The 43532-nt window shown below is 69.2% G+C and carries 36 protein-coding genes (1 of these 36 only partly in view); 29 read left to right on the top strand and 7 right to left on the bottom strand.

All coding sequences use genetic code 11. The annotated features are described in order from the left end of the window. Positions 1–311: alpha-hydroxy acid oxidase (locus tag HHL11_RS24525; protein WP_205964545.1), on the bottom strand; the 311-nt coding region annotated here is incomplete at its 3' end. Between the two features lie 297 nt (positions 312–608). On the opposite strand from HHL11_RS24525, the gene HHL11_RS24520 reads away from it, so the two are divergent. The 5 genes from HHL11_RS24520 to HHL11_RS24500 all read left to right on the top strand — a co-directional run bounded on the left by HHL11_RS24520 (position 609) and on the right by HHL11_RS24500 (position 13319). After that, complete coding sequence (locus HHL11_RS24520; protein WP_169421170.1) at positions 609–1115, top strand: DUF11 domain-containing protein; 507 nt, start codon at positions 609–611, stop codon at positions 1113–1115. Positions 1116–1155: 40 nt separating this feature from the next. Further along, positions 1156–3810, top strand: coding sequence for a beta strand repeat-containing protein (locus HHL11_RS24515; RefSeq protein ID WP_169421169.1), 2655 nt, complete (start codon positions 1156–1158; stop codon positions 3808–3810). A 65-nt stretch (positions 3811–3875) separates the two neighbouring features. Beyond that, positions 3876–9896 carry a DUF11 domain-containing protein gene (locus HHL11_RS24510; protein WP_169421168.1) on the top strand — a complete coding sequence of 2007 codons (6021 nt, stop codon included), beginning with the start codon at positions 3876–3878 and terminating at the stop codon, positions 9894–9896. Beyond that, positions 9896–12442: a CshA/CshB family fibrillar adhesin-related protein gene (locus HHL11_RS24505; RefSeq protein WP_169421167.1), complete on the top strand. Its 2547-nt coding sequence runs from the start codon at positions 9896–9898 to the stop codon at positions 12440–12442. Before HHL11_RS24510 ends, HHL11_RS24505 begins: the two co-directional genes overlap by 1 nt. Positions 12443–12494: 52 nt before the next feature. Continuing rightward, positions 12495–13319 (top strand): oxygen-binding di-iron domain-containing protein, encoded by an 825-nt coding sequence (locus tag HHL11_RS24500; RefSeq protein ID WP_425355221.1) that lies wholly within the window; start codon positions 12495–12497, stop codon positions 13317–13319. 139 nt (positions 13320–13458) lie between these two features. On the opposite strand, the gene argH is transcribed toward HHL11_RS24500, so the two are convergent. Then, positions 13459–14856, bottom strand: coding sequence for an argininosuccinate lyase (gene argH, locus HHL11_RS24495; protein WP_169421165.1), 1398 nt, complete (start codon positions 14854–14856; stop codon positions 13459–13461). An 80-nt stretch (positions 14857–14936) separates the two neighbouring features. Here argH and HHL11_RS24490 point away from each other — a divergent pair, with 80 nt between their 5' ends. The 3 genes from HHL11_RS24490 to HHL11_RS24480 are packed head-to-tail and all read left to right on the top strand — an operon-like array spanning position 14937 to position 17911. Continuing rightward, the gene (locus tag HHL11_RS24490; protein ID WP_169421164.1) at positions 14937–15971 is read left to right on the top strand and encodes a sensor histidine kinase; all 1035 of its coding nucleotides are present in this window, start codon (positions 14937–14939) and stop codon (positions 15969–15971) included. A gap of 22 nt (positions 15972–15993) precedes the next feature. Then, positions 15994–16731, top strand: a complete 738-nt coding sequence (locus tag HHL11_RS24485; RefSeq protein ID WP_205964543.1) for a LytR/AlgR family response regulator transcription factor — start codon at positions 15994–15996, stop codon at positions 16729–16731. A 31-nt stretch (positions 16732–16762) separates the two neighbouring features. Beyond that, positions 16763–17911, top strand: coding sequence for an AI-2E family transporter (locus HHL11_RS24480; RefSeq protein WP_240980377.1), 1149 nt, complete (start codon positions 16763–16765; stop codon positions 17909–17911). A gap of 133 nt (positions 17912–18044) precedes the next feature. Here HHL11_RS24480 and ppc read toward each other — a convergent pair whose 3' ends face one another. Then, the gene (gene ppc, locus HHL11_RS24475) at positions 18045–20849 is read right to left on the bottom strand and encodes a phosphoenolpyruvate carboxylase (RefSeq protein ID WP_169421163.1); all 2805 of its coding nucleotides are present in this window, start codon (positions 20847–20849) and stop codon (positions 18045–18047) included. Between the two features lie 74 nt (positions 20850–20923). On the opposite strand from ppc, the gene hemC reads away from it, so the two are divergent. From hemC to HHL11_RS24455, 4 genes are read left to right on the top strand one after another with little or no spacing between them, the layout of a single operon-like run. After that, positions 20924–21826, top strand: coding sequence for a hydroxymethylbilane synthase (hemC, locus tag HHL11_RS24470; RefSeq protein ID WP_169421162.1), 903 nt, complete (start codon positions 20924–20926; stop codon positions 21824–21826). A gap of 9 nt (positions 21827–21835) precedes the next feature. Then, positions 21836–22594 carry a uroporphyrinogen-III synthase gene (locus tag HHL11_RS24465; protein WP_169421161.1) on the top strand — a complete coding sequence of 253 codons (759 nt, stop codon included), beginning with the start codon at positions 21836–21838 and terminating at the stop codon, positions 22592–22594. Next, positions 22591–23676, top strand: a complete 1086-nt coding sequence (locus HHL11_RS24460; RefSeq protein WP_169421160.1) for a uroporphyrinogen-III C-methyltransferase — start codon at positions 22591–22593, stop codon at positions 23674–23676. The genes HHL11_RS24465 and HHL11_RS24460 overlap by 4 nt, the downstream gene beginning before the upstream one ends. 10 nt (positions 23677–23686) lie before the next feature. Then, a complete protein-coding gene (locus tag HHL11_RS24455; RefSeq protein WP_169421159.1) occupies positions 23687–24940 on the top strand; it encodes a heme biosynthesis protein HemY in 1254 nt (417 codons plus the stop codon). 73 nt (positions 24941–25013) lie between these two features. Here HHL11_RS24455 and HHL11_RS24450 read toward each other — a convergent pair whose 3' ends face one another. Both HHL11_RS24450 and HHL11_RS24445 read right to left on the bottom strand, forming a co-directional pair. Beyond that, positions 25014–25418: a hypothetical protein gene (locus HHL11_RS24450; RefSeq protein WP_169421158.1), complete on the bottom strand. Its 405-nt coding sequence runs from the start codon at positions 25416–25418 to the stop codon at positions 25014–25016. 202 nt (positions 25419–25620) lie between these two features. Beyond that, positions 25621–28821 (bottom strand): Rne/Rng family ribonuclease, encoded by a 3201-nt coding sequence (locus tag HHL11_RS24445; RefSeq protein WP_169421157.1) that lies wholly within the window; start codon positions 28819–28821, stop codon positions 25621–25623. A 511-nt stretch (positions 28822–29332) separates the two neighbouring features. Between HHL11_RS24445 and HHL11_RS24440 the strand changes: the two genes are divergently transcribed. The 4 genes from HHL11_RS24440 to HHL11_RS24425 are packed head-to-tail and all read left to right on the top strand — an operon-like array spanning position 29333 to position 32351. Further along, positions 29333–30322: an RluA family pseudouridine synthase gene (locus tag HHL11_RS24440; RefSeq protein WP_342593266.1), complete on the top strand. Its 990-nt coding sequence runs from the start codon at positions 29333–29335 to the stop codon at positions 30320–30322. Next, positions 30294–30962 carry an HAD family hydrolase gene (locus tag HHL11_RS24435; RefSeq protein ID WP_169421156.1) on the top strand — a complete coding sequence of 223 codons (669 nt, stop codon included), beginning with the start codon at positions 30294–30296 and terminating at the stop codon, positions 30960–30962. Before HHL11_RS24440 ends, HHL11_RS24435 begins: the two co-directional genes overlap by 29 nt. Next, positions 30962–31330 carry a Rieske (2Fe-2S) protein gene (locus HHL11_RS24430; RefSeq protein WP_205964541.1) on the top strand — a complete coding sequence of 123 codons (369 nt, stop codon included), beginning with the start codon at positions 30962–30964 and terminating at the stop codon, positions 31328–31330. Before HHL11_RS24435 ends, HHL11_RS24430 begins: the two co-directional genes overlap by 1 nt. Position 31331: 1 nt before the next feature. Next, positions 31332–32351 (top strand): S49 family peptidase, encoded by a 1020-nt coding sequence (locus HHL11_RS24425; RefSeq protein ID WP_169421155.1) that lies wholly within the window; start codon positions 31332–31334, stop codon positions 32349–32351. 45 nt (positions 32352–32396) lie between these two features. Here HHL11_RS24425 and HHL11_RS24420 read toward each other — a convergent pair whose 3' ends face one another. Then, positions 32397–33152, bottom strand: a complete 756-nt coding sequence (locus HHL11_RS24420; RefSeq protein ID WP_169421154.1) for an SAM-dependent methyltransferase — start codon at positions 33150–33152, stop codon at positions 32397–32399. After that, on the bottom strand, positions 33152–33757 hold the full coding sequence (locus HHL11_RS24415; RefSeq protein ID WP_169421153.1) for a Maf family nucleotide pyrophosphatase: 606 nt from the start codon (positions 33755–33757) through the stop codon (positions 33152–33154). The genes HHL11_RS24420 and HHL11_RS24415 overlap by 1 nt, the downstream gene beginning before the upstream one ends. A 26-nt stretch (positions 33758–33783) precedes the next feature. Here HHL11_RS24415 and HHL11_RS24410 point away from each other — a divergent pair, with 26 nt between their 5' ends. From HHL11_RS24410 to HHL11_RS24350, 13 genes are all read left to right on the top strand, one after another. Next, positions 33784–34332, top strand: a complete 549-nt coding sequence (locus HHL11_RS24410; protein ID WP_169421152.1) for a YceD family protein — start codon at positions 33784–33786, stop codon at positions 34330–34332. A gap of 152 nt (positions 34333–34484) precedes the next feature. Further along, positions 34485–34667: a 50S ribosomal protein L32 gene (gene rpmF, locus HHL11_RS24405; RefSeq protein WP_169421151.1), complete on the top strand. Its 183-nt coding sequence runs from the start codon at positions 34485–34487 to the stop codon at positions 34665–34667. A 100-nt stretch (positions 34668–34767) separates the two neighbouring features. Further along, positions 34768–35820 carry a phosphate acyltransferase PlsX gene (gene plsX / locus HHL11_RS24400; protein WP_169421150.1) on the top strand — a complete coding sequence of 351 codons (1053 nt, stop codon included), beginning with the start codon at positions 34768–34770 and terminating at the stop codon, positions 35818–35820. 6 nt (positions 35821–35826) lie between these two features. Continuing rightward, a complete protein-coding gene (locus tag HHL11_RS24395) occupies positions 35827–36804 on the top strand; it encodes a beta-ketoacyl-ACP synthase III (RefSeq protein WP_169421149.1) in 978 nt (325 codons plus the stop codon). Between the two features lie 41 nt (positions 36805–36845). Beyond that, positions 36846–37796 (top strand): ACP S-malonyltransferase, encoded by a 951-nt coding sequence (fabD, locus tag HHL11_RS24390; protein WP_169421148.1) that lies wholly within the window; start codon positions 36846–36848, stop codon positions 37794–37796. Further along, on the top strand, positions 37793–38545 hold the full coding sequence (fabG, locus tag HHL11_RS24385) for a 3-oxoacyl-ACP reductase FabG (RefSeq protein ID WP_169421147.1): 753 nt from the start codon (positions 37793–37795) through the stop codon (positions 38543–38545). The genes fabD and fabG overlap by 4 nt, the downstream gene beginning before the upstream one ends. Before the next feature lie 79 nt (positions 38546–38624). After that, positions 38625–38864, top strand: a complete 240-nt coding sequence (acpP, locus tag HHL11_RS24380) for an acyl carrier protein (protein WP_169421146.1) — start codon at positions 38625–38627, stop codon at positions 38862–38864. A gap of 12 nt (positions 38865–38876) precedes the next feature. Further along, positions 38877–40118, top strand: coding sequence for a beta-ketoacyl-ACP synthase II (gene fabF / locus HHL11_RS24375; RefSeq protein WP_169421241.1), 1242 nt, complete (start codon positions 38877–38879; stop codon positions 40116–40118). A gap of 34 nt (positions 40119–40152) precedes the next feature. Then, complete coding sequence (locus tag HHL11_RS24370) at positions 40153–40620, top strand: hypothetical protein (RefSeq protein WP_169421145.1); 468 nt, start codon at positions 40153–40155, stop codon at positions 40618–40620. After that, positions 40617–41252 (top strand): RNA polymerase sigma factor RpoE, encoded by a 636-nt coding sequence (gene rpoE / locus HHL11_RS24365; RefSeq protein ID WP_169421144.1) that lies wholly within the window; start codon positions 40617–40619, stop codon positions 41250–41252. Before HHL11_RS24370 ends, rpoE begins: the two co-directional genes overlap by 4 nt. Before the next feature lies 1 nt (position 41253). Next, positions 41254–41847: a sigma-E factor negative regulatory protein gene (locus tag HHL11_RS24360; protein ID WP_169421143.1), complete on the top strand. Its 594-nt coding sequence runs from the start codon at positions 41254–41256 to the stop codon at positions 41845–41847. Next, positions 41847–42866: a MucB/RseB C-terminal domain-containing protein gene (locus tag HHL11_RS24355; protein WP_169421142.1), complete on the top strand. Its 1020-nt coding sequence runs from the start codon at positions 41847–41849 to the stop codon at positions 42864–42866. The genes HHL11_RS24360 and HHL11_RS24355 overlap by 1 nt, the downstream gene beginning before the upstream one ends. A 111-nt stretch (positions 42867–42977) precedes the next feature. After that, positions 42978–43532 carry the 5' end (the start) of a DegQ family serine endoprotease gene (locus HHL11_RS24350; protein ID WP_169421141.1) on the top strand. It continues 1008 nt past the right edge of the window, so only the first 555 of its 1563 coding nucleotides appear in the window; it begins with the start codon at positions 42978–42980; its stop codon lies beyond the right edge, outside the window.

Below are 43532 nucleotides of genomic sequence, written 5' to 3'. Positions count from 1 at the left end.
AAGGGGATGCCGGCCTTCTTGGCCGCCTTCGCCGCCAGGATCTCGCCGTCGGCGTGCTGCATCCCGGTCAGGCCGGTCGGGGCGATCGCCACCGGCATGGCGACCTCCTGGCCGACCATGGTGGTGCGGGTGCTGCGGCCCTCCATGTTCACGGCCACCCGCTGGCGCAGCAGGATCTTCTCGAAGTCGGCTTCGTTGGCGCGGTAGGTGCTCTCCGTCCAGGAGCCGGAATCCGCGTAGTCATAGAACATGCGCGGCACGCGCTTCTGCGCCAGGACCCGCAGGTCCTCGATGTTGGTAATCACTGGCAAGTCTGTCTCCTCGGCTTGGACGGAATCGTAGCTGTTACGAGTTCACCGAATCCCTAAGCTGCCGCAGGGGGCTTTCTTAAGCAAACTGACGGGTAAATACCTAGGAATCCTGCTCAGCGGTTCCAATCGTTGCTCATCCCTAGCGCGTCCGCGCTGTCTTTGCAGTGTGTTGCTGCAACAAATATCAGCCAAATTCTTAACACCTTTAGGGGTTTGGCCTGACTTTCTGTTGTAACACTTGCTAGGTGATTGTAATATCCGCTTACATCTAGCTCGTCCATTTGGAGCTTTGCAGCCATGAAAGTCACGCTCAGACCCTTCCTTCTGTTCGCCGCCACGCTCATGGCAGCGCTCCCGGGCTTTGCCCAAAGCCCGGCCGTCACGTCCAATTTGACGGCACAACGCGTGGAGATCGCCAACGGCAAGGCCGTGCTGTCCCCCGCCGAAAAAGCCAAGCCCGGCGACATGGTCGAGTACAGCGGCACTTACCGCAATGCCGGTACCGGTTCCGTGGACAAGCTGGTGGCCACGATTCCCGTGCCCGCCGGCACCACCTTCGTCGCCGGCAGCGCCGAGCCCGCGAAGGCCCAGGCCTCGACCGACGGCACGCGCTTCGCGCCCATGCCCCTGATGCGCACCGTGCGCCTGCCTGACGGCACCTCGCGCCAGGAGCCCGTGCCGCTCGCCGATTACCGCTACGTGCGCTGGGAGGTCGGCACGCTGGCCGCCCACGCCGACACCGTCGTGAAGCTGCGCGTCCAGATCGACGCGGCTGGTGGCGCCGTCGCCGCCAGCAAGCCCTGAAGTTTCCAACTGCGCTAAGACAAAGAAAGAGGGACTCATCATGAATGTCGCGCTTCCGAGCCCACGCCCCTGGCTGTGGGACTACGTATCCCGCGGTCTCGCGGGCCTGTTCGTCGCCATGCTGATGCTCGTCGTCGGCGCGCCAGCACACGCGGCTCCGCCGCCGGCTGGTACTTCCATCAGCAACCAGGCGTCGGCCACGTACTCCGACGGTTCCGGCGTGGGCCGGACGGTCACCTCGAACCTGGTGCAAACCACGGTCACGCAGGTGTACGCCTTGACCCTGACCCAGAACGGCGCGCAGAGCGCCACGCCGGGCAGCATCGTGTACTACCCGCATACCCTGACCAACACGGGTAACGGCACGGACACCTTCAACCTGGCTGCCTCCAGCGGCACGACCGCGTTCACGATGTCGAGCGTGCTGATCTACGCCGACAACGGCAGCGGCCAGATCACCGGCTCCCCGATCACGAGCAGCGGCGCGCTGGCTTCAGGCGCCACGTTCAAGTTCATCGTGGCAGCCACTGTGCCCGCCACGGCGACGGCTCCGCAGACCAACGCGGTCACGGTGACCGCCACCAGCGGCGTGGGGACCAGCCCGCCGTCGGCGAGCAACACCGATACGACCACCGTGACGGCGAACGCCGTGGTGACGCTGACCAAGTCGATCAGCGCACCGAGCGGCGCGCCCGGCAGCGGTCCCTACACCTATCGCCTGACCTATACCAACACCGGTAACAGCGACGCGACGGCCGTGGTCATCAACGACGCGATCCCGACGGGCATGACCTACGTGCCTGCTTCCGGCCGCTGGAGCGTGACCGGGAGCTCGGTCGCGCTGAGCGACTCGGGCGCCGTCTCGGGCACCTCGCCGAACACGCTGACTTCGACCTTCACGGCGGGCGCCTTCACGGTGAACATCGCCAAGGTCACGGCCGGCCAGTCCGGCTGGGTCGAGTTCTCGGTGAACGTGGGCGCTGTCGCCCCGGGCGTGATCTCCAACACCGGCACGGTGCAGTACTACAACGGCAGCGCAACGGCGAACGGCAGTTCCAACCGCGTCGACTTCACGGTCACGCAGACGGCTGGCGTCACGCTGACGCCCCCGGCGGCAGTCGCCTCCGCGGCGGCCGGTTCGACGGTGAGCTTCACCAACGTGGTGACGAACACCGGCAACGGCACCGACACCTTCAACATCACGCTGGCCGCGAGCAACACCTTCCCGTCGGGCACGACCTTCGCGCTGTACAAGTCGGACGGCAGCACGCCCCTGGTCGACACCAACGGCGACGGCACGATCGACACCGGCCCGCTGGCTGCCGGTGCGACCTACAACGTGATCCTGAAGGCCACGCTGCCGCCCAGCGCGACCGGCGCCGGTCCGTTCGCGATCGCCAAGACCGCCACTTCTGTGCGCGACAACACGAAGACGTCCACCGGGACCGACACGCTGACGGCCATCACGCCCGCCGCCGTGGACCTGATGAACGACGCCACGCACGGTAACGGCCCCGGCCCGGAAGCTGCGGCAGTCGTGAAGAACGCCACCAACCCCGGCACCGTGACCACCTTCACCCTGCAAGTGAAGAACACCGGCCCGACGGCTGACACGTTCGACATGCTGGCCAGCAACACGACGACCTTCCCCGGCGCCCTGCCTTCGGGCTGGTCCGTGGTGTTCAAGGCGGACGCCAGCGCCGGCGCCTGCACGACCACCGGCGCTTCGCTGACCAACACGGGCACCATCAACGCCGCCGCGACGACCACCGTCTGCGCGGTGGTGACCGTGCCGGCCGGCTACCCGGCGGGCGACGTGGCGGTGTACTTCCGTGCGAAGTCGCCCAGCTCCAACGCGGCCGACGTGCTGTATGACGCGGTGACCGTGAACGCGGTGCGTTCCCTGAGCCTGACGCCCAACGGCGCCGGCCAGACCTACCCGGGCGGTTCCTACGTCTACAAGCACACGCTGACCAACAACGGCAACGTGGTGGAAGCCGGCACGACGACGGTGTTCAGCACGCTGGCGCCGGTGCAGGCCAACAACACCTCCGGCTGGTCGTCGACGCTGTACTTCGACTCCAACGGCAACGGCACGCTGGACGCCACCGACACGCTGGTGACCGGCAACCTGAACGCGGTGCTGCCCGCGGGTGGCCTGGCCATCGGCCAGTCCGTCACGCTGTTCGAGAAGGTGATCGCCCCCAGCGGCGCGACCCCCGGCTCGATCAACGCGACCACCATCACGATCAACACCACGAACGGCACCTACACGAGCACCGTGCCTGCCGCGACGGTGGCGACCGACAGCACCACGGTGATTGCCGGCAACCTGACCCTGGTCAAGGAGCAACAGCTCGACGCAACCTGCGCCGGCACCACCACGGGCACCTGGACCCAGGGCAACCTGAGCGCCGCGCCCGGCACCTGCGTGATGTACCGCATCACCGTGACCAACGTCGGCGCCGCTGACGCCACGGGCGTGGTCATCTCCGACGCGACGCCGACCTACACGACGATCAGCACCGTAGCTGCCACGGCTTCGCCTGGCCAGGTGACCGGCCCGGCCCTGAACGCCTCCGGCACGATCACCGCGTACATCGGCACGGGCGCGAACTCCGCCACCCCGGTCGGCGGCACGCTCGCGGCCGGCGCGTCGGCCACCGTGACCTTCGGCGTGAAGATCACCCCCTGATGCAGTGAAGGCCAGGGGGCGGAGGAGGGGTGACCTTCCTCCGCCCCTTGTCCAAACAGCCCAAGATGTCCCGGCGCCTGCTTCAACAACTCCTCGTCTGCTGGGCCCTGTTGCTCGGTTGCATGCAGGGGCAGGCGGCACCGGCGGCTGGCTCGGTCATCAGCAACACCGCGCTGGCCACCTTCGTCGACTCCACCAGCGGACTGTCGGCGAGGCTGAGTTCCAATACCGTCAATACCCGAGTCACCGTACTCGAGGCGCTCACGCTGAGCGCCAGCCAGAATCTCATGGTGGGAACGGGAGCCCCGTTCGCTGCCAGCCATACCCTCGTCAACACCGGCAACACCGACACGACCTACCTGCTGACGGTAGCGGTCGCCACCGGTAGCGCGTTCACGCCGCTCAACCTGCAGGTCGTGCAGGACGTCAACGGCAACGGCCGCGCCGACTCCGGCGAACCGGTCATCGGCGCCACCGGCATCACCCTGCCCATGGGCACCAGCGTGAACCTGCTGGTGACGGGCACCGTGCCGCCCACGGCGGGCGCCGCCCAGGCGGCCTCGGTGGTGCTGAGCGCAGTGAGCCAGGTGCAGGGCGCCCGCGCCACCAACACCGACACGTTCACGCTGACCAGCGGCGCCGCCGTGCAGGCCCTGCTGTCCGCCTCGGTGGCCGCGGCCACGCCGTCGTCCCCGATCGACTGGACGGCCGTGGCGATCAACAACGGCAATACGGCCGCAGGCGCCGTGGCGATTACGATCGACGGCACGCCGGCCACCGGCTTCGTGCTGCGGGCCGCGGTGCCCGCCAACACTGCCTTCACCTCGGTCACCGGCTCCACCAACGTCGGCGCGCGCACGCTCTATCACCTGGTGGGCAATGCCACCAACAACTACGCGAGCACGGCGGCGTCCGGCGCCAGCGTCGACGGCGTGGCCTGGATGCTCGCCAGCCTGCCCGCGGGCGGCAGCCTGCAGGGCCAGTTCCGGGTGACGGCCAACGCCAACGCTGCCGGCAGCATCGTGAACACGGCCTATGCCGACTGGGCGGACACGACTGCGGTGCAGCTCGCCACCAGCAATCGCGTGGTGCTGCCCCTGCCGAACCGCGCGGCGGAGATCTCCTTCTATTCCAGCAGCGCCTATGCGGCGCACGCCTCCCAGAACCAGCCGGGCAAGCCGCTGTTCGTGCAGCTGGATGCGGCCGTCTGCAATGCCGATGCGGCGCGCGCGGACACCGTGCCGGTGACGCTCACCAGCCAGCTGACCGGCGACGTGGAAGTCTTCACCGCCACCGAGACCGGCCCCAACACGGGCCTGTTCCGGATCCTGCCCAACGTGCCGACCGCGAACGCGGCGAGCCACATCGTGTCTTCCGGCGACGGCATCATGGAAGTGCTGCGCAACGACCTGGTCACGGCCAGCGTCACCAGCTGCGGCGGCGTGTCGGCGACGGCCACGACCACGCTGCTGATCGACCCGAGCGGCGTCGTGTACGACAGCCGCAGCAACCTGCCGCTGAGCGGCGCCACCGTGCAGCTGATCGACGTCACCGGCAATGGCAACGGCGGCCGCGCCGGTTCGCCCGCCGACGTGCTGGAGATGGACGGCACGACCAAGGCAGCGTCGTCCGTCGTGACGAGCGCCGACGGCGTCTTCGCCTTCCCGCTGGTGCAGCCCAGCACCTACAAGCTGCTGGTGACGCCGCCGAACGGCTTCCAGTTCCCTTCGGCGCTGCCCATCGCGCTGCAGCCGGCCGGCCGCGTGATCGACCAGGTCGGCTCGTATGGCGGGAGCTTCACTGCCGCCCTGGGCCCGGTGCGCTTCGACGTCCCGCTGGACACCGGCGACGAAGGCGGCATGTTCCTGCAGAAGACGGCGAGCAAGGCCACGGCCGAAATCGGCGACTTCGTCGACTACACGGTGACGGTGAAGAACGTGCTGCAGGTGCCGCTGCTGAACGTCGTCGTGCGCGACGCGCTGCCGCGCGGCTTTGCGTACGTGAAAGGCAGCGCGCGCCTCGACGGCGCGGCGCTCGCCGACCCGGCTGGCGGCACTGGCCCGCAGCTGACCTTCGCCATCGGCAAGATCGTCAATGGCGTCCAGCGCACGCTGACCTATCGCGTGCGCGTCGGCGTCGGCAGCCAGGGCGGCGACGGCATCAACACGGCGCAGGCCGAAGGCGGCTCGATCTTCTCCAACCACGGCAGCGCGCGCGTGCAGGTGGTCGGCGGCGTGTTCTCCAACGACGCCTACCTGATCGGCAAGGTCTATGCCGACTGCCGCGGCGACGGCGTGCAGGCGGACGGCGCCCCCGGCATCCCCGGCGTGCGCATCCTGCTGGAAGACGGCACCTATGCGGTGACCGACGAAGAGGGCAAGTACAGCCTCTACGGCCTCACGCCGCGCACGCACGTTGCCAAGGTGGACCTCACCACCCTGCCCGCGGGCAGCAGCCTGCGCGTGCTGTCCAACCGCAATGCCTTCGATGCCGGCAGCCGTTTCGTCGACCTGAAGAACGGCGAACTCCACAAGGCGGATTTCGCCGTGGCCGGTTGCGACGAAGGCCTGCGCGAGCAGATCGCGGCGCGCCGCAAGGCCCTGGCCAACCCCGCGGAAATGGTGCAGGCGGCCAGCACGATGCTCGCCGCCACGCCGACGGCGTCCGCCACCGACGCCCGCACCTTGCCGGCCAGCGGCGCGCTGGCGCTGCCCGGCGGCGCCCGCAACGCGGCCGCCAACGGCACGGCGCCCACGCTGGGCGCGGTGGGCGACACGGGCGGCTCCGTCGCCGCCATGCAGCAGGGGCTGCCCAAGTCGGTGTTCCGTCCGGTCGACACCGTGCCAGGGCAGGCGCCGGCGCCGGCTGCGGTGCCGGCGGCGGAAACGCAGGCGGTCCCCGAACTGGAAGACCTGCTGCCGCAGGTGACGGCCGACACGGGCTTCATCGGCCTGGAAGAGGGCCAGGTGCTGCCGACGGCGCAGACGCGCGTGCGCGTGAAGGGCCCGCTGGGCGCCACCTTCGAACTGCAGGTGAACGGCCAGGTCGTGCCCACGACCCAGGTCGGCAAGCGCAGCAGCCTGCCGCCGAACAAGGTCACCGGCTGGGAATACATCGGCGTCGACCTCCATCCCGGCCGCAACACGCTGGAAGTGCAGGTGAAGGACCCGTTCGGCAACGTGCGCGGCAAGGCACAGGTCACCGTGCTCGCCCCGGGCCCGCTGGCCACGGTGCGCATCGACGTGCCGAAGCAGCCGGTGGCCGATCCCAACACGCCGATCGCCGTGGCGATCGCGCTGGAGGACGCCGCCGGCCTGCCGGCGACGGCGCGCGCCGAAGTCACGCTCCTGGCCAGCGCCGGTGAATGGCAGGTGGCCGACGTCAACCCGACCCAGGCCGGCACCCAGGTGCTGCTGGAAGGCGGCAGCGGCCGCTACCTGCTGGTACCGCCGGCCCAGCCGGGCAAGGTGACGCTGACGGTGCAGGCCGGCATGGTCAAGTCCACCGCCGAAGTCGAATTCGTGCCGCTGCTGCGCCCGATGATCGCCGCCGGTGTCGTCGAAGGCACCATCAACCTGCGCAACCTGAACCCCGCGGCGCTGCAGCCCGCCAGCAGCGGCGACGTGTTCGAGCGCGAGATCCAGAGCGCCTCGCACAGCTTCGACAACGGCAAGGGCCAAGCGGGCGCGCGCGCCGCCATGTTCCTCAAGGGCAAGGTGCTCGGCTCCAGCCTGCTGACCGTCGCCTATGACTCGGACAAGCCGTCCGATACCCGGCTGCTGCGCGACATCCAGCCGAACCAGTTCTATCCGGTCTATGGCGATTCGTCCGCGCGCGGTTTCGACGGCCAGTCCACCGGCAAGCTGTACGTGCTGCTGCAGAACGGCACCAACTTCGCGCTGCTGGGCGACTTCACGTCCCAGAGCGAGAACACCGCGCGCCAGCTGACGCAGTACTCGCGCTCCCTGAGCGGCGCCAAGGGCCGCTGGAGCAACGGCACGGTGGGCGTCGAGGCTTTCGGCAGCCGCACCGGCGCGACCCAGGTGGTGCAGGAGTTCCGCGGCAACGGCACCTCGGGCCCGTTCCAGCTGAACGCCAACGGCGTCGTCAACAGCGAACAGGTGCACGTGATCATCCGCAGCCGTGACCAGCCCGCGCTGGTGCTGAAGGACACGGCGCTCACAGCCTTCACCGACTACAGCATCGAGCCCCTGACGGGGCTGCTGCTGCTGAAGGACGCGGTGCCCAGCGTCGACGCCGACCTGAACCCGGTGTTCGTGCGCGTGAGCTACGACGTGGACAACGGCGGCCCGAAGCACGACGTGGCGGGCGTCGAGGCCAACGTGCAGGTCCTGCCCGGCACGACGGTGGGCGCGGTCGTCGTCGCCGACGAGGACCCGGCCAACCGCCAGCGCCTGCAGGGCCTGACCCTGACCAGCAAGCTGGGCGAGAAGACCGTGCTGACGGCCGAAGCCGCGCGCAGCCGCACCGACCTGCAGGGCGACGGCAAGGGCGAGCGCTTCGAGTTCCGCCACGAAGGCACGGAAGTGCAGGCGCGGGTCTGGGGCGCGCATACCGACGGCGGCTTCTACAACCCGAACAGCCCGCAATCGGCCGGCCAGTCCCAGTACGGCGCGAAGGCGGGCTACGTCATCGATCCCGCCACGCGCGTCGTCGGCGAGGCGCTGCGCACCACCAACAGCCTGACCGGCGCGGAGCAGACCGGCGCCGAACTGCGGCTGGAGCGCAGCCTGCCCGGCAACGCGCGCATCGAGGTCGGCGTGCGTTACAGCAAGGCCAACGCAGCGGCCACCGGCACCTCGGTCGCCGCCCCGGGCACCGAGTCGCTGACCGCCACGACCTCCACCGCGGCGACCTCGACTTCCACGGCGGAAACGGGCTACACCAGCGCGCGCGTCAAGCTGACGGTGCCGGTGCCGGGCGTGCCCTCGGCGGACGTCTACGCGCTGGCGGAGCAGGCCATCGACGGCAGCGGCGGCCGCGAGACCGGCGTCGGCGCCAATTACCAGCTGAACCCCGCCACCAAGCTGTACGCCCGGCACGACTTCATCAACAGCCTGAACGGCCCGTACACGCTGAACGCGGAAGTTTCGCGCTACACCACGGTGGCCGGCGTCACGACCACGCTGCCGGGCAACACGCAGGTGTTCAACGAATACCGCATGGGCGACGCCATCGACGGCCGCACCAGCGAGGCGGCGCTCGGCTTGCGCAACACGGTGCGGGTGGCTGAAGGCATGAACGTGACTGCGGCGCTGCAGCGGATCAAGCCGATCACCGGCCCGACCACCGACGAGTCCAGCGCGGTGTCCCTCGGCGTCGAATACACTGCGGCCGCCGACTGGAAGGCTTCCAGTCAGGCGCAGTGGCAGATGTCGGCCAGTTCGCGCAGCTGGCTCCTGGGAGGCGCCGTGGTGAACCGGCTCGACCGGGAGTGGACCCTGTTGAACCGTTTCCTCTATAACGACCAGACCAATATCGGCACCACCAGCAGCAGCGGTGAGCGGACCATCGTGAAGGCGCAGTCCGGCGTGGCCTACCGCCCCGTCGACGACGACACCTGGAACGCCCTGGCGCGTGTCGAGTACGACCGCGACCACGACACCACGGCGGTGCATGCCACCGACCAGGGCGCCTGGATCCTGTCGACGCACCTGAACGTGCAGCCGCGCCGCGACTGGGTGGTGAACGGCCGCTACGCGGCCAAGCTGGCCCGCGACCGCGCCAGCGGCCTGGACAGCAAGTCCTTCACGCAGCTGGTGGGCGCGCGCTCGGTCTGGGACCTGAACGAGCGCTGGGACTTCGGCGTGCAGGCCTACACCATGTGGGGCAACGACGTCCGCGAATCCGCCATCGGCCTGGAGATCGGCTACCTGGTGTGGAAGAACCTGTGGCTGTCCGCCGGCTACAACATCATGGGCTTCTCGGCGCGCGACCTCGCCGGTGACGCCACGACGCAGAAGGGCGCTTACCTGCGCATGCGCTTCAAGTTCGACGAGACGCTGCTCCAGAACGATGCCGACGCCTCGCCCAAGGCGCAGCCGGCGGCGGGAGGCAAGTCTTGATGCGCCTGCTGGCTCTCTGGCGGCGCTTCCTGTTCGCCTGCGTGGCTGGGTGGCTGCTCGCCGCCGCGGTCCCCGGCACGGCGCTGGCCGCGAGCTGCGCGCCGGCGACCACGCAAGGCACGGCGCCTGCCGATTTCCGCACCTACTGCTGGCTGGACTTCTCGACCTACGTCGACACGACGGCCCGCACCACCGCCGGCCAGACCTTCAGCTTCGGCCTGCCGGACGGCACGAACGTGAGCATGAACCTGAGGGTCACCACGTTCTCGGGCACCAACGCCAACACCGCGCTGATCCCCACGGCGGTCCCGTCCTGGACCGGCTCGGCCTTCGGCAACGTCGCCTTCAACGGCATCCCGAACAAGCCGATCCTGTACACGGGCACCGACGGCAGCACCGTGACGTTCACGATCCGCAACATCACGGTGACGCCGCCCACGGGCGGCTCCGCCAACTACTCGATCATCGTCGGCGACGGCGAGTCCACCAACGCAGGCGAGACGCTTTCGTTCACCACCAACGGCGGCAACTGGTCGCAGGTGGCGCAGATCGCGAATGGCGGCACGACCTATCCCACGGTGTCCGGGCTCAACAGCAAGACCGTCAGCGAAACCGGCGTCGCCGGCACGGTGGGCAGCTACGTCTTCCGCACCGACACCAACCCGACGCAGGTCACCGCCACCATGAAGGCCAGCGGCCTGCAGGGCGTGATCGTGGGCCTGCGCTATGCGTCGATCTCGGCGGTCTCGCAGATCACCAACCAGCGCTACAACGCGGCCGACCAGTTCGTCTACTCGCTGGGCACCACCACCGGCACCAAGCTGGCGACCGGCACCACCACCGGCACCGCGACATCCGGCTTCGCGGCGGCCACGGTCCCCACGGTGGCCGCCAGTTATCCATTCGTCGTCTCACAGGCCATGGCGCCGGGGAGCGTAGGCACCCTGGCGAACTACACGACGACGCTGACCTGTACCAACTCGAACTCCGGCTCGGCCACCACGATGCCGACGAACCTGGCGATCAGCAGCAGCAGCGGCTCGTACACCTTCAACAGCCTCGCCTACGGCGACGCGGTGTTGTGTACCTTCACCAACACGCCGATCTTCAACACGATCACCGGAACGGTCTATTCCGACGCGAACCACAACGGCGCGCAGGACGGCGCCGAAGCCGGGCCGGGCGTGACGGGCTTCTACGCGAAGGTGGCGCAGGTCTCGGGCGGCGCCTGCACGAACCCGGCGCTGAACGCGGTGGCCGTGGACGCGACCACCGGCGCCTACACGCTGCCCAACCTGCCACAGGGCACGTACTGCGTGATCCTGGACAACAACTCCACGCTGACCGACATCACGCCCACGCTTCCCACGGGCTGGCTGGGGATGCAGAACGCGAGCGGGCTGTTGCAGGTGAACGTGGCGGCCGGGTCGCCGGCGCCGCCGCCGCAGGTGTTCGGCGTCTACAACGGTTCGAAACTCACCGGCACCGTGTTCGCGGACACGGGCGTCGGCTCCGGGAACGCGAACAACGGCACGAAGGACGGCACCGAACCCGGCCTCGCCAGCGTCACGGTGACCCTGGCCAACGGAGCGACGACCGTGGCGACCACGAGCACCGCGGGCGACGGCAGCTTCACGCTGTGGGTGCCGTCCACCATCACCGCGGCGCTGACGCTCACGCCGACGGTGCTGACGAACTACCAGAACTCCGGCGGCAACGTCGGCACCACGGGCGGCAGCTACGCGCGCCCGAAACTGACCTACACGCCGGTGGCCGGCAGCTCGTACACCGGCGTCGCCTTCGGCATGGTGCCGCCGGAAAGCTTCGCGCCCAACGGCGCGCAGACCGCCCAGCCCGGCACCGTCGTCTTCTACGCGCACACCTTCCAGGCCGGCAGCGGCGGCCAGGCCACCTTCACCGTGACGAACGCGCCCAGCCCCGCGGGGACGGTGTGGAGCACGGTGCTGTACCAGGACGCCAACTGCAGCGGCGCACTGGAGTCGACCGAGATCGTCGTGACCAGCGCCATCACGATGACGGCGGGACAGCAGGTCTGCCTGGTGCTGAAGCAGTTCGTGCCTTCGGGCATCGCCTACGGCGCCCTGAACACGGCGACGATCACGGCGAACTTCGTCTACACGGGCTCGTCGCCGGCACTGACCTCCGTGCTGACGGTGACGGACACCACCACCGGCGGCGAGCCGTCCGCGCTGTCGCTGAAGAAGATGGTGAGCAACGTCACGCGCGGCGGCAGCGGCTCCACGTCGGTCAGCGCCAGCCCCGGCGAGGTGCTGCAGTACACGCTGACCGCGCAGAACCTCAGCGCCTACCCGGTGTCCACGCTGGTGATCAACGACGCGACCCCGGCCTTCACCACCTTCGTTTCAACGGTCTGCCCGGGCGCCTTCCCGAGCGGCATCACCGGCTGCACCATCGCCACGCAGCCCGCGGCCGGCAACGCCGGCAGCCTGCAATGGACCTTCACCGGCACGCTGAACCCGGGGCTGTCGCTGGTGGTGACCTACAACGTCAAGCTGACCGAGTAGCGCTTGACGCGTGTCAACGCGGGCAGGGGCGAAATGGGGACTAATGCTCCCCATGTCGCCCATCGAACTTTTCCGCAATGACCACCACGCCTGCCTCATGTTCACCGACCTGGTGGACGAGGACGGGCAGGCCGTGCAGGCCAACCAGTTCCTGATCGTCGACCACGGCGTGGGCGCCATCCTCGACCCGGGTGGCAACCTCGCCTTCAACGAACTGTTCCTGGCGCTCTCGCGCTGGTTCCCGCCGCAGAACCTGAGCTACCTGCTGGCCTCGCACGCCGACCCGGACATCATCGCGTCGCTGGATCGCTGGCTCACTTCGACCAAGGCGCAGCTGGTGATCTCGCGCATCTGGGAGCGCTTCGCGCCGCACTTCACCAAGGTCGGCAAGACGGAGAACCGCGTGATCGGCGTGCCCGATGCCGGTGGCCGCCTGCCCCTGGGCCGCAGCGAACTGCTGATGGTGCCCGCGCACTTCCTGCACTCGGAGGGCAACTTCCAGTTCTACGACCCGGTCAGTCGTATCCTCTTCACGGGCGACCTGGGCGTGTCGATGACCAGCGGCGAGGAGGCGCGCACGGCGGTGCGCGACCTGCGCCCGCACATCCCGCGCATGGAGGGCTTCCACCGGCGCTACATGGTGTCGAACAAGGTGCTGCGCCTGTGGGCGCGCATGGCGCGCCAATTGGACGTGAAGATGATCGTGCCGCAGCACGGCGCGCCGATCGAGGGCAAGCAGGCCATCGCCGACTTCTACGACTGGGTCGAGACGCTGATGTGCGGCATCGACCTGTTCGACGACCGCGCCTACCAGCTGCCGACGGCGCGCATCGACGCGGTCACCAGGAAGCTGCAGCCGCAGTTGCGCGTGGCGTGAAGACTGAACTTCCGGACGCAAAGGGCGCAAAGGTTTCGCAAAAATCGCAAAAGGACATCCAATTGGATTGGGCTTCTTTTGCGAGCTTTTGCGTACTTTTGCGCCCTCTGCGTCCGGCAGTCCGCCTTTTTTGAACGGGCTACGCGCCCAGCCGCGCCTGGTGCCGCGCGATCTGCGCGCGCACCTGCGCCGGCGCGGTGCCGCCCAGCGTGTTGCGCGCGTTGAGCGAGCCGCGCAGCGACAGCACGTCGTACACGTCCTTCTCGATCGCCGGGTTGAACTGCTGCAGCACTGCCAGCGGCAGCTCGGACAAGTCGCACTTGTGTGACAGCGCCGCCTTCACCGCATGCGCCACCACCTCGTGCGCGTCGCGGAAGGGCAGGCCCTTCTTCTGCACCAGGTAGTCGGCCAGGTCGGTGGCGGTGGCGTAGCCGCGCATGGCGGCGCGCTCCATCGCTTCCGGCACCACGGTGATGCCGCCGGCCATCTCGGCGAAGATGCGCAGCGTGTCCTTCAGCGTGTCGACCGTGTCGAACAGCGGCTCCTTGTCTTCCTGGTTGTCCTTGTTGTAGGCGAGCGGCTGGCCCTTCATCAGCGTGATCAGGCCCATCAGGTGGCCCACCACCCGGCCGGTCTTGCCGCGCGCGAGCTCCGGCACGTCCGGGTTCTTCTTCTGCGGCATGATCGACGAGCCGGTCGTGAAGCGGTCGGCGATGCGGATGAAGCCGAAGTTCTGGCTCATCCAGAGCACCAGCTCCTCGCTGAAGCGGCTCACGTGCACCATCAGCAGCGAGGCGGCCGCGGTGAATTCGATGGCGAAGTCGCGGTCGCTCACGGCATCCAGCGAGTTCTGGCACACGCCTTCCATGCCCAGTTGCTGCGCGACGAACTCGCGGTCCAGCGGGTAGGTGGTGCCGGCCAGCGCCGCGGCGCCCAGCGGCAGCTGGTTCACGCGCTTGCGCACGTCCAGCATGCGCGCGTGGTCGCGCGAGAACATCTCCACGTAGGCCAGCATGTGGTGGCCGAAGCTCACGGGCTGCGCCACCTGCAGGTGGGTGAAGCCGGGCAGCACCACTTCGACGTTGTCCTCGGCGATCTTCAGCAGCGCCTTCTGCAGCTCGTTCAGCAGGTCGGCGACCAGGTCGATCTCGCCGCGCAGCCACAGGCGCACGTCGGTGGCGACCTGGTCGTTGCGGCTGCGGCCGGTGTGCAGTCGCTTGCCGGCGTCGCCCACCAATTGGGTGAGGCGCGCCTCGATGTTCAGGTGCACGTCCTCCAGCTCCAGCTTCCACTGGAAGGCGCCCGACTCGATCTCGCCGCGGATCTGCGCCATGCCCTTGCGGATGGACTCCAGGTCCTGAGGCGAGATCACCTGCTGCTTCGCCAGCATGGCGGCGTGGGCCAGCGAGCCTTCGATGTCCGCCTGCCACAGGCGCTTGTCGAAGAAGACGCTGGCCGTGTAGCGGGCAACAAGGTCGCTCATGGGTTCGCTGAACAGGGCGGACCACGCCTCGGACTTGTGATCGAGTTGGCTCATAGGGGCTGGGGAAAGGCCGGGAATTTGCGGGAAGACGGGTGGCGTTCACCATAATCCGGGAAAACCTAGCCCCCGGCCAGATGAACGACTCGCAACTATTATCGGCTTTCCAGGAACTGAACCGCCCGCCGTCCCGCCTGCGGCCCGAGCCCGTGCTGGTGTTCGACGCCTGCCAGCTGGGGGTGGTGCTGCGCGCCTTGCTGTTCGTCGAGGCGGTGATGGCCGTGGGCGCCATGTTCGGCGGCGGCGGCCTGGTGGGCTGGGTCGAACGCATGGCCTTCCTGAGCGGCGCGGCGATGCCCGCCACCCTGGGCTGGCTGGTGGCCGCCTGCAGCCTGAAGAAGGTGCTGGCCCGCCTGGCGGCGCCGGCGCAGCAGGCGTGCGGGGTCGCCCTGGGCGCGATCTCGGGCCTGTACGGCTGCGCCCTGCTGGTCCTGGTCACGCGGGAGCCGCTGCCCTGGTTTGCCGCGGCCGCTACGGGCGCGCTGCTGTCGGCGGTGATGGTGGCCGCCCTGGTGCTGCGGGCCAAGGGCCGCATGCCGGCGGACACGACCGCCCGTTTGGCGGAGTTGCAGGCCCGCATCCGTCCCCATTTCCTGTTCAACAGCCTGAACAGCGCCATTGCGCTGGTGCGCGAGGACCCGCGCAAGGCCGAAACGCTGCTGGAGGACCTGAGCGAACTGTTCCGGCACGCCCTGGTGGACCAGGGCGGCCCGGTCACCCTGGCGGAGGAGGTCGTCATCGCCCGCCGCTACCTGGACATCGAGCAGGTCCGCTTCGGCGACCGGCTGCAGGTGGAGTGGGCCATCGACCCGCGGGCGGGCAGCGCCAAAGTGCCTGCTTTGTTTCTGCAGCCGTTAGTGGAAAATGCGGTCAAACACGGAGTGGAGCCCAGTCCGACGGGGGCCCAGGTCAAAGTCACGACCCAGCGCCGTGGCAGCATGGTCGTCATCAAGGTGACGAACACGGTGCCGGCGGGGCAGGGCAAGCCTGGGAACGGCGTGGCGCTGGGGAATGTGCGCGACCGCCTGCGGCTGATGCACGATGTGCAGGCGCAGTTCCAGACGGCGCTGATCGACGGGCTGTACCAGGTGCGGATGGAAGTACCCGGATGAACATGGTAGAGGGGGAAGCAACATGGCATTGAGAGTGCTGCTGGTCGATGACGAGCCGCTGGCGCGGTCTCGCCTGCGCACCTTGCTGGCCGACTGCAAGGCGCCGACGGCCGAAGTGGCCGCCGAGGCGGGCAACGCGGCCCAGGCCATGGAGCACCTGCGGCGGCAAAGCTTCGATACAGTGTTGCTTGACATCCACATGCCCGGCGCCGACGGCTTGGCCCTGGCCGGCGTGCTGCGCTCGCTGCCGGAGTCGCCGGCCGTGGTGTTCGTCACCGCCTATGCGGAGCACGCCGTCGCCGCCTTCGAGCTGGAAGCGGTGGACTACCTGACCAAGCCGGTCCGGCTGGAAAGGCTGCAGACGGCCCTGGCCAAGGTGGAACGCACCGTGCAGGCCCGCGCCGGCGGCCACGAGCAGGAACAGGAAGTGCTGGTGATCCAGGACCGCGGGCGCACCGAGCGGGTGCCGGTCACGGAGGTGCTCTATTTCAAGGCCGAATTGAAGTACATCACCGTGCGCACGGCCGCCAGGAGCTATATTCTGGACGGTTCGCTCAGCGACCTGGAGGAACGCCACGGCGCGCAGTTCCTGCGGGTCCACCGCAATGCGCTGGTGTCACGCCGCGCCGTGCGGGCCCTGGAAAAACATTTCGACCCCGAAGAGGGCGAGGGCTGGGCGGTTCGCCTGAACGGCATCGAGGAGTCGCTGGCGGTTTCGCGCCGGCAGCTCAGTGCGGTGCGGGAGGCGCTGGCCAGCTAGAGAGGAACGGGGGCTCGGGAGTTGTTGCTGCTTGGGTTCCGATCCTGATTCCACCGAAGACGAACCGCCGCGCGTGCTGCTGCACATGCCGGTGGACGTCCGCAATGCGGCGCTCGTCGTCCTGACGGCGCTGGCCATCCTGGCCGTGCTGCGCTGGGCCAGCGCGTTCTTCATCCCGTTGATGCTGGGCATCGTCTTCAGCTATGCGCTGTCGCCCATCGTCGACGGGCTGCAACGCTGGCGGGTGCCGCGCGCGCTGAGCGCGGCGGTGCTGATCCTCGCCATCCTGGGCGGCGCTGGCGGCACGGCCTATTCGCTGTCGGACGACGCCAGCGACCTCATCGCCTCGCTGCCGCAGGCCGCGCGGAAGCTGCGGGACAGCGTCACCAGCGGCCGGACGGCCAAGGCCACGCCGCTGGACACCGTGCAGCAGGCCGCGGCCGAACTGCAGAAGGCCGCCGAGGAAGCCGGCGGCGGCAGCGCCGCGCCGCCGCCGCGCAACGTGGCGCGCGTCATCGTGGAGAAGCCGCGTTTCGACCTGCGCGAGTACCTCTGGAGCGGCACGCTGGGCCTGGTGACGGGCCTGGCGCAGGCGGTGCTGGTCACCTTCCTCACTTATTTCATGCTGGTCTCGGGCGACACCTTCCGCCGCAAGCTGGTGAAGATCGCCGGCCCCGGGCTGGCCGAAAAGAAGCTGACCGTGCAGGCGCTGGACGAGATCAACGGGCAGATGCAGCGCTACCTGCTGGTGCAGCTGCTGGCGAGCGTGGGCAAGGGCCTGGTCGTGGGCATCGCCTTCGCGCTGCTGGGCCTGAACCATGCGGCGGTGTGGGGCGTGGCGGCAGGCGTGCTGAACCTGGTGCCCTACATCGGCCCGGTGGCCATCAGCGGCGGCGCGGCGCTGGTGGCTTTCCTGCAATTCGGCGACGTGCGCTCCGCCTTGCTGGTGGGCGGCGTGGCCACCGTCATCGCCGTCATCGTCGGCTACCTGCTGGTGCCCTGGGCCACCAGCAAGGCCAACAGCATGAACGCGGTGGCCGTGTTCATCGGCGTGCTGGCCTGGGGCTGGCTGTGGGGCGTGTGGGGGCTGCTGCTAGGCATCCCCATCCTGATGGCGATCAAGGCAGTGTGCGACCGCGTCGATCACCTGAAGCCGGTGGGGGAGTTGCTGGGGGACTGAAGGCGGACAGCCGGACTTCCGGACGCAAAGGGCGCGAAAGCACGCAAAGGACGCAAAAGAACATCCATGATTTTTTTGCGTCCTCTGCGGAACCTTTGCGTCTTTTGCGTCCGGCAGTTCTGTCTGTCGAATTTCAGCCCGTATTCCGCAAGCCCGCCGCGATCCCGTTGATCGCCATGTGGATGCCGCGCCGTTCGCGCTCGTCGGCCTGGCCTTGGCGCCAGCGGCGCACCAGCTCCACCTGCAGGTGGTGCAGCGGGTCGATGTAGGGGAAGCGGTGCTTGATCGAGCGCGCGAGGGCGGGGTTGCCGGCGAGGCGCTGGCGCTCGCCGGTGACCAGGATCAATGCATCCACGGTGCGTTGCCACTCCGCCTCGATGGCGCCGAAGATGCGCTTGCGCAGGCGCGCGTCGGGAACGAGTTCCGCATACCGTGACGCCAGCGCGAGGTCGCTCTTGGCCAGCACCATGTCCATGTTGGACAGCAAGGTGCGGAAGAACGGCCAGTGCCGGTACATCTTCTGCAGCAAGGCCACCGCCTCCTTGCGGTCGCCGCTGGCGACGAAGGATTCCACCGCGGACCCGAAGCCGAACCAGCCCGGCAAGGTCAGGCGGCACTGGCCCCAGCTGAAGCCCCAGGGAATCGCCCGCAGGTCCTCGATGCGTTGCGAGGCCTTGCGCGACGCGGGCCGCGAGCCGATGTTCAGCTCCGCGATCTCGCGGATCGGCGTGGCGCTGAAGAAGTAGTCGACGAAGCCGGGCGTCTCGTACACGAGGCCGCGATAGGCCTTCATGCTTGCCTGCGACAGCGCCTCGGCCGCCTGCAGGAAGGACTTGGGCGCCGGCTTGGTGGGCTGCAGCAAGGTGGCTTCCAGGGTGGCGGCCACCAGGGTCTCCAGGTTGCGCCGGCCGATCTCGGGGTTGGCGTACTTGGAGGCGATCACCTCGCCTTGCTCGGTCAGCCGGATCTGGCCGCGCACCGTGCCGGGTGGCTGCGCCAGGATGGCCTGGTAGCTCGGGCCGCCGCCGCGGCCCACGGTGCCGCCACGGCCGTGGAACAGCCGCAGCTGGATGTTGTGCGAGTTGGCCAGCTGCTCGAACAGTTCCACCAGCGCGATCTCGGCCCGGTACAGCTCCCAGTTGCTGGTGAAGATGCCGCCGTCCTTGTTGCTGTCGCTGTAGCCCAGCATGATGTCCTGCTCCGAGCCGGAGCGCTGCAGCAGCTTCGCGATGCCGGGCAGCGCGTAGAACTCGCGCATGATCGGCGCGGCATTGCGCAGGTCCTCGATGGTCTCGAACAGCGGCACCACGATCAGGTCGGCGATCGCGCCATCGTCGATGGTCCCGCGCATCAGGCCCACTTCCTTCTGCAGGAGCAAGACCTCCAGCAGGTCGCTCACCGTCTCGGTGTGGCTGATGATGTAGTGCCGGATCGCCTGCGGGCCCAGGCGCGCGCGCAGCGCCTGCGCCATCTCGAAGATGGCGAGCTCCTTGCGCGCCAGCTCGCTGTATTCGGCGCCGAGCACCTTCAGCGCGCGGGCGTCCGCCAGCAGCCGCAGCAGCAGCTCGCGCCGCGCCGGTTCCGGCAGCTTCGCGTAGTCGGGCGCGATGCGCGCCACGCGCAGCAGCTCCGCGACCACGGCCTCGTGCTGGTCCGAGCTTTGCCGCAGGTCCACGGTGGCCAGGTGGAAGCCGAACACTTCCACCGCACGGATCAAGGGATGCAGCCGCTGCTGCACCAGCGCCGCGCCGTGGCTGGCCAGCAGCGAGTCGCGCAGGATGCGCAGGTCGCCCAGGAATTCCTCCGCGCTCGGGTAAGGCTGCTGCGGCGGCAGCACGTGGCGCGCCGCGTCGCCGCCGGTGAAGTCCTTCAAGGTGGCGGACAGGCGCGAATACATCCAGTTCACTGCGCGCCGATACGGTTCGTCGAGCCGGTGTTCGTTGGTATCGGGCGAGCTCTCCGCCAGCGCCTTCATCGCCGGCGTCACCGGCACCAGGGTGGCCGATTGCGACAGTTCGGTGCCCAGCCAGAACAGCTCGGTGAGGTAGTGGCGCAGCGCCACTTCGCACTGGCGGCGCAACGCATAGTCCAGGGTCTGGGCGCTCACGTTGGGGTTGCCGTCGCGGTCGCCGCCTATCCATTGCCCCATGCGCAGGAAGCTGGCCACCGGATGGTGCTGGCCCAGTTCCTCTTCCAGCTGGTGATAGAGCTTCGGGATCTCGCGCAGGAAGGTGGCTTCGTAGTAGGAGAGGGCGGTCTCCACTTCGTCGGCCACCGTCAGCTTGGTGAAGCGCAGCAGGCGCGTCTGCCACAGCTGCATTACGCGGGCGCGGATCTGCGCCTCGTTGTTGGCGAGTTCGCGCGGCGCCAGCGCGTCGCGGGGCAGGGCGCGCGCCTTGATCTCGTCGCGTTCCGTCAGCAGCCGCGCGATGTCGCGCTCGGCATCGAGGATGCTCTTGCGCTGCACCTCGGTCGGGTGCGCCGTGAGCACGGGCGACAGGTAGCTGTGGGCCAGGGTCTGCGAGACGGTGCGCGCGTTGATGCCGGCCCAGCGCAGGCGGGCCAGCGCCACTTCGATGCTGCCTTCCTGCGTGTCGCCGGCGCGCTCGTGCACCTGGCGGCGGCGGATGTGGTGGCGGTCCTCGGCCAGGTTGGCCAGGTGGCTGAAGTAGGTGAAGGCGCGGATCACGCGCATGGCCTCGTCCCCCGACAGCGACTTCAGCAGCGACTTCAGCGCGCGGTCGGCCTCCTGGTCGGCGTCGCGCCGGAACGCCACGCTCAACTTGCGGATGCGCTCCACCAGGTCGAACACCTCGGGGCCTTCCTGCTCGCGGATGACGCCGCCGAGGATGCGGCCCAGCAGCCGGATGTCCTCCAGCAATGGGCGTTCGTTGTCCTTGGCGCGCCGCACCGGCGGCTGCGTCGTCGCAGCAGGCATTCGTGGCTCCTGTGGGGGGATGCGGCTGATGCTAGCATCGACCATCCCCTCCCGATTACAAGCAGGTTACGGCCATGGGCCTCTTCACCATCGCAACGCGCGAAAGCCGCCTGGCCCTCTGGCAGGCCGAACACGTCAAGGGCCTGCTCGAACAGCGCGGCCACCAGGTGGCGCTGCTGGGCATGACGACCCGGGGCGACCAGATCCTCGATCGCACGCTGTCGAAGGTCGGCGGCAAGGGCCTTTTCGTCAAGGAACTCGAGACGGCGCTCGAGGAAGGCCGCGCCGATCTCGCCGTGCACTCACTGAAGGACGTGCCGATGGAACTGCCCGAGGGTTTCGCGCTGGCCTGCGTCATGGAGCGCGAGGACCCGCGCGATGCCTTCGTCTCCAACCAGTACGCGCGGCTCGCCGACCTGCCGCAGGGCGCCAAAGTCGGCACCTCCGCCCTGCGCCGCCTGGTGCTGCTGCGCGCGCTGCGGCCGGACCTGCAGATCGAGCCGCTGCGCGGCAACGTCGAGACGCGGCTGCGCAAGCTGGACGAAGGCAACTACGACGCCATCGTCCTGGCCAGGGCCGGCCTCAAGCGACTCGGCCTGGACCACCGCATCCGCCAGGTCTTCGAGCCCTCGGAGATGTTGCCGTCCGCCGGGCAGGGCGCGCTGGGCATTGAGGTGCGCTCCGGGCGCCGCGACGTCATCGAGGCGCTGGCGCCGCTGGAGCATCACGCCACCTGGTTGTGCGTGGCGGCCGAACGGGCCGTGAGCCGCGCCATGGGTGGCAGCTGCTCGATGCCGCTGGCCGCCCACGCCCGTTTCGATGGCGAATACCTGCAGCTCGAAGCGGCCTGGGGCGACCCCGAGCAGGCGGGCAAGCTCGTGCGCGTGCGTTCCGCCGACGTGATCGCGGACCTGGAGCAGGCGGCGGCGCTGGGTACGGCGGTCGCGGCCAAGTTGCGCGCCGCCGGCGCGCACTGACACCCGTCCATGCGCATCGTCGTCACCCGGCCGGCGCAGGAGGCGGCGCGCTGGGTGCAACAACTGCGCGCGTGCGGCCATGAGGCCGTCGCGCTGCCGCTGATGGCCATCCACCCTGCGCCCGATCCGCAAGCGCTGGACGCGGCGCGCGCGGCGCTGGCGCAGTACGCGGCCGTGATGTTCGTCAGCGGCAATGCGGTGCAGGGCCTGCTGGCCGAGGGCATGGCCTGGCCGCGCGGCGTGCGCGCCTGGGCGCCCGGGCCGGCCACGCGCGAGCTGCTGCTGCGCTCCGGCGTGCCCTTCGACGCGATCGATGCGCCGGCCGAGGACGCGCCCCAATTCGATTCCGAAAGCCTCTGGGATCGCGTGCAAGGCCAGTTGCAACGCAGCCAGCGCCTGCTGCTGGTGCGCGGCGCGGGCGCCGATGGGCGATCGCGCGGCCGCGACTGGTTGGCGCAGCAGCTGGCCGCCGCCGGCGTGCAGGTCGACGAGGTCGCGGCCTATGCGCGCGGCCTGCCGGCCTGGTCCGTGGCCGAGCAGGATGTGGCGCGCCAGGCTTCTGGTGACGGCTCGCTGTGGCTGTTCAGCAGCTCGGAAGCGGCGGCCAACCTGGGCGAGCTGCTGCCCGCGCAGGACTGGGCGGCCGCGCGCGCGCTGGTCACGCACCCGCGCATCGCGGCGGCCGTGCGCGTGCTGGGTTTTGGTTACGTGCAGGAAAGCCGGCCCGCACTCGCCGAGGTGATGGCCTCGATAGAATCGAGCCGATGAGTTCGACGCCCGAGATGCCTCCGCCCGAGCTGCCGCCCGCGCTGCCCGTGGCGGCCAGGGTCGGCGCCGCCCCCGCCAGTGCCGCGAGCCCCTTCACGCGCGCGGCGCTGGTCGTGCTGGTGCTGCTGGCCGGCATCGCGCTGCTTTCCAGTTTCCTGCTGTGGCAGAAGCTGGCCAACATCCAGGAGCAGCTCGCCCGCCAGAGCGCCGACACTGGCGCCAACGCGATCGAGGCGCGCGCGCTGGCCCGCCAGGCGCAGGACATCGCCCGCGACACCGCCGCCCGCCAGGTGGTGCTCGATTCGCGCGTGAGCGAGGTCGCCCTGCAGCGCACGCAGCTGGAAGAGCTGATGCAGAGCCTGTCGCGTTCGCGCGACGAGAACCTGGTGGTGGACATCGAATCGGCCCTGCGGCTGGCGCAGCAGCAGGCCCAGCTGACCGGCAGCGTCGAACCGCTGCTGGGCGCGCTGCAGACCGCCGACGCGCGCCTGATGCGGGCCGCCCAGCCGCGCCTGGCGCGCCTGCAGGCCGCGATCGGCCGCGACATCACGCGCCTGCGCGCCGCCAGCGTCACCGACGTGCCCGGCGTGCTGGCCCGCATCGACGAACTGGTGCGCCAGGTGGACGACCTGCCGCTCGCCAACGCCGTGCCGGCCCTGCCGGCTGCCGACAATGCCAAGCGCAAGCCGCCCGCGCCGCCGCCGGCGTCGGCCGCCGCGCAATGGTGGGTGCGCTGGCGCGACAACGTGCTGGAAGAGGCGCGCGGCCTGGTGCGCGTGAGCCGCATCGACCAGCCGGACGCGATGCTGCTGGCGCCGGAGCAGGGCTTCTTCCTGCGCGAGAACCTCAAGCTGAAATTGCTGAACGCGCGGCTGTCGCTGCTGGCGCGGCAGAACGAAGCGGCGCGCGCGGACATCGCCGCCGCCAACGCGGCGCTGTTCCGCTTCTTCGACCCGGCCTCGCGCCGCACCCAGGCGGCGGCCACGCAGCTGCAGCAGGTGCAGGCGGGCGTGCGCACGGCCGAAGTGCCGCGCATCGACGAAACCCTGGCAGCGCTGGCCACCGCCGCGGCCGGCAAGTAGGGGCAGCCGCATGCGCGCCACGCTCTGGCTGCTGGCCCTCTTCGGCATTGCCGTCGCCGGCGCCCTGTTCGCCGGCAACAACCAGGGCACGGTCACCGTGTTCTGGCCGCCCTACCGGGTCGATGTCTCGCTGAATCTCGTGGTGCTGCTGCTGGTGGCGGCCTTCGTGTTCGTGCACGCGGCGCTGCGCGCGCTGGCCGCCCTGTTCGACTTGCCGCGCCAGGCGTTGCGCTGGCGCACGCAGCAGAAGGAGCGCAGCATGCACGCGGCGCTGCTGGACGCGCTGTCGCACATGCTGGCGGGGCGCTTCATCCGCGCGCGCAAGTCGGCCGAGGCGGTGCTGCAGCAGGAAGACGCGCTCGAAGTGGCGGGACAGAAATCGGCCAACGCGGGACAGCTGCGGGCCATCGCCCACCTGCTGGCGGCCGAAAGCGCCCATGCGCTGCAGGACCGCGCCGGCCGCGAGGAACACCTGAAGCTGGCGCTGGAACAGGCCGCTGCGCGCGAAGCGCAGGAGACGCGCGAAGGCGCGCTGGTGCGCGCGGCGCGCTGGTCGCTGGACGACCGCGAGCCCGACGCCGCGATGCAATGGCTGAAAGACCTGCCCGTGGGCGCGGCGCGCCGCACGCTGTCGCTGCGGACCCGGCTCAAGGCTTCGCGCCAGGCCGGCCAGACGCGCGAGGCGATGGAGACCGCGCGCCTGCTGGCCAAGCACCATGCCTTCTCGCCGGTGGCCGCGCGCAGCATCGTGCGCGGGCTGGCCATCGACCTGCTGAACGGCGCCTACGACGTCGCGCAGTTGCAGCGAGCCTTCGCTTCGCTGGAAGCAAGCGAGCGCACGATTCCCGAAGTGGCGATCCATGCCTCGCAGCGGCTGCTGGCGCTGCGCGGCGACCCGGAGCAGGCGCGCGACTGGCTGCTGCCCGTGTGGGAAGCGCAGGGCGCGCTGGGCGAGGCCCTGCAGGTCAAGCTGGCGTGCGCGCTGGAAGAGGCGCTCGATTCGCTGGATGGCACCTGGCTGGCCCGCATCGAGAGCGCGCAGAAGTCGAATCCGCGTGATGCCACGCTGCAATACCTGGCCGGCATGGCCTGCATGAAGCGCCAGCTGTGGGGCAAGGCGCAGCAGCTGCTGACGCAAGCCGCCCTGGGCCTGCAGGACCCGGGTCTGCACCGCAATGCCTGGCGTGCCCTGGCCGAACTCGCGGAACAGCGCGAAGACGGCCAGGCGGCGGCGCTGGCGTGGAAGCGGGCGGCGGGGGAGTAGGCTCTCCGCTGCGCACCTGCCATGACGTTGCAGCATCGCGCGGTGCGCAGCGAGCTGCACACCCCGCATGAGGTCACGAGGTCAAAAGCTCGCTCTCCGCGACGAAATCACGCAGCGCCTGCAAAGCCGCGTCGACCCACGGCCGCAGTTCGGCGCCGTCCGGGAAGTCGCGCAGCACGCGGCAATGCGCGGCCAGCCGGTTGGCGCCGACCAGCCCCGCGGAGCGGCCGATCTCGAAGGCGATGAGCCGGGCGCGCTTCCTTTCATATGGCTGCAGGTGCGGCCACTGCCGCTGCCACGCTTCTTGCGCGACCTGCAGGTCGAACAGCAGTTCGGCGGTCTGTTCGATGAAGGACACGCGCGCCTCGAGGTAGCCCCGGTCGTCGCCCATGAAGAAGGCCTGGACGGCATTCGCGTCGAAGTCCAGGTTGTCACGCAGGCGGGCAGGGCCCAGCCTGCCGTGTTGCACAGCGGTCATCGGTCGGTCCTTGGTGGGAGTGGGAGGGACCGGGCGGTGCTGCATGCCCGGCAGGAGTCTTCCCTGGATGGACCCGGAAGGAACGGCTGGGGTTCCGGCACTTTCCTTGACCAGGCGCAAAGTGCCGATCGCGGCGAAAAGCAGACCTGAAAAGAAAAAAGCCCCGGCCGGCAGGCTGGGGCTTTCTCCGGGGCAGCGCGCCTTAGAAGGGCAACTGCAGGTTGCGCAGGTCGCGGCGGGTTTCCACCAGCACCAGCGGGCCTTCGTCGGCCACCACCGCCGGCGGGCGCTCGCGCGGCACGTGCACCGGCTTCGGCTCGGCGGCGATCGCGGCCTGGGCGGCGGCGATCTTGTCCGCATCCGACAGCACCCACTGCAGGCCCGAGCCTTCCGCGACGTTCTGCAGGTCGGCGACGGGCAGCTGGAAGGACTGCACGCGCGGCATCTTGTTGCGGCTGGCGGCGGCGCTGGGAGCTTCTTGCTTTGCTTCCTTGCGCACCTCGGTGTGCACGGCATGGTGCTCCTCGGGCCGCTGGGCGTGGCCCGCGAACACTTCCTGCTCGGCGGCCGAGACTTCGGCGCCCACCGGCACGTCGGCCGCCGGACGCTCACTGCGCTCGCCACGTTCGCGGCGGTCACGGCCGTAGCGGTCGCGGGAGCGGCGGTCGCCGCGCTCGCGCCGGGCTTCGCCGTCGGCGCCTTCCGGGGCCGGGCGGCTGTCGTCGAAGTGCGTGTGCGACTCCAGTACCGGGTTCGCACCCGGGGGCACGATGGCTTCGGGAGATTCCGTCACCGCGCCGACGGAACCGGCGGCGCCGGCCAGCGCATCGGCCTCGATCGTGCTGCCGTCCTGCGGCTGGCCTTCGCGCGGGCCGCGTTCGCGGCGTTCGCCACGTTCACGCCGGCCATCGCGGCGGTCGCTGCGCTCGCCACGGGGCTGGCGCTCGCCTTGCTGGTCGGGCGCGACGTCCTCGGCGCCGGATTCCGGCGGCGGCTGGTCGCCACGGGCCTCGGCATCCTCGCGCGCCATGCGGCGCTGGCGGGCCTCGAAGCGGTCGCGGCTCTCGCGCGGCTCGCGCTCGAGGTCGTGGCCTTCGCGCGGCTCGCGGGGTTCACGCTGCTCGCGGGCTTCGCGCGGTTCACGCTGTTCACGGCCTTCGCGCGGTTCGCGTTGCTCGCGTGCTTCGCGCGGCTCACGGCCTTCACGCGGCTCGCGTGCCTCACGACCCTCACGTGCCTCGCGCGGTTCACGCTGCTCGCGGCCTTCACGGGCCTCGCGGCCTTCGCGTTGTTCGCGGCCACCTTCACGGCCGCCGCGCTGCTCGCGAGCTTCCCGCGGCTCGCGCTGCTCGCCGCCTTCGCGCTGGCCGCGGCCTTCGCCACGCTCACCGCGTTCGCCCCGTTCGCGACGGCCTTCGCCTTGCTGGCGGCCGCCTTCCGGCCGCTGGCCGGCGGCTTCGGCGCCTTCGCGCTCGCGGCGCGGCTCGCCTTCGCGGCGGCCTTCGCCACGACGCTCGTCGCGGCCACCGCGACCCCCGCGGCCTTCGCCACGGCGGCCACCATCGCGGCGCTCGCCGCGGCCTTCGCCGCGCTTCTCTTCACGCTTGGCTTCCTGGGCCGGAGCCGGCGCGGGCGCCGGTTCGGCCGCGGGCGTCACGCCCAGCAGGCCCTTCAGCCAGGAGAAGAAGCCGGTCTCGGCGGCCTTCGCCACAGGGGCGGGTGCGGCGGTCGGCGCGGGCACCGGCGCGGCCTTGGCCACGGGCGCCTGCACCGGCGGCTTGGCCACCGGCATCGGCGCCGGCGCATCCGGCAGCACGCCCTTGATCACCGGCTCCTGCTTGTTCACGCGCTCGTGCGAGCGGCGCGTGATCGCGGTGGGGTCCTCGATCTCCTCGGCCATGTGGTAGCTGGCCTTCAGGTTGTCGAGGCGCGGGTCGTCGTGCTTCATCCGCTCGAGGCGGTAGTTGGGGGTCTCCAGCGTCTTGTTGGGGACCATCAGCACGCTGACGCGCTGCTTCAGCTCGATCTTGGCGATCTCGGTGCGCTTCTCGTTCAGCAGGAAGGAAGCCACTTCCACCGGCACCTGCACGTGCACCGCCGCGGTCGAATCCTTCATGGACTCTTCCTGGATGATGCGCAGGATCTGCAGCGCCGAGCTTTCCGTGTCGCGGATGTGGCCGTGGCCGCCGCAGCGCGGACAGGGGATGGACGCGCCTTCGGAGAGGGCCGGGCGCAGGCGCTGGCGGCTCATTTCCATCAGGCCGAACTTGGAGATCGAGCCGAACTGCACGCGGGCGCGGTCCTGCCGCAGGGCGTCGCGCAGGCGGTTCTCCACCTCGCGGCGGTTCTTCGACTCTTCCATGTCGATGAAGTCGATGACGATCAGGCCGCCCAGGTCGCGCAGGCGCATCTGGCGCGCCACTTCGTCGGCGGCTTCCAGGTTGGTGCGGGTGGCGGTTTCCTCGATGTCGCCGCCCTTGATGGCGCGCGCCGAGTTGACGTCGATGGACACCAGCGCTTCGGTGTGGTCGATGACGATCACGCCGCCGCTGGGCAGCTTCACCTCGCGGGCGTAGGCCGACTCGATCTGGTGCTCGATCTGGAAGCGGCTGAACAGCGCTGCGTCGTCGCGGTAGCGCTTCACGCGCTGCGCATGTTCCGGCATCACGTGCGCCATGAACTGGTGCGCCTGCTCGTAGATGTCGTCGGTGTCGATCAGGATGTCGCCGATGTCGTGATTGAAGTAGTCACGGATCGCGCGGATCACCAGGCTCGACTCCTGGTAGATCAGGAAGGCGCCCTTGCCGCCCTTGCTGGCGCCTTCGATGGCGGTCCACAGCTTCAGCAGGTAGTTCAGGTCCCACTGCAGTTCCGGGGCGCTGCGGCCGATGCCGGCCGTGCGGGCGATGATGGACATCCCGTTGGGATAGTCCAACTGGTCCATGTTCTCCTTCAGCTCCTGCCGGTCTTCGCCCTCGATCCGGCGGCTGACGCCGCCGCCGCGCGGGTTGTTCGGCATCAGCACGACGTAGCGGCCGGCCAGCGAGATGAAGGTGGTGAGCGCCGCGCCCTTGTTGCCGCGCTCCTCTTTTTCCACCTGGACCAGCAGTTCCTGGCCTTCCTTGATGACGTCGTTGATCCGCGCTTGCGAGACCGGGACGCCGGCGGCGAAGTACTGCTTGGAGATTTCTTTGAACGGCAGGAAGCCGTGGCGGTCTTCGCCGTAGTCGACGAAGCACGCCTCGAGCGAGGGCTCGACCCGCGTCACGACCGCCTTGTAGATGTTGCCCTTGCGCTGTTCGCGCCCTTCGATCTCGATTTCGTAGTCGAGCAGTTTCTGCCCGTCCACGATGGCCAACCGGCGTTCTTCCGCCTGGGTGGCGTTGATCAGCATCCGCTTCATAGCGTTGTCCCTGTCCTTAAACTTTCAACGCGCCGTGAGAGGCGCGGTCTTCAATGCCGGACTAGGTGCTTCGAAACGGAGGGAATTGCCGGAGTGCGGACAGGCGTGCGCGAGCTTTCTAGCTCAGCAACCGTCGCAAGGGCACAGGGATGGGGGCGAGCTTGCGGCGGCGGCCCGCGGCAAAGGCCGCGGACGGGGGAAGGCCGGCAAGGGGCCATGGAGCCTGCATGGCGGGCGCCGGCAAGAGCCAACGCCAGAAAGCCAGGAGGAGCACCATCAGCACTGTTGTTCTCGCTTTGATCCGTCCTCCAGCGTGATGGACGCTGGGGGACATTTATTCCGTTCAGTGTTTCGAAACAGCCGCGCCCAGGGCCGGCAACGCGTGCGCCACGACAGGCTCTGGCCTGGAGTCTGCGCACTGCGATGCCGGTGGCATCGACCTTCCAGCGTCGCCGGTTGCTGGGGCTGGAATAAACTGCCAGCCAAATCAACCACTTACAGCGTCACGCTAGTGAAACAGATTATAGGGGGCAGTCCGCCCCCTGCAAGCGCGGAAGTCAAATTCCTGACCGTGGGCGACGAGTCCGCCGGGCAGCGCCTGGACAATTTCCTCATTCGCGTCCTGAAGGGCGTGCCCAAGACCCATGTGTACCGGATCATCCGCAGCGGCGAGGTGCGGGTGAACAAGGGCCGGGCGGCTGCCGACACCCGGGTCGAGACCGGCGACGTCGTCCGCTTGCCGCCGGTGCGGCTGTCCGAAAGGGCGGCCGAAAAGCTGGAAAAACCGGCGCCCCCCCGGGAATTCCCTGTGTTGTTCGAAGACGACCACCTGCTGGCCATCGACAAGCCGGCCGGCGTGGCCGTGCATGGCGGCAGCGGGGTGAGTTTCGGTGTCATCGAACAGCTGCGCCAGGCGCGACCGCAGGCGAAATTCCTGGAACTGGTGCATCGGCTGGACCGGGAGACCTCGGGCATCCTGCTGGTGGCCAAGAGGCGCTCGGCCCTGACCCATCTGCAGGACCAGTTCCGCGGCCGCGAGACCGGCAAGACCTACCTGGCCCTGGTCGGCGGCGCCTGGCCGGCGTCGAAGAAGGTCATCGACCAGCCCCTGCACAAGTACCTGCTGGCCGACGGCGAGCGGCGGGTCAAGGTGGTCGGCAAGGACGACCCGGACGGCATGCGCTCGGTGACGCTGGTGAAGATCCAGGAGACGCTGCGCGACTACAGCCTGCTGGAAGTGACCATCAAGACCGGCCGCACCCACCAGATCCGCGTCCACCTCGCCAGCGCCGGCCACCCGATCGCCGGCGACGACAAGTACGGCGACTTCGACCGCAACAAGGCCTTGCAGAAGGTTGGCCTCAAGCGCATGTTCCTGCACGCGTGGCGGTTACAGTTCGACCACCCCGCCAGCGGCGAGCGCATCGCCCTGCAATCCCCGTTGCCCGCCGAACTGCAGAAATTCCTGAGCCATGTCCGACCTGCGCCCGCGCCAGTTTGACCTGATCGCCTTCGACTGGGATGGCACGCTCTTCGATTCCACGAAGATCATCGTGCGCTGCATCCAGCAGGCCGTCGCCGACGTCGGCGGTACGGTGCCCAGCGACCAGGACGCCGCCTATGTCATCGGCATGGGCCTCATCGAGGCGCTGGCGCACGCCGCGCCGGACGTGCCGCGCGACCGCTATCCCGAGCTGGGCGCGAACTACCGCCGCCATTACCTGGCGCACCAGGAAGACCTGAGCCTGTTCGATGGCGTGCTGCCCATGCTGCAGGCCCTGCGCGGGCGCCACCATTGGCTGGTCGTGGCCACTGGCAAGTCGCGCCGCGGGCTCAACGAGGTGCTGGGCACCTCGCAGCTGCAGGGCGTGTTCGACGGCTCGCGCACCGCCGACGAGACCGCCGGCAAGCCCGACCCGCGCATGCTGCAGGAGCTGATGCGCGAGTTCGGCACCGAGCCGGAGCGCACGCTGATGATCGGCGACACCACCCACGACCTGCAGATGGCGCTGAACGCCGGCTGCGCCAGCATCGGCGTGAGCTATGGCGCGCACTCCATCGACGGCTTCGAGGCGCTGGCGCCGCGCTCCATCGTGCATTCGGTGGCGGAGCTGCACGCCTGGCTGCTGGAACACGCCTGATGGAAGAAGTGCCGGTGCCCCTGTGCAACTCCGCCGACCTGCAGGACGGCGGGCTGGCCGTGCCTTTCGACGTCGTCTACGGCGGCCAGACCTGCCGCGCCTTCGCCGTGCGCTGGAAAGGCCAGGTGCATGCCTACCTCAATCGCTGCGCGCACGTGGCGATGGAGATGGACTGGCAGCCGAACCGCTTCTTCGACGACAGCGGCGAGTGGCTCCTGTGCGGCACCCACGGCGCCGCCTACCGGCCCGACACCGGCGCCTGTGCCGGCGGCCCCTGCCGCGGCGGCCTGGTGCGCATCGAGCTCTCCGAGGGGGACGGCGTCGTGCGCTGGCATACTGCCTTCAACTTGAAACCTGTCGAGTTCTGAAATGAGCGAACCTGGCTACCCGGAAGACACCCAACCCGCCGCACCGGCCCCCGCGCCCGCCGCGGCCGCGCCCGCCCCTGCCAAGGGCGCGGAGCCGCCCGGTTGGGAGCGCGCCACGATGGAGAAGCTGCTGTTCGCCACGCTGGAGGAGCAGCGCACCGCGCGCCGCTGGCGCGCCTTCGTGCGGCTGGCCTGGCTGGTCTTCTTCATCTTCCTGATCTGGACGCTCACCTATCGCGGCGCACCCAGTTCGGACAAGTCGACGGCGCACACCGCGGTGATCGAGATCGAGGGCGAGATCGGGCCCAAGCAGGAGGCCAGCGCCGAATTCATCCTCGCTGCGGCCAAGGCGGCCTTCGAGGACTCCGGTTCGCAGGCCGTGGTGCTCCTGATCAACTCGCCGGGCGGCAGCCCCGTGCAGGCCGGCATGATCAACGACGAACTGCGGCGGCTGAAGGCCAAGTACAAGAAGCCGCTGTACGCCGTGGTGGAAGAGTCTTGCGCCTCCGCGGCCTACTACATCGCCGTGTCGGCCGACCGCATCTTCGTGGACAAGGCCAGCATCGTCGGCAGCATCGGCGTGCTGATGGAAGGCTTCGGCTTCGTCGGCCTGATGGACAAGCTGGGCGTCGAACGCCGCCTGCTCACCGCCGGCGAGAACAAGGGCTTCCTCGATCCCTTCAGCCCGCAGACCGAGCGCCATCGCGAACATGCGCAGGAAATGCTGAACCAGGTGCACCGCCAGTTCATCGACGTCGTGAAGACCGGCCGCGGCAAGCGCCTGAAGGAGACGCCGGAGCTGTTCAGCGGCCTGTTCTGGACCGGCCAGCAAGCCGTGGAACTGGGCCTGGCCGACCAGCTGGGGAGCCTGGACTACGTCGCCCGCGAGGTCGTCCATGCCGAAGACCTGGTGGACTACACCCGCCGCGAGAATGTGGCGGAGCGGCTGGCCAAGAAGTTCGGCGCTTCGATTGGCGAAGGTGCCGTGCACGCGTTGAGCATCGTTCCGTCTCTTCGCTGAACGCTTGCCGGCGTGGCGATGCTGGGGTCGCTGCGCGAACCCAGCCTACATGCCGATGATGAAAACAGCGGGAGTGTCGTTGCTGACCGGCACGGCCTGCTGTTTCCAAGCCGCGACCGCCGCACTCCGGCATTGCGCTGAAGGCAGGGTCAGCCCACTGGCAAACGCAATGCGCGTCGCAGGCTTCAAGGCTTGCAGCATCCCCTGCCACACCGCCTGGTTGCGATAGGGCGTCTCGATGAAGATCTGCGACTGGCCGGTCCGCAGGGCCAGCGCTTCCAGTTCCTTCAGCCGCTGCGCCCTTGCAGCGGCGTCCTGCGGCAGGTAGCCGACAAAAGCGAAGTTCTGGCCGTTGAGACCGCTGGCAGCCAGCGCCAGCAGCAGCGACACCGGCCCCACCAGCGGCACCACCTGCAAGCCCAGGTCATGTGCGGCTCGCACGACCGAAGATCCGGGGTCCGCAATCGCCGGCATGCCCGCTTCGCTCAGCAAGCCGATGTCGTGCCCCTCGCGCGCCGCCGCGAGCCAGGGCTTGGCGTCGAACGAGGCCGGTCCGTGGTCGCCCTTCTTGTGCACCTCGCGCGGCAACTCCTGGATCACCTGCTGCTGCAAGGGCAGGGCGAGCGGCTTCACCTCGCCCACGCGCTTGAGGAAGGCGCGCGTCGTCTTGGCGTTCTCGCAGATCCAGTGCGTCAGCGACGCGGCAACGGCGATCGTGCCTTCCGGCAGCACCGAGACCAGCGGCACCGCCTCGGCGCAGCCGAAATCCAGCGGCGCCGGAACCAGGTAGAGCCGGCCCATCAGAACGGCCGCAGGCCTGCCGCACGCAACATGCGGCAGGTGCGGATGAGGGGCAGGCCGACCAGCGCCGTCGGATCGTCGCTGTCGATGGAATCCAGCAGTGCGATGCCCAGCGCTTCGCTCTTGGCGCTGCCCGCGCAGTCGTAGGGCTGCTCGGCGCGCAGGTAGGCCTCGATCTCGGAAGTCTCCAGCGCGCGGAAACGCACCCGCACCGGCGCCAGGTCCTGCTGCGCGAAGCCGGTTTCCTCGCACATCACGGCCAGTGCCGTATGGAAGACCACGGTGCGCCCGCTCATGCGCGAGAGCTGCGTCAGCGCATTCGCATGGTTGCCCGGCTTGCCCAGCGCTTCGCCATCCAGGTCCGCGACCTGGTCGGAGCCGATCACGACCGCGCCCGGATGACGCTTCGCCACCGCGGCGCATTTGGCCTCGGCGAGGCGCCGGGCCAGGGCTTCGGGCTGCTCGCCCGGAAGCGGCGTTTCGTCGACGTGGGGCGGCTCCACGGAGAAGGGCAGGCGCAGGCGGGACAGCAGTTCGCGGCGGTAGACGGAAGTGGAGCCAAGCACCAGCGGGCGCGTGGCTGAGTTACGGAGCGGCGTCGACATGGCCCGCATTCTCTTACACTGGATTCATGGCCAAGGACTTCGACCCGCAGCGCCTCGACGTGCGCCGCTTCGCCGAGGAAGGCGCCGAACTCGCCGCTGACGACCCCCTCACACGTTACCCGCGCCTGCTGGCCGAAACCAGCGGCGCCGGCGCCGAGCGCCACGTGCGCTGGAAGGCACGCGGCGAAATGCACAACGCCAACCACGTGCAGCCCGAGATCTGGGTGCACCTGGCGGCGGACGCCACCCTCCCGCTCATCTGCCAGCGCTGCCTGACCCCGGTGGACGTGCCGCTGGACGTGGACCGCTCCTTCCGTTTCGTCGCCGACGAGGCCACCGCCGCCGCGGAGGACGATGAAGCCGAGGAAGACCTGCTGGCGCTCAGCCGCAGCTTCAACCTGGCGGAACTGGTGGAGGACGAACTGCTGATGGAAACGCCGGTGGCGCCGCGGCACGAGGTCTGCCCGCAGCCCGTGAAAATGACCGCGGTCGATCCCGCGTTCGAAGCGGCGGGCGCCGAGAAAGAGAACCCGTTCGCTGTGCTGGGACGGCTCAAGACGGGCGGCAAAGGCTAGGAACACGGCTTTGGGCTATAATCGTGGGCTTCGCGCCAGATGGGCGGGGTATGCTTTGCGGCATGCACCCGAAAATGCCGTCTCGCGTTTCGTCCAACCCATCAACCCCTGGCTGCCTTTGCAAGGTTGCCGGCTGAATCCAGGAGCCCGACATGGCTGTCCAGCAAAACAAGAAGTCGCCTTCCAAGCGCGGCATGCACCGTTCGCACAACGCGCTGAACGTGCCCGGCATCGCCGTGGAGCCGACCACCGGCGAAACCCACCTGCGCCACCACATCAGCCCCACGGGCTTCTATCGCGGCCGCAAGGTCGTGAAGACCAAGAACGACGCCTGATCGTCTTGCATGGCACGAGGCCCGGCTGCGCCGACGCGCGTCCGGGCCTTTGTCTTGTCGGGCCCCTGAATCAGTGCATTTTGGCTCTACAGTGCAGGCCATGACGACGACCTTAGCAGTCGATTGCATGGGCGGCGACCACGGCCCCCGCGTGACGCTCGCCGCCTGCCGGCATTTTCTCGAGGCGCATCCCGAGGCCCAGCTGCTGCTGGTCGGCCAGCCGGATGCGCTCGCCAGCTTCCAGCATCCGCGCGCGCGCGTCGTGCCGGCCACCGAGGTGGTGGCCATGGACGATGCCGTCGAAGTGGCGCTGCGCAAGAAGAAGGATTCTTCGCTGCGCGTGGCCATCCAGCAGGTGAAGACCGGCGACGCGCAGGCCGCTGTTTCGGCCGGCAACACCGGCGCCCTGATGGCCGTGGCGCGCTACGTGCTCAAGACGCTGGACGGCATCGACCGCCCGGCGATCGCTTCCCCCCTGCCCAACGCCAAGGGCGGCTCCACGACCGTGCTGGATCTCGGCGCCAACGTGGACTGCACCGAGCAGCACCTGCTGCAGTTCGCGGTGATGGGCTCCGCCCTGGTGTCCGCGCTGAGCGGCAGCGACAGCCCTTCGGTGGGCTTGCTGAATATCGGCGAGGAAGTGATCAAGGGCAGCGAGGTGATCAAGAAGGCCAGCGAGCTGCTGCGCACGGCGGGCGCTACCGGCGACCTCAACTTCTTCGGCAACGTCGAAGGCAACGACATCTTCAAGGGCACCACCGACATCGTCGTGTGCGACGGCTTCGTCGGCAACGTGGCCCTCAAGAGCAGCGAAGGTGTGGCCTCGCTGATCGTCGGTTTCCTCAAGGAGGAAGCCAGGCGCAACATCTTCACGACGATGGCGGCGATGGCTGCCTACCCGGTGCTGGCGGCGCTGAAGAAGCGCATCGACCACCGCCGCTACAACGGTGCCGCGCTGCTGGGTTTGCGCGGCCTGGTGTTCAAGAGCCACGGCTCGGCCGACGAACTCGGTTTCGAGCATGCGCTCAACCGCGCTTATGATGCGGCCCGGAACAACCTGCTGGACCGCGTCCAGGCCCGCATCGCCCATGCGCGTCCCCTGTTGTCGGGACCCGAAGGCGATGCCCAGCCGCTCGAAGCGGCGACCACTTAGAGAACGATGAGCAGATACTCCCGGATCACGGGCACTGGCAGCTTCCTGCCCCCCAGGCGCGTGACCAACGCCGATCTCGCCGCCCAACTTGCTGCCAATGGCGTCGAGACTTCCGACGACTGGATCGTGGAGCGCACGGGCATCCGTGCGCGCCACTTTGCCGAGGCCGACGTCACCAGCAGCGACCTGGGCGCCGAAGCCGCGCGCCGCGCGCTGCAGGCCGCCGGCCGCGACGCCGCCGAGATCGACCTGATCATCGTCGCCACGTCCACGCCGGACATGGTGTTCCCCTCGGCTGCCGCCATCCTGCAGCACAAGCTGGGCGTCGCCGGCTGCCCCGCCTTCGACGTGCAGGCGGTCTGCAGCGGCTTCGTCTATGCGCTGACGGTGGCCGACGCGATGATCCGCACCGGTTCGGCGAGCAAGGCGCTGGTGATCGGCTCCGAAGTCTTCTCGCGCATCCTCGATTTCAAGGACCGCACCACCTGCGTGCTGTTCGGCGACGGCGCCGGCGCCGTGGTGCTGGAAGCCTCCGAGACGCCGGGCATCCTGGCGTCCGACCTGCATGCGGACGGCAAGCACGTCGGCATCCTCTGCGTGCCGGGCAACGTGTCCGGCGGCGAGGTCACGGGCCGCGCCTTCCTGCACATGGATGGCCAGGCCGTGTTCAGGCTGGCCGTGGGCGTGCTGGAAAAGGCTGCCCGCGCCGTGCTGGAGAAGTCCGGCAAGACGGAAGCGGACATCGACTGGCTGATCCCGCACCAGGCCAACATCCGCATCATGCAGGGCACGGCGAAGAAGCTGAAGCTGCCCATGGACAAGCTGGTCGTGACGGTGGACGAGCACGGCAACACCTCGGCGGCCTCCATCCCGCTGGCGCTGGACGCCGCCGTGCGTTCCGGCAAGGTCAAGAAGGGTGACACCCTCATGCTCGAAGGCGTGGGCGGCGGCTTCACCTGGGGCGCAGTCCTCGTCGATTTCTGAAGGCCGCGCGCGGCCTCCTACCCATACAAGGGACGACACGCATGAAACCGTTCGCTTTCGTCTTTCCGGGCCAGGGCTCGCAGGCCGTCGGCATGCTCGACGCCTGGGGCGACCACCCCACCGTGACGCAGACGCTGCAGGAAGCCTCGCAGGCCCTGGGCGAAGACATCGGCCGCCTGATCAAGGAAGGCCCGAAAGAGGCGCTGGCCCTCACCACCAACACCCAGCCGGTGATGCTGGTGGCTGGCATCGCGGCCTATCGCGCCTGGCGCGCCGAAGGCGGCGCCGAGCCTTCCATCGTCGCCGGCCATTCGCTGGGCGAGTACACCGCGCTGGTCGCGGCCGGTTCGCTGGCGCTGGCCGATGCGGCGCCGCTGGTGCGCTTCCGCGCCCAGGCCATGCAGGAAGCCGTGCCCGTGGGCGTCGGCGCCATGGCCGCCATCCTGGGCATGGATGCCCAGCGCGTGATCGAAGGCTGCGCCGAAGCGGCCCGCAGCTTCGGCGCCAACAGCGGTGAAGTGGTGGAAGCGGTGAACTTCAACGACCCCGCGCAGACCGTCATCGCCGGCAGCAAGGCCGGCGTCGAGAAGGCCTGTGAAATGCTCAAGGGCATGGGCGCCAAGCGCGCGCTGCCGCTGCCGGTCAGTGCGCCGTTCCATTCCAGCCTGATGAAGCCGGCCGCCGAGAAGCTCAAGGAGCGCCTGGCCGCCACCCGCCTGGAAACGCCGACGATCCCGGTGGTGAACAACATCGAGGTGAAGGTCGAGACCGACCCGGACCGCATCCGCGCCGCCCTGTACGAGCAGGCCTTCGGCCCGGTGCGCTGGGTGGAGTGCGTGCGTGCCATCCATGGCCGCGGCGTCGACACCGTCATCGAATGCGGCCCCGGCAAGGTGCTGGCCGGCATGGCCAAGCGCATCGACCCGGCGATCCAGTCGGCAGCGCTGTACGACCCGGCCACGCTGGCCGAGGTGAAGGGGCTGCTGCAATGAGCGCGCACGTGGACATCAAAGGCCAGGTCGCCCTGGTGACCGGCGCTTCGCGCGGCATCGGCGCGGCCATTGCCCTGGAACTGGCCCAGCGTGGCATGAAGGTGGTCGGCACGGCCACCAGCGACGACGGCGCCGCCAGGATCAGCGAAGCGCTGGCGCAGTACCAAGGCTGCAAGGGCGCGAAGCTGGACGTCAACGACGCCAAGGCCGGCGAGGCCCTGGTGGACGCCATCGCCAAGGAACACGGCGGGCTGCACGTGCTGGTGAACAACGCCGGCATCACCCGCGACACCCTGGCCATGCGCATGAAGGACGAGGACTGGGACGCGGTCACCGACACCAACCTGAAGGCGGTGTTCCGGATGAGCCGTGCCGTCATGCGCACGATGATGAAGCAGCGCTACGGCCGCATCCTCAGCATCACCAGCGTGGTGGGCGCCTCCGGCAATCCGGGGCAGGCCAACTACGCGGCCGCCAAGGCGGGCGTGGCCGGCATGACGCGAGCGCTTGCTCGCGAGCTGGGCAGCCGGGGCATCACGGTCAATTGCGTGGCGCCGGGCTTCATCGAGACCGACATGACGGCGGCGCTGCCGGAAGAACAACAAAAAGCCCTGCTGGGCCAGATCCCGCTGGGCCATCTCGGCAAGCCGGCGGACGTCGCCCACGCCGTGGCCTGGCTGGCTTCGCCGCAGGCCGGCTACGTGACGGGACAGGAAATCCACGTCAACGGCGGAATGTACATGGGTTGAGGCCAGACACGGCCTACCCAGCCGGAACGTCCGCGCGGCTTAAAATCGCGGATTCAATCACAACCCTTAGAGGGAACCCATGAGCGATATCGAAGCACGTGTCAAGAAAATCATCGCCGAACAACTCGGCGTGGAAGAGTCCCAGGTCACCAACGAAAAAGCCTTCGTGGCCGACCTCGGCGCCGACTCTCTGGACACGGTGGAACTGGTCATGGCCCTCGAGGACGAGTTCGGCATCGAGATCCCGGACGAAGACGCCGAGAAGATCACGACCGTGCAGAACGCGATCGACTACGCCAGCCAGCACCAGAAGGCCTGAGAGAGCATGAGCATGCGCCGCCGCGTCGTCGTGACCGGCCTGGGCTGCGTCAGCCCGGTGGGGAACACCGTCGCCGAGTCCTGGGCCAACCTGCTGGCCGGGAATTCCGGCATCGACCTGGTGAAGTCCTTTGATGCCTCCACCCTGTCGGTGCGGTTTGCCGGCGAGGTGAAGGGCTTCAGGATCGAGGACTACATCCCCGAGAAGGAGGCGCGGCACATGGACCGCTTCATCCACCTGGGGCTGGCTGCCGCCTGCCAGGCGGTGGAGGATTCCGGCCTGCCGACCGGTGAAGCACTCGGCGACGAACTGGCCACGCGCATCGGCGTGAACATCGGCTCGGGCATCGGTGGCTTGCCGAACATCGAGCAGACCCACACGGAGCTGATGAACCGCGGCCCCCGCCGCATCTCTCCCTTCTTCGTGCCGGCCTCGATCATCAACATGATCTCGGGCCACGTGTCGATCAAGTACGGCTTCAAGGGCCCCAACATCGCGGTGGTGACGGCCTGCACGACCGGCCTGCACGCCGTGGGCACGTCCGCCCGCATGATCGAGAGCGGCGACGCCGACATCATGGTGGCCGGCGGCGCGGAAAGCTGCGTCTCGCTGCTGGGCATCGGCGGCTTTGCCGCGGCCCGGGCGCTGTCCACGCGCAACGACGACCCGAAGACGGCCTCCCGCCCCTGGGACAAGGACCGCGACGGCTTCGTGCTGGGCGAGGGCGGCGGCGTGCTGGTGCTCGAGGAATACGAGCATGCCAAGAAGCGCGGCGCCAGGATCTACGCCGAGGTCGCCGGCTTCGGCATGAGCGGTGACGCCTTCCACATGACCGCCCCCAACGTCGACGGCCCGCGCCGCTCGATGGTGATGGCGCTGCAGAACGCCGGCGTCAACGCCGACCAGGTGGACTACGTCAATGCGCACGGCACTTCCACGCCGCTGGGCGACATCAACGAGACGAACGCCATCAAGCTGGGGCTGGGCGAGCACGCGAAGAAGACGGTGGTGAACTCCACCAAGTCGATGACCGGCCACCTGCTGGGCGGCGCCGGCGGCATCGAATCGGTCTTCACCGTGCTGGCGGTGCACCACCAGAAGAGCCCGCCGACCATCAACATCTTCAACCAGGACCCCGAGTGCGACCTGGACTACTGCGCCAACACGGCGCGGGACCTGAAGATCGACGTGGCCGTGAAGAACAACTTCGGCTTCGGCGGCACCAACGGTACGCTGGTGTTCAAGCGCATCTGACCTGCCCCGCAAGCACGGGCCGACTGACCCTCGCATGCATGCCGCCCCATCGGTGAACTACCCGGTGGGGCGCAGCCGCTTCGCCGGCGCCCTGCTGGCCGGCGCCTGGCTGCTGGGGGCCTTGGCGCTCCTGGCCTGGACGCTGCAGGCGCAGGCCCCGGGCTGGCGCCAGCTGGCCGCCTCCTTGCTGCTGGCCGCCTGCGGCGCCGCGGCCCTGGCCGCCTGGTGGCAGTCCCCTGCCGGCTTCCTGGCCTGGGACGGCGCCGGCTGGCGCTGGACGGCCGCCGGCCAGCCGGACGAAGCCGGCCAGCCCGAACTCACCCTCGACCTGCAATCCCATCTCCTCCTGCGCTGGACTCCGGCGGCGGCGGGGCGCCGGCGCTGGTTGTGGGCAATGCGGGACGCGGCGCCGTCCCACTGGAATGCGCTGCGCCGTGCGATATATTCGCGCTCCAACACCGCGGCGGCCCAGGGGCCGGAGCCGCCGGTGGCAGAACGATGAACAAGACTCCCGCGGCCCCCGCACCTTCGTCCGCCGATACCGACCTGCAGCTGGTCGAGCGCACCGTCGCGGGCGACCAGAAGGCCTACGAGCTGCTGGTCGTGAAATACCAGCGCCGCATCGAGCGCCTGATCGGCCGCATGGTGCGCGACACCGACCTGGTCGAGGACATCGCCCAGGAAACCTTCATCCGCGCCTACCGCGCGCTCGCCCAGTTCCGCGGCGAGGCCCAGTTCTATACCTGGCTGTACCGGATCGCCGTCAATACTGCGAAAAAAGCTTTGGTCGACCTGAAGCGGGATCCCGTCGTCTCCGAGAGCGCCCTGAGGGGCGGCGATGATGACGAAGAAACTTCCGGCGTGGAGAACGAACTAACCTCCGCGGAAACACCGGAGACGGTGCTGGCCGCGAAGGAAATCGCTGCCACGGTGAACTCTGCCATGGAGGCCCTTCCCGACGAACTGCGCCAGGCGGTGACGCTGCGCGAGATCGAGGGACTGAGCTACGAAGAGATCGCCGAAGTGATGAATTGCCCGATCGGCACCGTGCGATCCCGGATCTTCCGGGCGCGCGAGGCGATTTCGGCCAAGGTGAAGCCCCTGCTGGAGAATCAGTCGGGAAAGCGGTGGTGAGATGGACGAATTGGAAAAACTGGATCGACGGGAACTGATTTCGGCGCTGGCCGACGGGCAGCTGCGCGGCGAAGGCTTCGCGCGCGGCGTGGCCGTGGCGACCAGCGGCGAGGGCCGTTCCACCTGGGAAGCGTATTGCGTGATCGGCGAGGTGCTGCGCACCGGGCAGTCGCACGCGGGCAGCGCGCCCGGGGACTTCCTGGCGAAACTGCAGGCGCGCCTGGGCGAGGAACCGGCGCGGCCGGCCGCGCCCGCGGAAACGAGCATCCGCGCCCGCGAGGACGCGGCGAACGACTGGCGCTGGAAGCTGGCGGCTGGCTTTGCCTCCGTGGCGGCCGTGGCCGCGATCGGCTGGAACGTGTGGGGCACCGCCGGCGGCAATGGCGCCGCGGGGCCGCAGCTGGCCGTCGCGCCGTCGCCTGCGTCCGGCGTGATCCCGGTGGCTGCCGCCGCCGACCCGCGCAGCGCCCCGATGATCCGCGACCCGCGCCTGGACCAGCTGCTGGCCGCCCACCGCCAGTTCGGTGGCGCCACCGCGCTGCAGACCTCCTCCGGCTTCCTGCGCAACGCCACCTTCGAGGGGCCGAACCGCTGATGAGCCGCACGGCCGTCCTGCCCTTTCGCGTCGCCCGCCTGCGCCTGGCCCATGGCCTGCTGGCGCTCTGCGCCTTCGGCGCCGTGGGGCTCGCGGCCCATGCGGCGCCGCCAGCTGCCCGCGAGGGCAAGGAGCGCACCGTCAACGAGTGGCTGCAGCGGATGCAGAAGGCGTCCTATAACCGCAGCTACATCGGCACCTTCGTCGTCTCCTCCAGCACCGGCGCCATGTCCAGTGCGCGCATCTGGCACGCCTGCGACGGCCAGCGCCAGGTGGAGCGGGTGGAGTCGCTGTCGGGCGCGCCGCGCCAGACCTTCCGCCGCGACGACGAAGTCCTGACCTTCGTGCCCGAGAGCCGCACGGTCCGCAGCGAGCAGCGCGAATCGCTCGGCCTGTTCCCCGAGCTGCAAGACCCGGCCGACACCACCATCGCACAGTTCTATGCCGCCCGCCGCGTCGGCAACGAACGCGTGGCCGGCTACGACGCCGACGTCGTGCAGCTGGCGCCCAAGGATTCGCTGCGTTTCGGCTACCGTATCTGGAGCGAGAAGAAGAGCGGTCTGGTGGTGAAGCTGCAGACGCTGGACGGCGACGGCAACGTGCTGGAGCAGGCCGCATTCTCCGAACTGCAGCTGGATGCGCCGGTGCGCATCAGCAAGCTGTCGCAGATGATGGCCGTGCCCGAGGGCTGGCGCGTCGAGAAGACGCAGGCGCAGAAGACCACGGCTGCGGCCGAGGGCTGGTCGCTCAAGGCCAGCGTGGCCGGCTTCCGGCCCCAGAGCTGCTACAAGCGGCCCGCCGAAGGCGTGCTGCAGTGGATCTTCTCCGACGGGCTCGCCTCGGTCTCTCTGTTCGTCGAAGCCTACGACCCGAGCCGCCACCAGCAGGAAGGCGTGTTCGCCAGCGGCGCGACCCACACGCTCACGCGCCGCGTGCAGGACTGGTGGGTGACCGCCGTGGGCGAGGTGCCCGCGCAGACGCTGAAGACCTTCGCGCTCAGCCTTGAACGCAAGCGCTGAGCGCTTCCCGGACGGGCGGCGCGGCAGATGCGCCATTCGCTGACGTTGAACCAAACCCAGCGGGCGTATTCTCAGCTATTACGTTTCCTGAGCGCTTCTGGAGAGGTCTTTATGTCCGCTATGGATTGGAAGAAGGTGCGCGGGCTCGCGCTGGCCGCCTCGCTGGCCGTGACCGGCGCGGCCACGCTGGTGCCCTTGCCGGCGCCCGCGCAGTCGGCCCCGCAACCGCGTTCGCTGCCCGATTTCACCGAGCTGGTGGAGCAGGTGAGCCCCGCCGTCGTCAACATCCGCACCCTCGAGCGAGGGCGCGCCGGCGCCAACGGCCAGATGGACGAGGAGATGCAGGACTTCTTCCGGCGCTTCTTCGGCGTCCCCGCGCCGCAGACTCCCAACAGCCCGCGCGGGCAGCGGCCCAACCCGCCCCGCGGCGACCGGGGTGATCGTGGTGGTGGCGGCGGCGGCGGTGGCGGTGGCGGTGGCGGTGGCGGCGGCGGCGGCGACAACGACGAGGAGCAGCCGCGCGGCGTCGGCTCCGGCTTCATCCTCACCGCCGACGGTTACGTGATGACGAACGCCCACGTGGTGGAGGGCGCCGACGAAGTGATGGTCACGCTCACCGACAAGCGCGAGTTCAAGGCCAAGATCATCGGCTCGGACAAGCGCAGC

It is taken from the genome of Ramlibacter agri (assembly GCF_012927085.1).
GTDB lineage: Bacteria > Pseudomonadota > Gammaproteobacteria > Burkholderiales > Burkholderiaceae_C > Ramlibacter > Ramlibacter agri.
The sequence above is the reverse complement of the archived record's forward strand: the minus strand, read 5'-3'. Positions and strand labels throughout refer to the sequence as shown.

Coding starts and splice junctions, on each gene's coding strand:
- HHL11_RS24520 (WP_169421170.1), top strand. CDS start 609: ATGAAAGTCACGCTCAGACCCTTCCTTCTGTTCGCCGCCACGCTCATG.
- HHL11_RS24515 (WP_169421169.1), top strand. CDS start 1,156: ATGAATGTCGCGCTTCCGAGCCCACGCCCCTGGCTGTGGGACTACGTA.
- HHL11_RS24510 (WP_169421168.1), top strand. CDS start 3,876: ATGTCCCGGCGCCTGCTTCAACAACTCCTCGTCTGCTGGGCCCTGTTG.
- HHL11_RS24505 (WP_169421167.1), top strand. CDS start 9,896: ATGCGCCTGCTGGCTCTCTGGCGGCGCTTCCTGTTCGCCTGCGTGGCT.
- HHL11_RS24500 (WP_425355221.1), top strand. CDS start 12,495: ATGTCGCCCATCGAACTTTTCCGCAATGACCACCACGCCTGCCTCATG.
- argH (WP_169421165.1), bottom strand. CDS start 14,856: ATGAGCCAACTCGATCACAAGTCCGAGGCGTGGTCCGCCCTGTTCAGC.
- HHL11_RS24490 (WP_169421164.1), top strand. CDS start 14,937: ATGAACGACTCGCAACTATTATCGGCTTTCCAGGAACTGAACCGCCCG.
- HHL11_RS24485 (WP_205964543.1), top strand. CDS start 15,994: ATGGCATTGAGAGTGCTGCTGGTCGATGACGAGCCGCTGGCGCGGTCT.
- ppc (WP_169421163.1), bottom strand. CDS start 20,849: ATGCCTGCTGCGACGACGCAGCCGCCGGTGCGGCGCGCCAAGGACAAC.
- hemC (WP_169421162.1), top strand. CDS start 20,924: ATGGGCCTCTTCACCATCGCAACGCGCGAAAGCCGCCTGGCCCTCTGG.
- HHL11_RS24465 (WP_169421161.1), top strand. CDS start 21,836: ATGCGCATCGTCGTCACCCGGCCGGCGCAGGAGGCGGCGCGCTGGGTG.
- HHL11_RS24460 (WP_169421160.1), top strand. CDS start 22,591: ATGAGTTCGACGCCCGAGATGCCTCCGCCCGAGCTGCCGCCCGCGCTG.
- HHL11_RS24455 (WP_169421159.1), top strand. CDS start 23,687: ATGCGCGCCACGCTCTGGCTGCTGGCCCTCTTCGGCATTGCCGTCGCC.
- HHL11_RS24450 (WP_169421158.1), bottom strand. CDS start 25,418: ATGACCGCTGTGCAACACGGCAGGCTGGGCCCTGCCCGCCTGCGTGAC.
- HHL11_RS24445 (WP_169421157.1), bottom strand. CDS start 28,821: ATGAAGCGGATGCTGATCAACGCCACCCAGGCGGAAGAACGCCGGTTG.
- HHL11_RS24435 (WP_169421156.1), top strand. CDS start 30,294: ATGTCCGACCTGCGCCCGCGCCAGTTTGACCTGATCGCCTTCGACTGG.
- HHL11_RS24430 (WP_205964541.1), top strand. CDS start 30,962: ATGGAAGAAGTGCCGGTGCCCCTGTGCAACTCCGCCGACCTGCAGGAC.
- HHL11_RS24425 (WP_169421155.1), top strand. CDS start 31,332: ATGAGCGAACCTGGCTACCCGGAAGACACCCAACCCGCCGCACCGGCC.
- HHL11_RS24420 (WP_169421154.1), bottom strand. CDS start 33,152: ATGGGCCGGCTCTACCTGGTTCCGGCGCCGCTGGATTTCGGCTGCGCC.
- HHL11_RS24415 (WP_169421153.1), bottom strand. CDS start 33,757: ATGTCGACGCCGCTCCGTAACTCAGCCACGCGCCCGCTGGTGCTTGGC.
- HHL11_RS24410 (WP_169421152.1), top strand. CDS start 33,784: ATGGCCAAGGACTTCGACCCGCAGCGCCTCGACGTGCGCCGCTTCGCC.
- rpmF (WP_169421151.1), top strand. CDS start 34,485: ATGGCTGTCCAGCAAAACAAGAAGTCGCCTTCCAAGCGCGGCATGCAC.
- plsX (WP_169421150.1), top strand. CDS start 34,768: ATGACGACGACCTTAGCAGTCGATTGCATGGGCGGCGACCACGGCCCC.
- HHL11_RS24395 (WP_169421149.1), top strand. CDS start 35,827: ATGAGCAGATACTCCCGGATCACGGGCACTGGCAGCTTCCTGCCCCCC.
- fabD (WP_169421148.1), top strand. CDS start 36,846: ATGAAACCGTTCGCTTTCGTCTTTCCGGGCCAGGGCTCGCAGGCCGTC.
- fabG (WP_169421147.1), top strand. CDS start 37,793: ATGAGCGCGCACGTGGACATCAAAGGCCAGGTCGCCCTGGTGACCGGC.
- acpP (WP_169421146.1), top strand. CDS start 38,625: ATGAGCGATATCGAAGCACGTGTCAAGAAAATCATCGCCGAACAACTC.
- fabF (WP_169421241.1), top strand. CDS start 38,877: ATGCGCCGCCGCGTCGTCGTGACCGGCCTGGGCTGCGTCAGCCCGGTG.
- HHL11_RS24370 (WP_169421145.1), top strand. CDS start 40,153: ATGCATGCCGCCCCATCGGTGAACTACCCGGTGGGGCGCAGCCGCTTC.
- rpoE (WP_169421144.1), top strand. CDS start 40,617: ATGAACAAGACTCCCGCGGCCCCCGCACCTTCGTCCGCCGATACCGAC.
- HHL11_RS24360 (WP_169421143.1), top strand. CDS start 41,254: ATGGACGAATTGGAAAAACTGGATCGACGGGAACTGATTTCGGCGCTG.
- HHL11_RS24355 (WP_169421142.1), top strand. CDS start 41,847: ATGAGCCGCACGGCCGTCCTGCCCTTTCGCGTCGCCCGCCTGCGCCTG.